The 57,671-nt window shown below is 66.8% G+C and carries 49 protein-coding genes and 2 pseudogenes (1 of these 51 running past the window's edge); 34 read left to right on the top strand and 17 right to left on the bottom strand.

Going from position 1 to position 57,671, the window contains the following annotated elements; genetic code table 11:
- From HGO92_RS18205 to HGO92_RS18190, 4 genes are all read left to right on the top strand, one after another.
- Window positions 1-139, top strand: the final stretch of a protein-coding gene (locus HGO92_RS18205; protein ID WP_346769012.1) for a M14 family zinc carboxypeptidase. Its footprint begins 1,049 nt before the window's first position; the window shows 139 of its 1,188 coding nt (coding positions 1,050-1,188); the start codon falls outside the window, past its left edge; it ends in the stop codon at window positions 137-139.
- Window positions 140-275: 136 nt separating this feature from the next.
- Window positions 276-1,976: a serine hydrolase domain-containing protein gene (locus tag HGO92_RS18200; protein ID WP_169997340.1), complete on the top strand. Its 1,701-nt coding sequence runs from the start codon at window positions 276-278 to the stop codon at window positions 1,974-1,976.
- A gap of 28 nt (window positions 1,977-2,004) precedes the next feature.
- The gene (locus tag HGO92_RS18195; protein ID WP_169997338.1) at window positions 2,005-2,346 is read left to right on the top strand and encodes a metalloregulator ArsR/SmtB family transcription factor; all 342 of its coding nucleotides are present in this window, start codon (window positions 2,005-2,007) and stop codon (window positions 2,344-2,346) included.
- Window positions 2,339-2,791 (top strand): SRPBCC family protein, encoded by a 453-nt coding sequence (locus HGO92_RS18190; protein ID WP_169997336.1) that lies wholly within the window; start codon window positions 2,339-2,341, stop codon window positions 2,789-2,791. Before HGO92_RS18195 ends, HGO92_RS18190 begins: the two co-directional genes overlap by 8 nt.
- 20 nt (window positions 2,792-2,811) lie before the next feature.
- Here HGO92_RS18190 and HGO92_RS18185 read toward each other — a convergent pair whose 3' ends face one another.
- Window positions 2,812-3,759, bottom strand: a complete 948-nt coding sequence (locus HGO92_RS18185; protein ID WP_169997334.1) for an NAD(P)-dependent oxidoreductase — start codon at window positions 3,757-3,759, stop codon at window positions 2,812-2,814.
- 102 nt (window positions 3,760-3,861) lie between these two features.
- Here HGO92_RS18185 and HGO92_RS18180 point away from each other — a divergent pair, with 102 nt between their 5' ends.
- On the top strand, window positions 3,862-4,683 hold the full coding sequence (locus HGO92_RS18180) for an ankyrin repeat domain-containing protein (RefSeq protein WP_169997333.1): 822 nt from the start codon (window positions 3,862-3,864) through the stop codon (window positions 4,681-4,683).
- Window positions 4,684-4,737: 54 nt separating this feature from the next.
- Complete coding sequence (locus HGO92_RS18175; RefSeq protein WP_169997331.1) at window positions 4,738-5,490, top strand: metalloregulator ArsR/SmtB family transcription factor; 753 nt, start codon at window positions 4,738-4,740, stop codon at window positions 5,488-5,490.
- Window positions 5,491-5,533: 43 nt separating this feature from the next.
- On the opposite strand, the gene HGO92_RS18170 is transcribed toward HGO92_RS18175, so the two are convergent.
- Window positions 5,534-6,190 (bottom strand): uracil-DNA glycosylase, encoded by a 657-nt coding sequence (locus tag HGO92_RS18170; RefSeq protein WP_169997329.1) that lies wholly within the window; start codon window positions 6,188-6,190, stop codon window positions 5,534-5,536.
- Between the two features lie 139 nt (window positions 6,191-6,329).
- Here HGO92_RS18170 and HGO92_RS18165 point away from each other — a divergent pair, with 139 nt between their 5' ends.
- From HGO92_RS18165 to HGO92_RS18100, 14 genes are all read left to right on the top strand, one after another.
- Window positions 6,330-6,779 carry an SRPBCC family protein gene (locus HGO92_RS18165; RefSeq protein WP_169997327.1) on the top strand — a complete coding sequence of 150 codons (450 nt, stop codon included), beginning with the start codon at window positions 6,330-6,332 and terminating at the stop codon, window positions 6,777-6,779.
- Window positions 6,780-6,907: 128 nt separating this feature from the next.
- The gene (gene ubiG / locus HGO92_RS18160; RefSeq protein ID WP_169997325.1) at window positions 6,908-7,798 is read left to right on the top strand and encodes a bifunctional 2-polyprenyl-6-hydroxyphenol methylase/3-demethylubiquinol 3-O-methyltransferase UbiG; all 891 of its coding nucleotides are present in this window, start codon (window positions 6,908-6,910) and stop codon (window positions 7,796-7,798) included.
- Window positions 7,795-8,490 (top strand): nucleoside/nucleotide kinase family protein, encoded by a 696-nt coding sequence (locus HGO92_RS18155; protein ID WP_169997323.1) that lies wholly within the window; start codon window positions 7,795-7,797, stop codon window positions 8,488-8,490. Before ubiG ends, HGO92_RS18155 begins: the two co-directional genes overlap by 4 nt.
- A gap of 268 nt (window positions 8,491-8,758) precedes the next feature.
- Window positions 8,759-10,393, top strand: a complete 1,635-nt coding sequence (locus tag HGO92_RS18150; RefSeq protein ID WP_169997321.1) for an ABC transporter substrate-binding protein — start codon at window positions 8,759-8,761, stop codon at window positions 10,391-10,393.
- Complete coding sequence (locus tag HGO92_RS18145) at window positions 10,390-11,397, top strand: ABC transporter permease (RefSeq protein ID WP_240974742.1); 1,008 nt, start codon at window positions 10,390-10,392, stop codon at window positions 11,395-11,397. The genes HGO92_RS18150 and HGO92_RS18145 overlap by 4 nt, the downstream gene beginning before the upstream one ends.
- Window positions 11,394-12,317, top strand: coding sequence for an ABC transporter permease (locus HGO92_RS18140; protein ID WP_169997319.1), 924 nt, complete (start codon window positions 11,394-11,396; stop codon window positions 12,315-12,317). The genes HGO92_RS18145 and HGO92_RS18140 overlap by 4 nt, the downstream gene beginning before the upstream one ends.
- A 2-nt stretch (window positions 12,318-12,319) precedes the next feature.
- On the top strand, window positions 12,320-14,077 hold the full coding sequence (locus tag HGO92_RS18135) for a dipeptide ABC transporter ATP-binding protein (RefSeq protein ID WP_169997317.1): 1,758 nt from the start codon (window positions 12,320-12,322) through the stop codon (window positions 14,075-14,077).
- A complete protein-coding gene (locus HGO92_RS18130; protein WP_169997315.1) occupies window positions 14,074-15,468 on the top strand; it encodes an LLM class flavin-dependent oxidoreductase in 1,395 nt (464 codons plus the stop codon). The genes HGO92_RS18135 and HGO92_RS18130 overlap by 4 nt, the downstream gene beginning before the upstream one ends.
- 42 nt (window positions 15,469-15,510) lie before the next feature.
- The gene (locus tag HGO92_RS18125) at window positions 15,511-15,795 is read left to right on the top strand and encodes an acyl-CoA dehydrogenase family protein (protein WP_169997313.1); all 285 of its coding nucleotides are present in this window, start codon (window positions 15,511-15,513) and stop codon (window positions 15,793-15,795) included.
- Window positions 15,795-16,175, top strand: coding sequence for an acyl-CoA dehydrogenase family protein (locus HGO92_RS18120; RefSeq protein ID WP_169997311.1), 381 nt, complete (start codon window positions 15,795-15,797; stop codon window positions 16,173-16,175). The genes HGO92_RS18125 and HGO92_RS18120 overlap by 1 nt, the downstream gene beginning before the upstream one ends.
- 245 nt (window positions 16,176-16,420) lie before the next feature.
- Window positions 16,421-17,191, top strand: coding sequence for a methyl-accepting chemotaxis protein (locus tag HGO92_RS18115; protein ID WP_169997310.1), 771 nt, complete (start codon window positions 16,421-16,423; stop codon window positions 17,189-17,191).
- Window positions 17,191-17,640, top strand: coding sequence for a phage holin family protein (locus HGO92_RS18110; protein ID WP_169997308.1), 450 nt, complete (start codon window positions 17,191-17,193; stop codon window positions 17,638-17,640). Before HGO92_RS18115 ends, HGO92_RS18110 begins: the two co-directional genes overlap by 1 nt.
- Window positions 17,637-18,293, top strand: a complete 657-nt coding sequence (locus HGO92_RS18105) for a DUF3618 domain-containing protein (RefSeq protein ID WP_169997306.1) — start codon at window positions 17,637-17,639, stop codon at window positions 18,291-18,293. Before HGO92_RS18110 ends, HGO92_RS18105 begins: the two co-directional genes overlap by 4 nt.
- A 74-nt stretch (window positions 18,294-18,367) precedes the next feature.
- On the top strand, window positions 18,368-19,240 hold the full coding sequence (locus HGO92_RS18100) for a DUF2382 domain-containing protein (RefSeq protein ID WP_169997304.1): 873 nt from the start codon (window positions 18,368-18,370) through the stop codon (window positions 19,238-19,240).
- Window positions 19,241-19,317: 77 nt separating this feature from the next.
- Here HGO92_RS18100 and HGO92_RS18095 read toward each other — a convergent pair whose 3' ends face one another.
- Window positions 19,318-20,310: a D-2-hydroxyacid dehydrogenase gene (locus HGO92_RS18095; protein ID WP_346769011.1), complete on the bottom strand. Its 993-nt coding sequence runs from the start codon at window positions 20,308-20,310 to the stop codon at window positions 19,318-19,320.
- A gap of 65 nt (window positions 20,311-20,375) precedes the next feature.
- On the opposite strand from HGO92_RS18095, the gene HGO92_RS18090 reads away from it, so the two are divergent.
- From HGO92_RS18090 to HGO92_RS18060, 7 genes are all read left to right on the top strand, one after another.
- A complete protein-coding gene (locus tag HGO92_RS18090; RefSeq protein WP_169997302.1) occupies window positions 20,376-21,659 on the top strand; it encodes an aspartate aminotransferase family protein in 1,284 nt (427 codons plus the stop codon).
- A gap of 7 nt (window positions 21,660-21,666) precedes the next feature.
- Window positions 21,667-24,768, top strand: coding sequence for an FAD-binding and (Fe-S)-binding domain-containing protein (locus tag HGO92_RS18085; protein WP_169997300.1), 3,102 nt, complete (start codon window positions 21,667-21,669; stop codon window positions 24,766-24,768).
- Entirely contained in the window at window positions 24,765-26,279 is a 1,515-nt protein-coding gene (locus tag HGO92_RS18080; protein WP_169997298.1) for an NAD-dependent succinate-semialdehyde dehydrogenase, read from the top strand. Before HGO92_RS18085 ends, HGO92_RS18080 begins: the two co-directional genes overlap by 4 nt.
- Before the next feature lie 166 nt (window positions 26,280-26,445).
- Entirely contained in the window at window positions 26,446-27,627 is a 1,182-nt protein-coding gene (locus tag HGO92_RS18075) for a M24 family metallopeptidase (protein WP_169997418.1), read from the top strand.
- An 11-nt stretch (window positions 27,628-27,638) separates the two neighbouring features.
- Window positions 27,639-28,883 carry an aminotransferase-like domain-containing protein gene (locus HGO92_RS18070; RefSeq protein WP_169997296.1) on the top strand — a complete coding sequence of 415 codons (1,245 nt, stop codon included), beginning with the start codon at window positions 27,639-27,641 and terminating at the stop codon, window positions 28,881-28,883.
- A complete protein-coding gene (locus tag HGO92_RS18065; RefSeq protein WP_169997294.1) occupies window positions 28,884-30,173 on the top strand; it encodes a M20 family metallopeptidase in 1,290 nt (429 codons plus the stop codon).
- A complete protein-coding gene (locus HGO92_RS18060) occupies window positions 30,170-31,624 on the top strand; it encodes an MFS transporter (protein ID WP_169997292.1) in 1,455 nt (484 codons plus the stop codon). The genes HGO92_RS18065 and HGO92_RS18060 overlap by 4 nt, the downstream gene beginning before the upstream one ends.
- Window positions 31,625-31,728: 104 nt before the next feature.
- Here HGO92_RS18060 and HGO92_RS23875 read toward each other — a convergent pair whose 3' ends face one another.
- The 3 genes from HGO92_RS23875 to ald form a co-directional block, all read right to left on the bottom strand.
- Window positions 31,729-33,399 (bottom strand): HNH endonuclease, encoded by a 1,671-nt coding sequence (locus HGO92_RS23875; protein ID WP_240974740.1) that lies wholly within the window; start codon window positions 33,397-33,399, stop codon window positions 31,729-31,731.
- Window positions 33,400-33,586: 187 nt separating this feature from the next.
- Window positions 33,587-34,318 carry a GntR family transcriptional regulator gene (locus HGO92_RS18050; RefSeq protein ID WP_169997290.1) on the bottom strand — a complete coding sequence of 244 codons (732 nt, stop codon included), beginning with the start codon at window positions 34,316-34,318 and terminating at the stop codon, window positions 33,587-33,589.
- A gap of 228 nt (window positions 34,319-34,546) precedes the next feature.
- Window positions 34,547-35,668 (bottom strand): alanine dehydrogenase, encoded by a 1,122-nt coding sequence (gene ald / locus HGO92_RS18045; RefSeq protein WP_169997289.1) that lies wholly within the window; start codon window positions 35,666-35,668, stop codon window positions 34,547-34,549.
- Window positions 35,669-36,050: 382 nt separating this feature from the next.
- Here ald and HGO92_RS18040 point away from each other — a divergent pair, with 382 nt between their 5' ends.
- The gene (locus tag HGO92_RS18040; RefSeq protein WP_169997287.1) at window positions 36,051-37,274 is read left to right on the top strand and encodes a PucR family transcriptional regulator; all 1,224 of its coding nucleotides are present in this window, start codon (window positions 36,051-36,053) and stop codon (window positions 37,272-37,274) included.
- 144 nt (window positions 37,275-37,418) lie between these two features.
- On the top strand, window positions 37,419-39,620 hold the full coding sequence (malQ, locus tag HGO92_RS18035; protein ID WP_169997285.1) for a 4-alpha-glucanotransferase: 2,202 nt from the start codon (window positions 37,419-37,421) through the stop codon (window positions 39,618-39,620).
- Window positions 39,621-39,635: 15 nt separating this feature from the next.
- Here malQ and HGO92_RS18030 read toward each other — a convergent pair whose 3' ends face one another.
- From HGO92_RS18030 to HGO92_RS18020, 3 genes are read right to left on the bottom strand one after another with little or no spacing between them, the layout of a single operon-like run.
- On the bottom strand, window positions 39,636-41,855 hold the full coding sequence (locus HGO92_RS18030) for a Gfo/Idh/MocA family oxidoreductase (protein WP_169997283.1): 2,220 nt from the start codon (window positions 41,853-41,855) through the stop codon (window positions 39,636-39,638).
- The gene (locus tag HGO92_RS18025) at window positions 41,852-42,979 is read right to left on the bottom strand and encodes a glycosyltransferase (protein ID WP_205834673.1); all 1,128 of its coding nucleotides are present in this window, start codon (window positions 42,977-42,979) and stop codon (window positions 41,852-41,854) included. Before HGO92_RS18025 ends, HGO92_RS18030 begins: the two co-directional genes overlap by 4 nt.
- A gap of 2 nt (window positions 42,980-42,981) precedes the next feature.
- Window positions 42,982-43,953 (bottom strand): glucosyl-3-phosphoglycerate synthase, encoded by a 972-nt coding sequence (locus tag HGO92_RS18020; protein WP_169997281.1) that lies wholly within the window; start codon window positions 43,951-43,953, stop codon window positions 42,982-42,984.
- A 214-nt stretch (window positions 43,954-44,167) separates the two neighbouring features.
- Here HGO92_RS18020 and HGO92_RS18015 point away from each other — a divergent pair, with 214 nt between their 5' ends.
- The 3 genes from HGO92_RS18015 to HGO92_RS18005 all read left to right on the top strand — a co-directional run bounded on the left by HGO92_RS18015 (window position 44,168) and on the right by HGO92_RS18005 (window position 46,504).
- Window positions 44,168-44,851, top strand: a complete 684-nt coding sequence (locus tag HGO92_RS18015) for a histidine phosphatase family protein (protein ID WP_169997279.1) — start codon at window positions 44,168-44,170, stop codon at window positions 44,849-44,851.
- Window positions 44,852-45,088: 237 nt separating this feature from the next.
- Window positions 45,089-45,718, top strand: a complete 630-nt coding sequence (locus tag HGO92_RS18010; protein WP_169997277.1) for a uracil-DNA glycosylase family protein — start codon at window positions 45,089-45,091, stop codon at window positions 45,716-45,718.
- Window positions 45,719-45,865: 147 nt separating this feature from the next.
- Complete coding sequence (locus HGO92_RS18005) at window positions 45,866-46,504, top strand: uracil-DNA glycosylase family protein (RefSeq protein WP_169997275.1); 639 nt, start codon at window positions 45,866-45,868, stop codon at window positions 46,502-46,504.
- A gap of 44 nt (window positions 46,505-46,548) precedes the next feature.
- Here HGO92_RS18005 and HGO92_RS18000 read toward each other — a convergent pair.
- Window positions 46,549-48,239 (bottom strand): annotated as a pseudogene (locus tag HGO92_RS18000) (alpha-amylase family protein).
- An 80-nt stretch (window positions 48,240-48,319) separates the two neighbouring features.
- Complete coding sequence (locus HGO92_RS17995) at window positions 48,320-49,276, bottom strand: TIGR03885 family FMN-dependent LLM class oxidoreductase (protein ID WP_169997273.1); 957 nt, start codon at window positions 49,274-49,276, stop codon at window positions 48,320-48,322.
- A gap of 86 nt (window positions 49,277-49,362) precedes the next feature.
- On the opposite strand from HGO92_RS17995, the gene HGO92_RS17990 reads away from it, so the two are divergent.
- Window positions 49,363-50,310: a hypothetical protein gene (locus HGO92_RS17990; RefSeq protein ID WP_169997271.1), complete on the top strand. Its 948-nt coding sequence runs from the start codon at window positions 49,363-49,365 to the stop codon at window positions 50,308-50,310.
- A 72-nt stretch (window positions 50,311-50,382) separates the two neighbouring features.
- Window positions 50,383-50,982: a hypothetical protein gene (locus HGO92_RS17985; RefSeq protein ID WP_240974739.1), complete on the top strand. Its 600-nt coding sequence runs from the start codon at window positions 50,383-50,385 to the stop codon at window positions 50,980-50,982.
- Window positions 50,983-50,996: 14 nt separating this feature from the next.
- On the opposite strand, the gene HGO92_RS17980 is transcribed toward HGO92_RS17985, so the two are convergent.
- From HGO92_RS17980 to HGO92_RS17955, 6 genes and pseudogenes are all read right to left on the bottom strand, one after another.
- Window positions 50,997-51,212 (bottom strand): YegP family protein, encoded by a 216-nt coding sequence (locus HGO92_RS17980; RefSeq protein WP_205834671.1) that lies wholly within the window; start codon window positions 51,210-51,212, stop codon window positions 50,997-50,999.
- Window positions 51,213-51,365: 153 nt separating this feature from the next.
- Complete coding sequence (locus HGO92_RS17975; protein ID WP_169997267.1) at window positions 51,366-54,191, bottom strand: AAA family ATPase; 2,826 nt, start codon at window positions 54,189-54,191, stop codon at window positions 51,366-51,368.
- Window positions 54,184-55,581 (bottom strand): MFS transporter, encoded by a 1,398-nt coding sequence (locus HGO92_RS17970; protein ID WP_169997265.1) that lies wholly within the window; start codon window positions 55,579-55,581, stop codon window positions 54,184-54,186. Before HGO92_RS17970 ends, HGO92_RS17975 begins: the two co-directional genes overlap by 8 nt.
- A gap of 158 nt (window positions 55,582-55,739) precedes the next feature.
- A complete protein-coding gene (benC, locus tag HGO92_RS17965) occupies window positions 55,740-56,831 on the bottom strand; it encodes a benzoate 1,2-dioxygenase electron transfer component BenC (protein WP_169997263.1) in 1,092 nt (363 codons plus the stop codon).
- An 88-nt stretch (window positions 56,832-56,919) separates the two neighbouring features.
- Window positions 56,920-57,438, bottom strand: a complete 519-nt coding sequence (benB, locus tag HGO92_RS17960) for a benzoate 1,2-dioxygenase small subunit (RefSeq protein WP_169997261.1) — start codon at window positions 57,436-57,438, stop codon at window positions 56,920-56,922.
- Window positions 57,439-57,450: 12 nt separating this feature from the next.
- Window positions 57,451-57,671, bottom strand: a pseudogene (locus HGO92_RS17955) (benzoate 1,2-dioxygenase large subunit); the annotation flags it as partial.

Below are 57,671 nucleotides of genomic sequence, written 5' to 3'. Positions count from 1 at the left end.
GCTGGCGATGAAAGAACTGCTGCTGGGCCTGGCCACCGGCGAAGTGCAGCAGGCCGACGCCGAACGCTGGGAAGACATCCCGCACCAGCCCGTCAACGGCTACCAGACGGACTACGCCGGAGTCATCCCGGTTCGGTAGGTCCGCTCGCATCGCTCCAGACCACTAACAACGACGGCGGACGGCTGGCTTGGGTGCCGGACGTCCGCCGTCCATTGTGCTCTGATGCGCCAGGCTCTACGGTGAATGAACCGCATTCCAAACCGCAGGAGCGGGCATGGGCAACATCCGCGAACGGAGGGGGCGGACGCCATTTCAGTTTCCGGCCGCCTTCACCCTCGCCTGTGCGGCCGTTTGCGTCCTCGCCGTCGGAATCTGCTTCGCGGCCTTCGGAATCTGGCCTGCTGTCACTGCCGCCGGCTCGGCGTCCTTCGGGACCGGGGAACCAACTGATGCCCCGGAGCCTGGCCGCGGTCCGCCCGACCGAGCCTTTGCGGCAGTTGACGCCTATCTGCAGGAACAGATTGACGCCATGGAGATTCCAGCAGTCGCCATCGCCATCATCAAAGACGGCCGGCCAGTACACCAGGCGGCGTTCGGCAGCGCCGATGACTCGGGACGCCCAATGACCGCACAGACGCCGGTGCTGCTGGCGTCGACCAGCAAATCCCTGACCGCCATCGCCGTGATGCAGCAGGTGGAAGCCGGCCGGTTGGAGTTGGACGAGCCTGTGCTGACCTACCTGCCATGGTTCAGCATGCGTGACAGCCGCGCAGCCGCAATCACGGTCCGCCATCTGCTCCACCAGACCAGCGGACTGTCCACGGCAGACGGCTCGGCCTTCGGTGCCTCTGACACTCAGGATCCTGATGCTCTGGAACAAGGCGTGCGGGATCTGGCAGATGCCAGCTTGGTCAGCGATCCCGGAGAGAGGTTCACCTATTCCAATGCCAACTACAACATCCTCGGCCTCCTGGTGCAGACGGTTTCCGGCCAGCCGTTCGGGGACTATATGCAGGATCATGTGTTCGTGCCGCTGGACATGGCCAACAGCCACACCACGCGGGCTGCCGCACGAGCGGACAGCTTGGCCGCGGGGTACTCGCTGTGGTTCGGCGCCTGGTGGCGGCAGACGGACGTGCCGGCAGCAGCAACAGGAATGCCCTCCACCACCATGTACTCCTCGGCTCAGGATCTCGGCCACGAACTGACCGCCTTGCTGGACGGCGGCGTCTACCTGGACCGCCGTATCCTCCGGCCGGAAAGTGTAGAGACGCTGCTGACACCCCGGGTCCGCGTGGACGAGTCCAAAAGGTACGCCATGGCATGGTTTGCCCGCCCCCTGTTGGAATCCACAAGCCCTGACGCACTGCCCCAAGCGGACGGCGATCTGCCGTTACTGCTGGAGCACCAAGGTGAATGGGGCAACACGCACACCTATCAGGCTCTGGTTCCGTCCTCCGGACTGGGCCTGGCCCTGCTGATCAACGGGAACGATACGTCCGCGCCGTCCCGGCTCCAGGCGCTGGACAGCAACGTCCTGCGGATTCTCCACGGGCAACCGCCTCAACCGCTGACCGCGCAGGAGGACTGGCTACAGCAGTACGGTTGGGCCGTCGCCCTGGGCCTGCTGTTTGCCGAAGTGGCGAGCCTTGCGCTGGCGCTCCGCGTCCTGGCACAGAAACGCACCGGTCCTCGCAGCAACGCGGCCCCGCGCCGAGGGATGATTATCCTCTGGACTGTCGCGGCAATGGCCCTCGATGCCTTCCTCATCTGGTTAGCATTCGTTTACGCGCCTGCCCGGTTCGAAACCTATCTTGCCGTCATCATCCACCAGTTTCCCGACGTCGGCGCCACGCTCGTACCGGCGCTGACAGTGGCCATAGTCTGCCCGCTCCCCAGGACCGCTTGGCTGCTCTCCCGGCTGCGCCGCCCCTCCCCGCCTCTTGACCGTACAACCAGCCGGATTTATAGTTAAGGAACTCATTAATTAAGGAGTTGCTTACGTGGCTGCATCGGACGAGCTGAGTGTTGTTTTCGCGGCGCTCGCCGACCCTACGAGGAGGGCCATCCTGTCGCGGCTGCGCCAGGGGCCCACCACTGTAGGTGAGCTCGCCGAGCCTTTCTCGATGAGCCGGCCGGCGATCTCGCAGCACCTGCGCGTCCTGCAGAACGCCGGGCTCATCGAACGCACCACGAGCGCGCAGTGGCGCACCTGCACCCTGCGCACTGAACCCCTCGACGACGTTTCGGCCTGGATCGACCATCACCGTGGTCTCTGGAACGAGCGTTTCGATCTGCTGGACGAGCGGCTCCGCGAACTGAAGGAGAGGTCATCCGATGGTTGACCAGGCCACACAAGAGAAGCAGTTCACCATCACGCGCGTCTTTGACGCGCCCCGCGAGGCTATCTGGCACGCATGGACGGACCCGGACGAAGCCGCACATTGGTGGCACCCGCGCGAGGTCCGGACGCCGCGTGAGTCTGTGCGCGTGGACCTGCGCGTTGGCGGCAGCTACGAGTACATCATGATCGCCCCTGACAACAGCGAGTACCCCACCGCCGGGGAGTATCTGGAGGTCGTCGAACCCGAGCGGCTGGTCTTCACCTGGGGCAGTCCGGGCGACGATCGGGCTGAAGTGCCCGTCATCACCGTCACTCTCACTGAGCTCGACGGCGACCGGACCGAGATGACGTTCCACTTGCGCGGCATCGAAGGCAAGCCGGGCGACGGCTTTGTCTACGATGGCTGGAACGAGGCGTTCGACGGTTTGGTCGAGCACCTCGACTGAACCGGAGCCTGCAGGACATCTCAGTTCAATTGGTTGATGGGCTCGCCCTTGGAGAAGGCGAGGATGTCGTCGAGCATCTGCGTATAGCCGAGCCGGTGGGCGCGCTGGGTCACGAACCCGATGTGCGGACTCAGGATCAGGTTCGGCGCGGACCTGAGCGGGCTGTCCGCCGGCAGCGGTTCCACGTCGAAGACGTCGAGGGCAGACGCCGCAATCCGCCCACCGCTGAGCGCGCGGACCAGCGCCGCCTCGTCCACCAGCGGGCCGCGGGAAGTGTTGACCAGCCTGCCCTCGGGGCCGAGCAGCTCCAGCTCGGCAGCGCCGACAATCCCGCGCACGGCGTCCGAGAGCCGCAAGTGGATGCTGACGATGTCGCCGCGGCGGAACAGCTCCGACTTGGTCACCAGTTCGACGCCGTGTTCGGCCGCGCACTCCTCGGTCAGGTGCGGGCTCCACGCGATGACCTTCATGCCGAAGACCTCGGCGTAGCGGGCCATCAGCGAGCCGAGTTTGCCCAGCCCCAGCAGGCCCAGGGTGGACCCGGCCAGGTCGATCCCGAGTCCGGCCTGCCACTTGCCGTTGCGGATGTCGCAATCGTTCTGCGGAATGTCCCGGGCCACGGCCATGATCAGCGCCCAGGCCAGTTCGGCCGTCGCGTTGGTGGACTGACGGGTGCCGCAGACGGCAATGCCGAGCCGCCTGGCTGCGTCCAGATCGATCGACGCGTTGGCCATGCCCGTGGTGGCGATGAGGCGCAGCCGCGGCAGCCGCTCCAGCAGTTCCGCCGTCATGGGCGTCCGCTCACGCATGACAACAACGACGTCGGCATCGCGCAACCTTTCGGCGAGCGCGTCCTGATTGTCGAGGTGGTCGGTGAACCGCTCGATACTCGCCTCCGGCGGGAGCTGTTCCCACGGGGCGCTGGCCAGAGCCACATCTTGGTAGTCATCCAGAATCACGATCTTCACGCTGCCCAGCGTAGCGCCTGGCTCGCCCCGAGGTGAGGCTGCGCAAATTAGACTGGGCGGATCCGGCATTTCACCGCCTGCCCTGACAGCTGGGAGTCCATCATGCGCACCTTTTATACGACTGCTCCTGCTGCCGCGGCCGTCGCGCTGCTGGGCCTTGCCTTGCTCACCGGTTGCGCCGCCGGAGAGGAAACGGATGGCACGTCCGGCACCCCGCCGTCGTCGTCCGTTGGTTTCAGCAGTCCGGCCCGCGCGTCCGGGGAAGCATCGCCGTCACCCAGCGCGCCCACGACCTCCGCTCCCCCGGCTCCCGAGGGCGAGGAATCGGACCGCCTGAACCGGCAGCTGCAGCAGGCCGCCGCCGACAACGACGCCGGGCAGATTGCCGAACTGCTGGAGCGCGGCGCGGAGCTGGAACACCGCAACGCGGAGGGCCGCACGCCGCTGGTCACCGCCACCAAGGCGAACAACATCGACGCCGCCCGCACGCTCATCGAGGCCGGCGCCGACGTGAACACGAAGGACAACATCGACGACTCTGCCTACCTGTACGCCGGTGCCGAGGGCTTCGACGAGATCCTGCAGCTGACGCTGAAGCATGGCGCGGATCTGTCCAGCACCAACCGCTTCGGCGGAACGGCACTCATCCCGGCCTGCGAGCACGCGCACACGTCGACGGTCCGGATCCTCATTGACGCTGGCGTCGACGTCGACCATGTGAACACTCCTGGTTGGACGTGCCTGCTCGAAGCCGTGGTCTTCGGCACCGGCAGCGAGGCGTACCAGGACACCGTCCGGCAGGTCATCGCCGCCGGAGCCGACCTCAACATTCCCGACGCCAACGGGGTGACGGCACTCCAGCATGCACAGGCCTTGGGCCAGACGGAGGTCGCTGCGCTGCTGCGGGAAGCGGGGGCGCGCTGATTGCACCCTGCGCACCCCTCGACATGTGACCAAATGGTCACCTATTATTAATACGTGGACGCGGTGTTTAAAGCCCTTGCAGATCCAACCCGCAGAGCCCTGTTGGACGAGCTCTTCCGCGAGGACGGGCAGACGCTCAGCGCCCTTGAAGCGCAGTTCGACATCACGCGCTTCGGTGTCATGAAGCACCTGAAACAGCTCGAAGAAGCAGGCCTGGTAGTCACGCGACGCAAAGGCCGCGAAAAGCTCCATTTCCTGAATCCGGTGCCGATCCGGCTCATCCACGACCGGTGGGTGGGCAAGTACGCAGAACCGTGGGCCGCTGGCCTCAGCGAGCTCAAGACACGATTGGAAACTCCGATGGAAAAGATCTTCGAGATCTATATCCGCACCACCCCGGCACGGCTGTGGGAAGCGATCACGGACAGCGAGACCAGAAGCAAGTACATCTTCGGCAACCGGATCGAAACCGACTGGCAGGTTGGTTCGACCTACCGGATGACCAACCCGAAGGCCGACGGACCGCTGAGCGAAGGCGAAATCCTGGAGATCGACCCGCCGCGCCGCCTCGTGCAGAGCATGCGCGCGTTCTGGGGCGAGGACGTCGAAGCCGAAGGGACCTCCCGGATCACTTGGGAAATCGAGCAGGTGGCGGACTCCTGCCGGCTGACCGTCACCCACGACCAGCTGCGAGAGGGCGCCAACGACCAGCTTTACGGCGGCTGGCCTATGATCCTCTCCGGCCTGAAGACCTGGCTGGAAACCGGCGAAGTACTCACCACTCCTGGATCGCTTATGTATACGTGATCCGCGGCAGCTGCTCCTGGTCCTTCGGCTCTGGATCCGCCCGTTAGCCATCCATCCCGGCGGCAAGAAGCTCCTTCAGTCCGTCACGGAACTTGACCTTGCCGCCGTGGGCCGGATGGCGCACTTTGGGAACGGACAGACCGCTGGCGCTGACGCTGCGGAAGCCTACGTTGCCCACCGCGACGACGGACTCCACGGCGAACAGCTGCGCCAGCTCCTGCCAGAACGGGCGTCCCGCCAACGCTTCAGCGGCCGACGGCGTGCGGTTCGACAACGGCCGGTCGGGCTGGTGCGAATGCAGCGGGTAGGCACTCCAGAGCAGCGGCAGGAAGTCCAGGCCGGCGAGCACGTCCCACATCACCGTTGCCGTGGGTTCGGCGGCAACCGAGCCCGCCTCGGCCGGCAGGACGTACCCCCTGTCCGGCCCGAACAGCCCGAAGTAGCCCTCGCGGCTCTGGATGATGTCGCGGTTGGTGAACGGGACTCCGGTCATCCGCATGCCTCGGTAGCCGGGCGCCTCCCCCACCAGCAGGACCTTGGGCCGGCGTTCCAGCATGTCCTGCAGATACAGCTCCAGGTTGCGCCGTCGGACGGCGTTCTCCGGCCTGGAGTGGTCGAAGAAGTTGCAACTGCTCGCCCCGACTGGCAACCGGGCAAGCTTTTCGATGAAGACCTGGATTTCCTCTGCGTCCCTCGCCAAATTCCTCGAGTCCTCCCGCCCGTTGCAACGCAGCCCAGCCGCCCACGCGAGCACGCCGTCGTTAGTTGTTCTGACTCCTCAACCATAGTGTTCGGCGGTCGTCAGTGGCCTGCCCGGCTCCAATATGGGAGCCTGAAGCATGGTCGACGTCACCACCGAAACAGTCATTGCTGCCCCGCGTAAGACGGTTGCCGAATACGCGGCTGACCCGGACAACGCCCCGGAGTGGTACCAGAACATCGCCTCGGCCCGCTGGGAAACGCCCCGTCCGCTCTCGGTGGGATCCCGCATCGCTTTCGACGCCGCTTTCCTCGGCCGCCACCTCTCCTACACCTACGAGATCGTCGAGTTCCGCCCGCTCGAGAAACTGGTGATGCGCACGGCCCAGGGCCCCTTCCCGATGCAGACCACCTACGCCTGGACCGAGGTGGACGGGGGCACCACGCGGATGACACTGCGGAACAACGGCGAACCGGACGGCTTCTCCCGGCTGGCTGCACCCTTCATGGGGATGATGATGAGGAAGGCCAACGGGAAGGATCTGGCCCGGATCAAGTCGATTCTCGAAGCACGTCCCGCATCCGGCTGAGCGCCAGCGGCACAAGCACCACGTCCCGGTAGCCGCCAGTTCCCGTGGCACCATCGCCGCAACGCTGCTGGTCCTCCTTTCTTTCCTTTTGCTGCCTGCCCTTTCCTCGCGGCGGCTATGCTCCTGCTATGACGGGGAGCAGCGGGCCGATCGATAACGACGTCTACAACCGGTTCGGCGGTTCCTGGTGGGATGAAGCCAATCCGCTCAATCTGCTGCACGGCAGCCTCACTTCCGCACGGATGACCTACTTCCGCGAAGTCCTGCAGCGCGAACTTGGCAAGGATGTCGGAAGGGTGGCCAAGACCGGCTCCCTGCCCAACGGGTCTGCCGTTGCCCGTGCGATCGGGGCAGGACTGAAAGCGCTCGATGTGGGCTGCGGTGCCGGCCTGCTGGCCGAGGAATTTGCCCGGCTGGGGTTCGACGTCGTCGGTGTGGATCCGTCCGCCGTCGCGATCGAAGCGGCCAGGGCGCATGCTGAAATGAGCGGGCTTCGGATCCGCTACCAAGTGGGTGCCGGCGAACAGCTGCCGGTGGAGGATGGGACGTTCGACGTCGTTTACTGCTGCGATGTGCTCGAGCACGTCGCCGATCTGCCGCTGGTGCTGGCGGAGACCGCCCGGGTGATGAAACCGGGAGGCCTGTACTTGTTCGACACGATCAACCGGACGGCTACGAGCAAGATCCTGGCCATCAAGCTCATGCAGGAGTGGCCGCTCACCCGGATCATCGACACGGAGCTCCACGTCTGGGAGAAGTTCATCAAGCCAAGCGAACTGGCATCCCTATTAATAGGTAACGGACTGCAGCCGGCCGGCCTGTCCGGTCTGGCCCCGCGCGCGAACCCGCTGGCCATGCTGCATAGTTTCGTCCAGGCCTGGCGGGGCCGCATCTCGTACGGTGAGCTCAGCCGCAGGCTGCATTTCGGGCAGGTGAGGCGAACGTCCCTCTCCTATATGGGGTACGCGGTGAAGCGCCAGGACCGGGAGCCCAAGGTGGAGCCCGAGGCTGCGGAATGAGGTTGCATGAACTGGCCGACCGGATCGAGCGGCTTGCCGCTGCGGCTCCGGCGACCGCTAACACCAGCCATTCGATGATTGCCGAGGCTGCGGCTGCCCCACCCGGGCGGACCATCATCGGCATCGTCGGGGAACCGGGCGCCGGGAAGAGCACCCTCACGGAAAACCTGCTGGACTTGCTGAACGCAGGCACTCCCGATCCCGAGCATCAGCAGTTCGCCCATGTCCCAATGGACGGCTTCCACCTCGCCGACGTCGAATTGGAACGGCTTGGGCTGCTGCACCGCAAGGGCGCGCCGGCAACCTTCGACGTGCATGGCTATGCCGAGCTGCTCCGGCGGCTTCGGCGCGACCGGCAGAACACGGTCTATGCTCCCGGTTTCGAGCGGACCATTGAGCAGCCGCTGGCCGGCATGGTTCCGGTCTTTCCTACGGCTCACACGGTGCTCACCGAAGGTAACTACCTTCTGCTTGATGAACCGGGCTGGCGGCAAGTCCGTAACCAGTGCACGGAGGTCTGGTACGTCGAGCAGGACGACCGGCTGCGCATCCGGCAACTGGTTGAGCGGCACATCGCCTTCGGCAAATCCCCGGCAGCCGCCGAGGCCTGGGTGCGCGAGGTCGACGAGCCGAACGCCGGGCTGATCCGTGCCACCCGCGAGCGGGCAGACTTTGTGGTCACTCTGGCCTGATTCCCCAACCTGTCCGGCTGCCGATTTCCTGCCTGTTCCGTCATGCGAGGTCATGTGAAGTCATGCTCCTGACGCACAAAGTCACTGCGGTTCAGAAATATTTCCTGCCCTCGGACGCGCCGGTAGATTCCTCGGTACGTCCCCAAAGGACGGTAACTGCCACGAGGCGACGCAAGCTTCGTTGAACACTAGCCGGTGAGTGCAGTCCCCGAATGTTCGGGTGCCTCCGGCGAGCCGTTTAACGGGCCGGACGGAAGAACCCGAGAACATGACATTACGCCAAGCCCCCTGGGCACCCACGGCCCTTGCCGCCGTCGTTGTCCTGGCCCTTACCGGTTGCGGCGGCGCCGCGAGCGCCCAGCCCGATGAGGCCGACACCTTTGTTTTCGCCACTGGCAAGGACATCTCTTGCCTGGATCCCCACGTCAACGGCGACATGCCGCAGGCGTCGCTCGCGGCCAACTACCTTGATTCGCTGGTCTCGCAGGACAAGGACGGCAAGATCCATCCGTGGCTCGCCGAGGCCTGGGAAGTCTCCGAGGACGGGCTGACCTATACCTTCACCGTCCGCGACGACGTCTACTTCACCGACGGCACCAAGTTCACGGCGGAGGCGGTCAAGGCGAACCTGGACCACATGGTGGATCCGGACACGCAGTCCGGCACCGCGGGAGGCTATCTCAAGCCCTACGAAAGCACCGAGGTCATCAACGAAACCACGGCCCGGGTCACCCTGAACCGGCCGTACGCGGCCTTCCTGGAAGTGCTGGCCCAGCCGTTCCTCGGCATCGAGTCCCCCACCGCGCTCAAGCGGCCGCAGGCGGAGAACTGCATCTCGCCGGTGGGCACCGGCCCGTACAAGATTGTGGACTACATTCCGCAGTCCAAGGTCTCGCTGGTGCGCAACGAGGACTACAACTCGGCCCCGCCGTTCGCCCAGCATGAGGGCCCGGCGCACATCAAGAACCTGGAATGGCTGATCGTGCCGGAGGATTCCACCCGGTACGGACTGCTGCGCGCAGGCCAGGTGGACGCGCTGGACCTGATGCCTTCGGTGCACTTCGCCGAGGCGGAGGCGGACAAGAAGGTGCAGCTGGTGCTACAGGACCGGCCGGGCAACCCGACCAACCTGATGCTCAACACCACGCGCGCCCCGTTCGACGACATCAAGGTGCGCAAGGCCTTCCTGCACAGTGTGTATGTGGAAGCCGGCATCAACAGTGTCTACTTCGGAACGGTGACCAAGGCCGGCGGACCGCTGGCCAGCACCACCGGCTTCTACTCGCCCGACTTCGAGAACGCGTACCTCCCGGACCCCGCAGAAGCGGACCGGCTGCTGGACGAGGCCGGCTGGACAGGGCGGGACGAGCAGGGTTACCGGACCAAGGATGGCAAGCGGTTGACCGTGGTCCTGCCCTACACCCCGGCGGCCTGGCCCACGGCGCACGCGGCGCTGGTCACGCAGATCCAGGCCAGCGCCAAACAGCGCGGCTTCGACGTGCGGATCGAGAACCAGGACTTCGCGTCGTCGTCGGAAAAGTACAACAACTTCGACTACGACCTGCGTGCCGGCTACTGGAACACCAACACGGCGGACGTGCTGCGGATCGTCTTCTCCACCGAGTACATGAAGTCCGCGGGCTTCGTCCCCAACGGCTCCGGCTTCAGCAATAAGGAGTTCGACCGGATCGTCAACGAGGCCCTGGCCACCGATGATCCGGACATCCGCGCTGGCCTGTACTACCGGGCCCAGCAGATTGTCAGCGAGAACGCCCTCCAGCTTCCGCTCTACAACCAGACCAGCCAGCTGGCCCTGCGCCAGGACCGGTTCGCCAACCTGACGCTGGAACCGAGCCTGTCCCTCCCCTATATCTACGACGTCACGGCGGTGAACGCATCATGAGCACGGCAACGCAAGCCCGCACTTCGCATACGGAAATTCCACGAACGACGGCGACCGCCGGCTCCACGGGGCAGGTGATCCTCAGGCGTGCAGCCGGCAGCCTGTTTGTCCTCTGGGCCGCGGTGACGCTGACGTTCTTCGTCCTGCGGCTGGTTCCCGGCGATCCAGTCACCACCATCCTGGGCGGACACAGCGCCGCCCCGTCCGCCGAAACCGTGGCCGCGGTCGAGGCGCAGTACGGGCTGGACCAGCCGGTCCTCATCCAGTACGTCAACTATCTGGCAGGGCTGGCCACCGGCAACTTCGGCACCTCGTACGTGTTCAAGGTTCCGGTGCTGGACATCCTCGGCCCGCAGATCTTGCCGACGTTCCAGCTGGCCGGCCTGGCGCTGGTCTTCGCCTGGGCCATCGCGCTGGCGTTCACCCTGCTGACCGTGGGACGCGGCCGGGTGCTGGACGGCGTCGGCCGCGGCATCGAGGTTTTCTTCGCCGCGCTGCCGCCGTTCTGGGTGGGCATCATGCTGGCCGTGGTCTTCGCCGTCATCCTGGGCTGGTTCCCGGTGGCCGGCGACGACGGCTTCAAGTCCCTGGTGCTCCCGGCCCTGGCGCTGGGCATTCCGCTGGCCGGCTTCATCGCCCAGGTCACCCGATCTTCATTCGAGGAAGCGCTGGCCCAGCCGTTTGTGCTCTCCGCACGGGCCCGCGGCCTGTCCGATCTGGCCGTCCGCGTGGGCCATGCCCTGCGGCACGCCATCCTGCCGGGGCTGACGCTCTCCGCCTGGGCGGTCGGCTCGCTGGTCAGCTCGGCCGTGGTCGCGGAGATCATCTTCGCCCGCCCGGGCCTGGGCCGCTCCCTGGTGGACGCCATCATCAACCGGGACCTGCCCATCACCCTGGCTGTGGTGTTCATCATCGCCACGGTCTACATCCTCGTGAACCTGGTGGTCGACGTGCTGTACCGCGTGATCGATCCCCGCACCAATGACAAGGGGGCCGGCGCATGAGCGTGGCACTTGAACCCACTACCACCCGGACGCCGCTACCCGGCGGCGACCAGCCCGGCACCCAGCCGGACGGCGGACGCCGCCGGACCCGCATCACCAGCACGCTGCGCGGCCTCCGCGGCACCCCGATCGGCGTGTGGATCGCTGCCGCGGTCCTGGCCTTCCTGGTGCTGGCCGCCGTCGTTCCTTCGCTGTTGACGGTCAAGGATCCCTACATCATCGACCCGGCCGGCGCCTTCACCGCGCCAAATGCAGAGCATCTGTTCGGCACCGACCAGAACGGGCGCGATGTCTTCTCCCGCGTCATCGCCGGCACCGGACAGTCGCTGCTGCTGGGGCTGGCCGCCACCGCCATCGGACTAGTGCTCGGCGGGCTGCTCGGCATCACCGCCGGGGTCTCCGGCAAGTGGCTGGACTCGGCGATCTGCCGCTTCGTGGAGATCCTCTTCGCCTTCCCCGGACTGCTCCTGGCGCTGATTGTCATCGCGGTTTCGGGCACCGGCGTGGTCACCGCCGCGATCGCAGTCGGCGTCGGCACGGCCCCGGGCTACGCCCGTATGCTCCGCACGCAGACGCTGCAGGTCATCGCCGCGCCCTACGTGGAGACCGCGCGCTCGCTCGGCCGCTCCCGCCGGCACATCCTGTGGCACACCATCGTTCCGAACGTGATCCGGCCGCTCTTTGTGCTCGCCACCCTGGGCGTGGGCCAGGCGATCGTCTGGGCTTCCTCGCTGAGCTTCCTCGGCCTGGGCGCGCAGCCGCCGGCGGCCGAGTGGGGCGCGATGCTGGCGGACGGACGCAACTACATCCAGATCGCCTGGTGGATCGCCGCTTTCCCCGGCATCTTCATCACCCTCGCCGCGCTGACCACCACCGTGGTGGGGCGTCACCTGCAGCAGCGGCTCGAAGCAGAGGTATAGACATGACTGATTACCGCCCAAACAACGACGGCGGGGGCTTGGCTTCCGCAGTGCCCGCCGGTTCCGCAGGCGAAGCCAACTCGCTGCTCAATATTGAAGGCCTGAACGTCTCGTTCGCTACGCCGCGGGGCACGGTGGACGTGGTCAAGGACGTCTCGCTGGCGCTGGCACCGGGCAAAGCACTGGCCCTGGTGGGCGAATCCGGCTCCGGCAAGACGGTCACCGCCCGGACGCTGGTGGGCCTGAACGCGGCGAACGCCAAGGTCACCGCGGGACGGCTGGACGTGCTGGGCCGGAACGCGCTGAAACTGTCCGAGCGGCAGTGGCGCGGGCTGCGCGGCAAGGACATCGGCTACGTGCTGCAGGACGCACTGGTCTCGCTCGATCCGCTGCGAACCGTAGGCCAGGAGATCGACGAGGCGCTGCGGGCCCACGGAGTCCGGGGCAAGGCCGCGCGCCTGGAGCGGGTGCACCAGGCGTTGCGCGATGCGGGTATCCCGGATCCGGAAGTTCGCGCCAAGCAGCGATCCGGCGAGCTCTCCGGCGGTCTGCGCCAGCGGGCGCTGATCGCGCAGGCCACCGTGCTGAATCCGCAGCTGGTGATCGCCGACGAGCCGACCACCGCGCTGGATGCCACGGTCCAGGCGCAGATCCTGGAGCTGCTGGCGGGGCTGAAGGAACAGGGCCGCGGGCTGGTTTTCATCTCGCATGACCTGGCCGTGGTCTCGCATCTGGCGGACGAGATCGCGGTGATGCAGGGCGGGCGGATCGTCGAGTCCGGCCGCGCGTCCGAAGTGCTGTCCAACCCACGGCACGAATACACGCAGGCGTTGATCGACGCCATCCCCTCCGGCACGGCCAAGGGCCGCAGGCTCTCCGCCGGCACTCCCGTCTCCGTTGCCTCCCTTTCCGGCGGTCCCGGCCGGACCACGGAGTTCTCCGAAACGGCGCCGGCCATCGTGGCCCGCGACCTGGTCAAGTCCTACCCAGGCCCCGGCGGAACCCGCCGTACCGTCGTGGAGGGGGTGTCCTTCACGCTAGAGCGCGGCAAAACCTTGGGCATCGTGGGAGAATCCGGCTCCGGCAAGTCCACCACCGCGCGCATCGCCCTGGGGTTGACCCAGCCGGACGCCGGCAGCGTGACCCTCGGCGGGTTCGCCTGGTCCGGCACCGGGACGGACCAGGTCTCCGAGGAGCAACGACGCCGGCACCGCCCGGACATCCAGCTGGTGAACCAGGACCCGCTGAGCTCCTTCGACCCCCGCTTCAGCGTCGGCCGGGTCATTACCGACGCGCTGGAGGCCGGCTCCATCGGCACGGCCGGCGACCGCACCGAGCGGGCGGTGACGCTGCTCGACCAGGTGGGGCTGCCGCCGTCGTTATTCAACCGGCGCCCGCTCACGCTGTCCGGCGGGCAGCGCCAGCGCGTGGCCATCGCCCGGGCGCTCGCGCTCCAGCCGCGCGTGCTGCTGCTGGACGAGCCGGTCTCCGCCCTGGACGTTTCCATCCAGGCGCAGGTGCTGGATCTGCTGGCGGACCTGCAGTCACAGCTCGGGCTGAGCTATCTGTTCATCAGCCATGACCTCGGCGTGATCCACCATGTCAGCGACGATGTCCTGGTCATGAAGGACGGCAAAGTAGTCGAAGCCGGCACCGCCGCGGACATTTTCACCAACCCGCAGACCGACTACACCAGGCAGCTGCTGGCCGCCGTGCCGGAACTGCCCGCGCGCAAACTCGCCGTTAAGGAGGCATCATGAGCAAAGAGATCCACTTCAACGGGTTCGAGATGAACACCGTCAGCCATATCAACCACGGGCTGTGGGTGCATCCGGACAACCGCCGGCACGAATACACGGACATCGAGTACTGGACGGAAACCGCGCAGTTGTTGGAACGCGGCCTGTTCGACGCCATCTTCCTGGCCGACGTGGTCGGCACCTATGACGTGTACCGCGGCAGCCGCGGGCCCGCCGTCGAACGCGGTCTGCAGGTGCCCAACAATGATCCGTACCTCCTGGTTCCGGCGATGGCGGCCGTGACCCGGAACCTCGGTTTCGCCGTCACGTTCTCCACCACCTACGAGCCGCCGTTCGGCAACGCGCGGCGGCTGAGCACGCTGGACCACCTGACCAAGGGCAGGGTGGCGTGGAACGTGGTCACCGGCTACCTCCCGGATGCCGCGCGCAACTTCGGCCTGCCCGCGCACATCAAGCACGATGACCGGTACGACATCGCGGAGGAATACCTCGATGTCTCCTACAAGCTGTGGGAGGGTTCGTGGGACGACGGCGCCGTGGTCCGCGACCGGGAGCGGCGGGTTTACACCGAGACGGACGGCGTGCACGAGATCGGCCATGCCGGCCGGTTCTTCACGGTGGACGGGCCGCACCTGTCCGAACCTTCGCTGCAGCGCACGCCGGTGATCTACCAGGCCGGATCCTCCGAGCGCGGCAAGGACTTCGCCGCCCGGCATGCCGAAGCCGTCTTCGTCAGCTCGCGGACCGTGCAGCGCGTGGCCGCGGACGTGCGGGACCTGCGCGAACGGGCCGAGGCCGCCGGACGCGGACGCGACGCGGTCAAGGCGCTGGCCTCGCTGAACATCGTGCTCGGCGAGACCGAGGCCGAGGTGGCGCGCAAGGTCGAAGAGGTGGTGCGGCTGCGCGACGTCGAAGGCCACCTGGTGCACTTCGGCGGCTCCTCCGGGATCGACGTTGCCTCGCTGGAGACGGACGAGTACCTGCAGTACGTGGGCCGCGACCATGCCCAGTCCATGGAAGCCGAGTTCGCCACCGGCGCGGGCCGCAAGCGCGCGCACGAGCTGATCGACACGCTCTCCGACCCACGCAACGACGAGTTCTTCATCGCCGGCACGCCCGAGCAGGTGGCGGACCGGATCGAGGAGATCGTGGACGCCACGGACGTGGACGGCTTCAACATTGTCCAGTTCCTCTCCCCCGGAACGTTCACCGACGTCGTCGAACTCCTGGTCCCCGAACTGCAAAAGCGCGGCCGCTACCGCACCGCGTACTCCGAGTCCGAACGCACGCTGCGCGAACGGCTGTTTCCGGGCAACGGCCCGCTGCTGCCAGCCACCCATCCCGGCGCCGCCTACCGCGGCGCGTTCCGCCGTGAGGAGATCACCGTATGAGCTCCATCCAGACGACCGGCGGCCGGCTTCGGCGCGGTCCGGGTGCCGCATGAGTTTGGCGGCGACGGGGCCACCGCGGTGCAGTTCTTCCGGCTGCTGATCGAGCTGGCCGCCGCGGAATCCAACCTCGCCCAGGCCCTGCGCTCGCACATCGCCTTTGTGGAGGGGCGGCTCTACACGAACGACGCCGAGCGGTTGCGTCGGGTGGGCGAGGGCCAGATCCTGGGCAACGCTTGGACCGAAACCGGCCCTGTGGCGGTGGGCGGCGTGGGCACCACCATCGAGCCGGACGGCGAAAACTTCCGGGTCAACGGCACGAAGTACTAGTGGGCGAGATTTCGGCTCAGGCCTTCGCGGCAGAGGCAGCCACACTGCGGGTGGCCGAACTGCTGCACGATGCCTTCGACCTCCGCCCCGCAGCCCAGGGCGCAGAGAGTCCTTCGTTTGAGGAAGCCGTCCTGCAGGTGGAGTTCGGCTCGTCCCAGGCCCAGATCGTAGTGACCGACCCCGCGCAGCGCGCGTCGTCGTCGTTGTTTGATGCCTTGGGCGCATCCGCCACAAAGTCCGAACTGCAACTGGACCGCCACTGGCGAAACGCGCGGGTCATCTCCTCGCACAACCCCGTGGTCTATAAGTCCCGCGTGGTCGGCGACTGGAAGATCAACGGCACCGTCCCCGAGTTTGTCTGGCGCTCCGGAACCGTCTGACAGCAGGAGAATCACCACAGGTTGGCGGGAGCGCTTGCCGGGTTACCCAACCCGGCAGGCACTCCCGCCGTCGTTGTTTACCGGCCCTTCCGCAAAAAACCTGAGCGCCAATTGCGGGGACGTCATTGCACCCCTTTACTAAGCATGCTTAGCATGAACTTACACCGTAAGCAGGAGGACTGGCACGGCATGAGTCCTCAGCGGGACTGACGGCAACTAGTTCATCAAGCATTGGAGTAACAACTATGACAACGCAGAACTGGCAGGAACCGGCGGCGCCCGGCACGGAGAATCTCACGATTCAGAACAGCCAAACCGCCACTGGCTACACGTCAACCGGCAGCTCATCCACAACGACGGCGGCCAAAGACGAAGCGAAGAACGTCGCCAAAGAGGGGGCCAGCGCCGGTAAACAGGTTGCGGGCACCGCGGTTGAAGAGACCAAGGCCGTGGCCCAGGAGGCCGGCACCCATGCCAAGAACCTGGTCAGCGAACTGGGTTCAAACCTGAAGGACCAGGCCGGCACCCAGCAGCAGAGGGTCGCCGAAGGACTGCGGTCGCTGAGCGAAGAGCTCCGCTCGATGTCGCAGGCATCGGAGAATTCCGGTGCTGCGTCCAATCTGGTTGACCAGGCGGCCCGGAGGACCGGCGACGTGGCGGGCTGGTTCGAAGCGCGCGACCCGGGGTCGCTGCTTCAGGAAGTCACAGGTTTTGCCCGCAAGCGGCCCGGCGCCTTTCTGGCGATTGCCGCTGGGGCAGGCCTGTTGGCAGGCCGGCTGACCCGTGGCATCAGCGGGGCACATCCGGACCCGCAGTCCAGTCCGCAAGCAGGGAACCCCGCAGCGAGCCCAAGGATCACGCCCGCCCCACCGGCGGCCGAGCCCACTGTCGGCACCACCGGCACTTCGTCACAGGTTACGGGAGATCCTTTCAGCGACCCCTGGGCGACGGAGCCCACCCTTCCTCCCGGGACTCCGCCGGTAAGCACCGATCCTGAACGGAGGCGTGCGCTCTAATGACACAACCGAACTCAACTGGCTCCCACGCCTACGAGATTCCACCGACCGAAGCGGAGGTGAGGGCACAGAACTCGTCCTTGGGCGACATCCTGAGCGAAGTCAGCCGCGATGTTTCAACGCTCATGCGCCAGGAAGTCGAGCTGGCCAAAGCCGAACTTAAGGAATCAGGAACCAAGGCAGGCAAGGGCGCAGGCATGCTCGCCGGTGCGGGCGTGGCCGGACACTTTGTCCTGGTCTTCCTCTCCATCGCGTTGATGCTTGCCCTGACCCTCTGGATCGGCATGGCATGGTCGGCCGTGATCGTTGCGGTGATCTGGGCGATTATTGCCGCCGTTCTCGCAGCCAAGGGCAAGAAGGAAATGAAGACCGTCCGCGGCATGCCGCAGACCGCTGAAACCATCAAGGAAATTCCCCCGACGTTGAAACCAGGTGAGGAGACCCCATGAGCCAGTCACCGGAAGAAATCCGCGAAGATATTGAACGGACCCGTGCAGAACTAGGTTCCGACGTCGATGCGCTGGCGGAGAAGGTCACCCCTTCCAGCATCGCGCACCGGCAAGGCCAGAAAGTCCGGGACAAGATGAACCAGGTCAAAACCAGCATCATGGGCGCGGCCGACAACACCACCGGCTCGGCAAAATCCGGGATGCACCAGGCCGGAGAATCTGTTTCCCATACTGCCCAGCATGCCGGCGAAACGGTCCAGAACGCTCCGCATCAGCTCGCCGAAAAGACTCGGGGCAACCCCATGGCAGCCGGGCTCATCGCCTTCGGTGCCGGCATGCTGATCTCCTCCCTGATACCCGCCAGCCAGAAGGAGCAGCAAGCAGCAACTGCCCTGAAGGAAAAGGCGGAACCGTTGAAAACCGAGCTCACCGATGCTGCCAAGCAGGTAGCCCAGGACATGAAAGGCCCGGCCCAGGAAGCCATGGAGTCGGTCAAGAGCTCGGCGCAGGATGCTGCCGGCCGGGTGAAGGAAGAGAGCGCGGGCGCCGCCTCGGATGTTAAGGAGCGTGCCCAGGACGCCAAGTCCAACGTCAAGGACACCCATTCAGGCTCCGCGACCACCGCGGACGCCAGCCGTCCAACCGGGTTCTAAGCAGGCATCTCCCAACAAACCGCCCATAGATCCGGGCTCAGGACAGCTGCGCCCGGCGGAAACAAAGGAATGACATGATCACCAAAGAAAACATTGACCGACTGGCCGGCAACGGATCCAACGTGCTTGATTCCGCGGGGAACAAGATCGGTTCCATCGGGCAGCTGTACCTGGATGACAGGACCGAAGATCCGAGCTGGGCGACTGTGAAAACGGGACTGTTCGGCACATCGGAGTCCTTCGTCCCCCTGGCCGAAGCCACAGTGGACGGCGACGACATCCGTGTCCCATACACCAAGGACCAGGTCAAGGACGCCCCGCGCGTAGATCCGGACGGGCATCTGAGTGAAACGGATGAGGACCGCCTCTTCGAGCACTACGGCCTCGGGGCAAACGGCGCCTACACCGGCACCACCGGCACCGCGGGCGTGGGCACGGGCGTGGGCACCGATAGCCATACCGGCACTACCGGAACCGATGCCGGCACGCGGCCTGTGGGAACAGGAGATTACGACGACGCAGCGGGCTCGCGCGGCGCGGTCGGGCATGACACGTCGGGTCCGACCACCGACGACGCCATGACTCGTTCCGAAGAGCAGCTCCACGTCGGCACCGAAAGCCGTGAGACCGGACGTGCGCGGCTGCGCAAGTACATCGTCACCGAGAACGTGACGCAAACCGTGCCGGTCAGCAGGGAAGAAGTCCGGGTGGAGCGCGAGCCCATCACGGACGCGAACGCCGGCGATGCTCTGGACGGGCCGGACCTCAGCGAAGAAGAGCACGAGGTAGTCCTGCGCGAGGAACGTCCCGTGGTCGAAAAGGAAACCGTGCCCGTGGAGCGGGTCCGCCTCGACAAGGAGACGGTCACGGATCAGGAAACGGTCAGCGAGGAAGTCCGCAAGGAGCAGATCGAGACCGACGGCGATGACAACGGCCGGCTTCGCTGAGGCCTGCAGACAACTCGGTCACGGTAACCGGTGCGGACGGCAGGAACATACCCGCCGTCCGCACCGGCATGCCAATGTCAGTGGCCCGAGCTGACGTAGCCGCGATCCTTGTCCACCAGGTTGGCCAGGGGGTCTCCGGCGGTCCAGCGGGCCAGGTTCTGCAGGAACTGGTCGGCCAGGGCCTCGCGCCAGCCGATCACGTCCCCGCACATGTGCGCCGAGATGTGTACGTTTTCCATCTCCCAGAACGGGTGCTCTGCCGGCAGCGGCTCTTCCTCGAAGACATCCAGCGATGCGGCAGCGATCTGTCCGTGGCGCAACGCCTCGACCAGTGCAGCCTCGTCCACCAGCGCGCCACGGCCGACGTTGACCAGATGCGCGCTGGGCTTCATGGCCGCCAGGACTTCGGCGTTCATCATGTGGCGGGTCTGCTCGGTCAGCGGCGCGATCAGCACCACGTGGTCCGCCCAGCCGACATGCTCGGCCAGGTCCGCGCTGGGCACCACGGTGCCGAAGTCGCCGTCGTTATCCCTTGCGGTCCGGCCGACGCCGCGAACCTCGAGCCCGACGGCGCGCAGCAGCTGGGCGGTGGCGCGACCGATCCCGCCGGTGCCCACTACCAGCGCACACGAACCGCCGGTCGGGGTGAGCTCGCGATGCTGCCAGACGGACTGTTGCTGCAGGCGCTTGCTCAGGTGCAGCTGCTTGTCGTGGGCGAGGATGGAGGCCAGCGCGAACTCGGCAATGGGCCTGTCGAACGTGCCGTGGGCGTTGGTGACCAGCACCTCGGAGGCCCGCAGCTCGTCGAACATCATGGCGTCCACCCCGGCCGCCGCCACGTGCACCCACTTCAGCGCGTCCGCATTCGGCCACGCCTCACCCAGCGCCGAGGAGAAAAAGTCCCAGAGGAACAATACGTCGGCCCCGCGGGCGGCCTCCGCTAGACCGGCGGCATCGGTGATAACGACGTCGGCACGCGCCTTGATCTCGTCGAGATTGTAGGGGCTGGGCTGGCCCTCCGCAGCGAGAATGACAACGCGGGGACGGGAGCTGGAATCACGATTAGTCACGCCTCCACGCTACGCGATAAGAGGATTGTTGACAATAAACAGGTGTGACCTGCACCATAGGTGGCATGACCTCTCTTAGCCCCGCGCTCAAGCAAGCAACGCCCATCGTCGTCGACCACGCCCTCGGTTCGTGGATCCATGCCACCGACGGCAAGGACTATCTGGATTTCACTACCGGCATCGGCGTGACCAGCACAGGCCACTGCCACCCGAAGGTTGTGGAAGCCGCGCGTGAACAGGTGGGCAAGATCATCCACGCCCAGTACACCACCGTGATGCACAAGCCGCTGCTGGCGCTGACCGAGAAGCTCGGGGAAGTCCTCCCCGCGGGGCTGGACTCTGTGTTCTACGCCAACTCCGGCTCCGAGGCGGTCGAGGCCGCCATCCGGCTGGCCCGCATGGCCACCGGCCGGCCCAACATCGTGGTCTTCCAGGGCGGCTTCCACGGCCGCACCGTTGCCGCCGCCTCGCTGACCACGGCCGGCACCAAGTTCTCCGCCGGCTTCGCGCCGCTGATGGCCGGCGTCCACATGTCCGCCTTCCCCTATGCCTACCGCTACGGCTGGGACGAAGCCACCGCCGTCGCCTTCGCACTGCAGGAACTGGACTACCTGCTGCAGACCCGCACCGCTCCCAATGACACGGCCGCGTTCCTGATCGAACCGGCACTGGGCGACGGCGGCTACCTGCCCACTCCCCCGGCCTTCATGGAGGGCCTGCGCGAGCGCGCCGACCGGCACGGCATCCAGCTGATCTTCGACGAGGTGCAGGCCGGAGTGGGCCGGATGGGCAAGTTCTGGGGCCACCAGTACTCCACCGCCACCCCGGACATCCTCATCACCGCCAAGGGCATCGCCTCGGGCTTCCCGATCTCCGCCATCGCCGCGTCCACCGAGACCATGTCCAAGGCGTGGCCCGGCTCGCAGGGCGGCACTTACGGCGGCAATGCCGTTTCCGCCGCGGCCGGCGTGGCAACGCTTGAAGTGGTCGAAGAAGAGGGCCTGGTGGAGAACTCCCGCATCCGCGGCGAGCAGCTGCAGACCGGCCTGAAGGAGATCCAGAACCGCTTCCCGGTGATCGGCAACGTCCGCGGCCTGGGCCTGATGCAGGGCATCGAGTTCACCGCCGAAGACGGCAACCCGGACGCCAAGACTGCCGCCGCGGTCCAGCAGGCCACCACCGCGCAGGGCCTGCTGTCCCTGACCTGCGGCCCAGCCGGCAACGTGGTCCGGCTGATTCCCGCCCTGGTGGTCACCGCCGACGAAATCAGCACCGGCCTGGAGCGTTTCGAGGCCGCCGTCGGCGCCGTCGTCGGTGTCGTTCCCGCCGGAGCAGGAACCGGAGCCTGATCCCCCGATGACCGAAGCAGTTCTTCCCGCAACCGGGCAGTCGGACGCGCGCCTGCCCGGCAACCCGGCGCTGAACCGGCAGCCGGCGGTGCTGGCGCGCCTCGCTGCAGCCGGCGTGGCCGCGGACAGCTCGCCGCGCCGGCTGGCCGAGTACTCCTACGACGCCTCCAACTACCGGGTGCCGCCGCTGGCCGTGGTGTTCCCGCGCACCGCGGACGACGTGGCCGCCGTGGTGGGCGCGTGCCGCGAAACCGGTACGCCGCTGATCGGGCGCGGCGGGGGAACCTCGATGGCTGGCAACGCCATCGGGCCCGGTGTGGTGCTGGATTTCTCCCGCCATATGACCCGGATCCACACCATCGACGAGGCCGCGGGCACAGTCGCCGTCGATCCAGGCGTGGTGCTCGCCGTCCTCTCCCGCGAGGTGGAGAAGGCCACGGGCGGCAAATTCACGTTTGCCCCGGACCCGTCGTCGAAAACCCGCGCCACCGTGGGCGGGGCGCTGGGCAACGATGCCTGCGGAAACCATTCCGTACGCTACGGGCGGACCTCCGACCACGTGGTGGAGCTCGACGTCGTTACTTCCGACGGCGCCCGGCTCACCGCCACTGCCACCGGGCTGCGCGCCACGGATCCGGCGAACAAGGCCTCCGCCGCGCGCGCGGCCGCAATCACCGGGTCACTGCAGGAGCTCACGCACACCCATCTGGCCGACTTCCGCACGGAACTGGGCCGGATCCAGCGTCAGGTCTCCGGCTACCATCTGGCCAACCTGCTGCCCGAAAATGGCTTCAGCGTCGCCCGCGCGCTGGTCGGTTCCGAGGGCACCTGTGCGATCGTGACCGGGGCGCGGATGAAGCTTGTGCCCAAGCCGGCCAGTGCGCTGCTGGTCTGCCTCGGTTATGCCGACGTGGTCGAGGCGGCCCGCGACCTGGAGACCATCCTTGAATTTTCCCCCGCGGCGGTGGAGGGCATTGACGAGGCCATCGTCGACACCATGCGCTTCCGCCGCGGCGAGGACGCCGTCCTCGGACTGCCCGATGGCAAAGCCTGGCTGTATGTGGACCTGGACGGCGAGGATCCGGACGAGGTCGCCGCGGAGGCGGACCGGCTGCTGGCCCGGTTGAAAGAGAACGGCCGCCTGGTTGACGGCCGCGCGGTGCCCGACACCACGGCCCGCGCTTCGCTCTGGCGTGTCCGCGAGGACGGCGCGGGGCTCTCCTCGCGGCTCTCAACCGGCGGCGAGTCCTGGCCCGGCTGGGAAGATTCCGCCGTCGCACCCTTGAAGCTGGCCGACTACCTGGCGGACTTCCGCGAACTGCTGGCCGAGTTCGGCCTGCAGGGCGTGATGTATGGGCACTTCGGCGCCGGCTGCATGCACATCCGCATCACCTACGACCTGCGTACCGAGGAAGGCCGGGAGGTGTTCCGCCGCTTCTCGCGCAGGGCTGCCGAACTGGTGGTCCTGCACGGCGGCTCGCTCTCCGGCGAGCACGGCGACGGCCGCGCCCGTTCGCAGCTGCTCCCGGTGATGTACTCGCCGCGGATGCTCGACGCGTTCAGCGCGTACCGCCGGATCTGGGACCCGGCCGGCATTCTCAACCCGGGATCGCTGACCGACCCGGATCCGATCGATGAGCACCTCGCACTCGAGGGCGTGCCGCAGCGGCAGTGGCGTACCACTTTCGATCTGCGCCCGATCGGCAGCGGCGGCGGCTCCACGGCGGAAACCGACAGTCCCTCCGACGCCGGCGGCAGCGGCACGGATCCGTGGGTCCACGCGGTCCAGGGCTGCATCGGCGTGGGCAAGTGCCGCACGGATTCCGGCGGCGTCATGTGCCCGAGCTACCGCGCCACCCGGGACGAGAAGGACTCCACCCGCGGCCGCGCCCGCGTGCTGCAGGACATGGTCCGCGGCGCCCGCACCGTCGAGGAAGGCTGGAAGTCCAAGGAGGTCCGCGAGGTGCTGGACCTGTGTCTGTCCTGCAAGGCCTGCTCCAGCGACTGCCCGGTCGGTGTGGACATGGCCACCTACAAGTCCGAGTTTTTCGACCACTACTACAAGGGGCGGCTGCGCCCGCTCTCGCACTTCTCGCTCGGCTGGCTGCCGCGCTGGCTCAAAATCACCGGCCGCATCGCCCCGCTGGTCAACGCAGTGCTGGCCACGCCGCTGGGCAAACTGGCCGCCGCCCTGGGCGGGCTCACCACCCGCCGAGCCCTGCCGAAGTTCGCCGGCGGGTTGGACTGGCAGCGTGAAGTCGCCGCCGCCGGCGTCCTTCCCCCGTGGAATTACGACGGCGGGGCGCGGCACAGCACCGACCCGGATTCCGGCGTCGTGCTCTTCGTGGATACCTTCACCCGCGGCTTCCGCCCCGAAGTTGCGGGCGCAGCGGCCCGGGTGCTGACCGGCACCGGGGAACGCACCGAGTGCTCGGCGGACGCCTGCTGCGGGCTGACCTGGATTTCCACCGGCCAACTGGACACCGCCAAGAAGCTGCTGGGCAAGGCCGCCGAAGCGCTCGACGACGGCACGGACCGCCCGATCGTCGTCGTCGAACCCAGCTGTGCCGCGGCCCTGCACAAGGACCTGCCCGAACTGGTACACACCGAGCAAGCCCGCCGGGTGGCGTCCCGGGTGCGCAGTTTCGCCGCGCACGTCAATGAGCTGGCCGAAGCCGGTTCGCTGCCGGAACCGGCTCGTGACCTGCCGGCGGAAGTGGTGCTGCAGACGCACTGCCACGAATACTCCGTTTTCGGCGCCGGCACCCAGCGCCAGGCGTTGGCCGCCGTCGGCATTACCGGGGTGACCGATGCCTCCGGCTGCTGCGGCGTGGCCGGCAACTTCGGCTTCGAGAAGGAGCACTACGACGTGAGCATGCAGGTCGCCGAGCACTCGCTGGCCCCGGCCCTGCGCGGCAGCGGAGCCGAGACCGTGGTCCTCACGGACGGCTTCTCCTGCGCCATGCAGGTCAACCAGCTCGACAAGTCCAGACCCGGGCGCCACCTGGCGCAACTCCTGGACCCCGGCGCACCGTCAGCCACCGGCCCCAAGACCGATCCCACTACTGACCTCGACTCCGAACCAATCAACAAAAAGGACCTCCCATGACCACTGACATCACCCAGTCCCGCGGCAGCACCGCAGGCAACGCGCGCACCTCCCAGCAGGCGCTCGACGCCATCTCCCGCGTCAGCACGGGCGTGTTTATCGACGGCGAATGGACCGAGTCCGCCTCCGGCGCCCGCTTCAACGTGGTCAATCCCGCCACCGAAGAGGTCATCGCAACCGTCGCCGACGGCGGCCCGGAAGACGCCCAGCGGGCCATCGAGACCGCCGGCCGCCTACAGAAGCAGTGGGCGAAGACCGCGCCCCGCGAGCGCAGCGAGATCCTGCGCCGCGCCTACGACCTGATCATGGCCCGGCAGGACGAACTGGCCCTGATCATGACCACCGAAATGGGCAAGCCCCTCGCCGAGGCCAAGGGCGAAGTAGCCTACGCTGCGGAGTTCTTCCGCTGGTTCTCCGAGGAGGCCGTGCGGATCGGCGGGGATGTCACCACTACCGGCGACGGCAAGAACCGCATCCTGGTCTCCAAGGAACCGGTGGGCCCCTGTGTGCTGGTCACGCCGTGGAACTTCCCGCTGGCCATGGGTACCCGCAAGATCGGTCCCGCCATTGCCGCCGGCTGCACCATGGTGTTCAAGCCCGCCAATCTGACCCCGCTGTCATCGCTGGCTCTGGTGGACATCCTGGTCGAGGCCGGGCTGCCCAAGGGCGTGGTCAACGTTGTCTGCACCACCAAGGCCTCCTCGGTGGTCACTCCCTGGATGGCCAGCGGCATCGCACGCAAGGTCTCCTTCACCGGTTCGACCGAAGTGGGCGTGAAGCTGCTGCAGCAGGCCTCCGAGCACGTCATGCGTTCTTCCATGGAGCTCGGCGGCAACGCACCGTTCATCGTCTTCGAAGACGCGGACCTGGACCGGGCGGTCGAGGGCGCCGTCGCGGCGAAGATGCGCAACATGGGCGAGGCCTGCACCGCGGCCAACCGGATGTTCGTCCAGCGTTCCGTCGCCGCCGAGTTCGCGCGGCGCCTCGCCGCACGTCTTGGCGCACTCGAGGTGGGTGACGGCGCAGAGCCGGGCACCGACGTCGGGCCCTTGGTGGAAGAGAAAGCTCTGGTTAAGGTCCAGGAACTGGTGGACGACGCGGTGTCCAAGGGCGCCACGGTGGTCTGCGGCGGCTCCCGGCCCGAGCGCCCCGGCTACTTCTACACACCCACCGTGCTCTCCGACGTCAGCCCGGCGTCGGACCTGATGAGCCAGGAGATTTTCGGTCCGGTGGCGCCCGTGGTCCCCTTCGACACCGAAGAGGAGGTCACGCAGATGGCCAACGACACCCCCTGGGGCCTGGTGGGCTACGTCTTCACGCAGGACGTGGACCGCGGCTTCCGGATGGGCGATGCGCTGGAGGTCGGTATGGTCGGGCTGAACACCGGCATTGTCTCCAATCCGGCGGCTCCGTTCGGCGGCGTGAAAGCCTCCGGGCTGGGGCGCGAGGGCGGCCGCGTGGGCATCGAGGAGTTCCTCGAATACAAGTACATGGCAGTACCGAAGAGCTGATTTTCCCGCAGCTCCGCTTCGGGGAGTAGTCGGCCGGGGCCAATGGGCCCAAACCCCTTGTACCCGGCCGCAACTCCTTGTATATTGTTGACAATCTACTAATTACTGTGACGTGGGCCACCCGCGCTTGCAAGGAGCTTCAGTGAACGTAAACGGCACGGCCCGCATGCTCTTCACCGCCGAAGAGTACGCGGCACGCCTCGCAGCGGTCCGGCTGCGCATGGCTGAGCAGGGCCTGAGCGCCCTGCTTGTGACTGACCCGGCGAACATCTACTACCTGACCGGCTATAACGCCTGGTCGTTCTACACCCCGCAGCTGGTCTTCGTGCCCGCCGAGGGGGACATGATCCTGTTCAGCCGGCAGATGGACGCCAGCGGAGCCTTCCGCACCTCGTGGCTGCCGCCGGAGAGCATCGTCGGCTACCCGGAGAGCTACGTGCACCGCCCGCACATCCACCCCTTCGACTGGGTGGCCTTCGCCCTGCGCGAGCGCCACCTGATTGCCCCGGCGGCCAAGGGCTGCGTGGGGCTCGAAATGGACTCGCACTTCTTCGCGCCGAAAGCCTACCGCGCGCTGGTCAACGCCATTCCCGAGTGGACGCTGGTGGACTCCTTTGAACTGGTCAACTGGGTGCGGTCTATCAAATCCCCCGCGGAAATCCAACTGATGCACAAGGCCGCCGTGATCACCAACAGTGCCATGGCCGCCGCCGAAGAGGCCATCAGGCCCGGTGCCCGCAAGTGCGATATCGCCGCGGCCATCACCGAGGCGCAGATCCGCGGCACCGAGGAATTCGGCGGCGACTACACGGCGATCGTGCCGCTGCTGCCCACCGGCGAGTCGGCCGACACCCCGCACCTGACCTGGAGCGAGGACCGGCTGGAGGAGGGCGAGCCGGTCGTCGTCGAACTCGCCGGAGCCTACCAGCGCTACCACGTGCCGCTGAACCGCACCTTCTCGCTGGGCGAGCCCTCCGCCGCACTTAGCCGGCTCGCCGAGGCCACCGGCGAGGGCCTGAACGCCATGCTCGACGTCATCCGCGCCGGCGTTCCCGTGCGCGAGGTCGCTGCCGTCTGGAACCGCACCATCTTCGAGTACGGCTACGAGAAGGACTCGCGGCTGGGCTACTCGATCGGCGTCGGTTTCCCGCCGGACTGGGGAGAGCGGACCATCAGCATCCGCAGCGAAGAAGAATCCATCCTCGCCGAAAACATGACCTTCCACCTGATCTGCGGCATGTGGATGGACAACTACGGCTACGGCCTCTCCGAATCCATCCGCGTGACCGCTACCGGGGTGGAGACGTTCACCACTTACAAGCGCGGACTCCTCCCCATCAACAGCTAGGAAACACCCTTATGTCAATCCGAGACCTCCCCCTCGCCGAACGGGCCGACCACCTCGTGGGTTCGGTCATCGACTCCAGCACCTCGCTGCTGGCCAAGCAGACGCACGACATCGTACGGTTCGCCATGGGCGCACCCGCGGAAGAAGCCGTACCGGTGGAGCTGTTCAACAATGTTCCGGCAGCCGTCTACGATGCGTCCTCCTACACCTACGGCGCAACCGAGGGTGAACCGCACCTGCTTGACACGCTCACCGATTATCTAGCAACGACGGCGGACCCCACCGCGCGCGAACGCATCACCATTACCTCGGGCGGGATGCAGGGCCTGGACCTGGCCTGCAAGATCTTCGTGGACCCGGGCGACCTGGTGGTGGTGGAAAGCCCCACCTACACCAACGGTTCGGCCACCGCCATGAGCTACGGTGCCGACCTGCTGGAAGTACCGGTCGACGACGACGGCATGATCGTCGATGAGCTGGAATCCCTGGTGGCTGCCTCGGGACGCACCCCGAAGGCCATCTACACCATTCCGAACTTCCAGAACCCCTCCGGCACCACGCTCTCACTGCCCCGCCGAAAGCGGTTGCTGGAACTGGCCCACCGCTGGAACGCGGTCATCATCGACGACGACCCTTACGGGCTCCTGCGGTTCGAGGGCGAAGACCTGCCCACGTTCAACCAGCTCAGCCCGAACGACCCGCTGATCTTCTCGGTCCGGACCTTCTCCAAGATCCTGGCTCCCGGCCTGCGCGTGGGCTGGGTGGAAACGGACCCCGAACTCCAGCGCCTGGTTATCAACGCCAAGCAGGCGATGGACACGTGCACCAATGTTCCGGCCCAGCATCTGGTTGCCGAATTCATCCTGCGCGGCGGACTCGACGACCACCTGAACTGGCTGCGCACGGAGTACCAGAGCCGCCGCGATGCGATGCTCGCCAGCATCGAACGCCACCTGGGCGACCGGGTCCGCACCACCAATCCCGACGGCGGCTTTTTCCTCTGGGTCACGCTTCAGGGCGAGGACGCGAAGATCAATACACAACGGCTGTTCGACATCGCGCTGGCGGAAGGCGTGGCCTTCATCCCGGGCCCGGCCCTGTCCCCCACCGGGCGGTTCACGGACGCCTTCAGAGTCTGCTTCGCCTCCTGCTCGCCGGAGCGGATCGAGGTTGGCGTCGAACGCCTCACCAACGCTCTGGACAAGGCGAGGGCCGAGCTGTCCTTCGGTACGGCTGCATCCTCCGGGGCGCGGTAGATGGCGGCCACCCTCGGCGTCAACGCGTTCGCCCAGGCGCCCACTCGGGACGAACAGGAAGTCCTCGACCATATCCGGCTGGATGAGATCATCGCCCTGGCGAAAAATCTCGTGAACGCGGGCGGCGAGAACCCCGGCGGCACCGAACACGCTACTGTGGCCGTGCTCGAAGCCGAAGCCACGTGCCTTGGCTTCGACGTGGACATCCAGCCCGCGGCTCCGGACCGTCCGAACATTCTCGTGACGCTGCTCCCGCCGGACAGGAAATCCGCGCTCGGGCCAGGCCTGATGTTCCTGGGCCACTCGGACGTCGTCCCGGCCGGGCCGGGCTGGTCCCGGCCGCCTTTCGAAGCCGTAGTCGAAAACGGCCGGTTGTACGGCCGCGGCTCCACGGATATGAAGGGCGGACTGGCAGCCGTTGTCGGTGCAATGGCCGCATTGAAGCGCTCCGGCGTCGTACTTTCGGGCCCTGTCACCTTGGTCTGCACGGTGGACGAAGAGGATCTCGGCCTGGGCATCCGTGCCCTGACGGCGCGCGGGCTGCCGCACAGCTACCTCGGCTGCGTGGTGGCCGAACCTACCGACATGGAAACGGTCATAGCCTGCCGCGGCGACAGCTACATTGAACTGGAGATCACCGGTAAGCCGGCGCATTCGGGCCGTCCCGCGGATGGTCGCAACGCCATCAGCGCCGCCGCCCGGATCTGCGAACTGATCCGGGCTGACCACGACGCGCTCCAGCAGGACCAAGACCCGCTGCTGGGCAGTGGCACCTGGAATGTCGGGCGCATCGACGGCGGCGAAGGCACCTCGATGGTGGCGCCGTCCTGCCATATTTCCGTGGACCGCAGGCTCATGCCCGACGACGATCCCGAGGACATCCTGGCCCGCTTGCTGCACCGTATTCGTGAAGCAGGCGTCGACACGGACGGCATCAGCGTCGACGCCGAACTCACCATGCAGATGCCCGGTTTCCGGACCCCGCAGGACCATCCGCTGGTCTCCGCCGCGGTGAACAGCGTACTGGCCGCTGGCGGAGAAACGCGCATCAGCGGCTGGACTGCGGCCTGCGATGGCGGCTTCATCGTCAGGGACTACGGCATCCCGGCAATCGTGCTGGGGCCGGGCGGTCTCAACGACCAGGCGCACCAGATTGATGAGTCCGTAGGGCTGGCGGAACTTACCACAGCCGCACGTACTTTCGCATTATTGTGCCTACGCTCCCTGAGGCATACGGTCGACGACATGCCGGATTCGAACAATTCGCTCCTAGAAGGAGAACGCCCGTGACCCGTTCCGAGCCAATACGAAATGATTATCCGGAGCAGCAGCTCGCGCCAGGATCCGAGCCTACGACGCCGGAAGACAAGAAAACGCTCCATCGTGCCATCCTCGGTTCTGCCCTCGGTAATGCCGTGGAATGGTTCGACTACGGCGTCTACGGCTACCTCACCATCTACATGGCCGTTAACTTCTTCGGTTCCGAAGCGGGCGACGGCGGCCTGGGCGTCACGCTGACGCTGGCCACCTTGGCGCTGTCCTTCCTCGTCCGGCCGCTCGGCGGCATCATCCTTGGCCCGCTGGGCGACAAGGTGGGCCGGCAGAAGGTCATGGTCCTGACGGTACTGATGATGACACTGGCCACCGGCGCCATCGGTCTGCTGCCCACCTTGAGCACGGTGGGCGTCCTCGCCCCGATCCTGCTGCTCGTCTGCCGCCTGGTGCAGGGCTTCTCCGCGGGTGGCGAGTACGGCGGCGCTGCCGTCTACATGGCCGAGTCTGCGCCCGACCGCCGCCGCGGGTTCCTGGGCTCCTTCCTGGAGTTCGGCACCACTGTGGGCTTCATGCTCGCCGCCGTTGTCTGCACCACCTTGATCACACTGGTCGGCGACCAAGGTATGGAGGACGGCTGGTGGCGCCTGCCGTTCCTGCTCACCATTCCGCTCGGCCTGACTGCACTGTGGATTCGGACGCGGCTGGGTGAGGCCCCTGTCTTCACCGAGGCATCCGAGCACGCCGAAACCACCCGCTCACCGCTTCGGCACGTGCTGGTCAACAACTGGCGCCAGATCCTGGTTCTGGCCGGTTTCGTTGTCCTGCTGAACGTGGCGTTCTACCTGATCCTCGGCTACATGCCCACGTATCTCAGTGGCCAGCTTGGACACAGCACGGCGCAAGGCAACTGGATGCTCGTGGCGATCATGGCGCTGATGCTCGTGGCCATCCCGCCCATGGGAGCGCTGTCCGACCGCATTGGCCGAAAGCCGCTGCTGCTCGTGGCCGCAGTGGGCTATATGCTGCTGTCCGTCCCGTCGATCATGCTGCTGGGCACGCCCAGCCTGCTCCTGCAGTTCCTCGGCCTGGCGGTGCTTGGCATCCTGTTGGTGATTCTGGTTTCGTCCGTCTCCTCGACGCTGCCGGCGCTGTTTCCGACCTATGTGCGGTACAGCGGTTTCGCCATCGGCTACAACTTCTCCACCGCGTTCTTCGCAGGGCCGTCGCAGACCGTGGCCAACCAGTTGATCGAGACCACCGGCAATCAGCTGGTCCCGGGCTGGTACATGGCGATCGCGGGACTCATCGGCTTCATTAGCATCCTGTGCATGCGCGAGACTTCGCAGGCTACTTTGCGTGGCGAGGAACTGCCTGGCGTTCCGGAGTCCTTGGGCGCCCCGAAGCCTATTTATGTTGAGCAGAACCGTGAGGATGCCGAGGCCCGCCGGGCGAGCTACCAAGCCTAGGCAGGTACTGTTCCGGCACCATCTCAAAGCGGGGCTCCGGGTTTTGCCCGGAGTCCCGCTTGTCGGTTACCGGCTCTGACCCGGGAAACCTGAACGGAACTGGCTCAGGCTGCGCGCCGGTAGATGAAGTCGATGCGGCCCAGCGCCTGCTCGAAGACTGAGAACGGCTCCACTGTCTCGTCCGGTTGTTCCGCCGCCGGTGGCGTGCCAGGCAGGGCTGGTGCGGTTGACACGTAGGTGTGTCCGGTCGGCGTGGTCGTTTCGACGGTGTGCCGCGGTCCGGGGATCCTTTGGGCGTGCCAGCCTTCAGATTCCTTCGCCAGGTTACACGCTTCACATAGCCCTTGCCCGTTGAGCTCGCTGGTCGCCCCGGCGTCGCGCCAGGGCACGACGTGGTCGTGGTGGCGGATCGGCGCATCACACCACGGAGTGCGGCAAAGCTGGTCCCGCGCCTGGATCATGCGCTGCATCCCGGCCGGCATCAACCTTGCCCGCGAATCCATGCCGAGCAGCTGTCCGGTGCCCGGCGCGGTGTAGAGCCGGCGTACCCAGACTTCCACATCTTCTTTATCGCCGGAGGCTCTTCGCTCCGAGTTTGGCGGCCCGGTCGCCGTACCGGTGGTTCCACCTGTGTCTGGCGGGCCGGAACCGGCAGCGCCGTCCCCGTTGCCGGCATCCGCTGCGCGGGTGACGATCTTGCCTTCGTCGGCGCCCTTTACCGGATTGCCGACCGCTGGATGATCTATGCTGCCGTTCCCGGCGTCGATGTTGTCCGTGCCGACACTGTCACTGTCGGTCTCGGTCTCGGTCTCGGTCTCGATGCCGTTCGCGTTGTCGTGGTCGGTGTTGTCGGTGCGGAGCAGGTCGCGGGCCCATTGGGCGGGGACGATGCCGTACCCGGCCAGGTGCGCCGGTTCGGAGTCGCCCTGGAACAGGGTGCGGTCGGTCATGACCAACTGCACTTCAATTTTTGCCGGGTTCTCCACCGGCTGGCCGGTGACGCGTTCGACGAGGATGTCGGCCATGAGCTGGCCCCGGCCACGTTCATCACCCTGCGCCTTCAACCTGTCGGCCTCCTTCACCAGGGCCGCGAGGACGGCCACGCCCTGCACCACCGGCAGCAGGCAGCTCACCTGGGCCATCGTGTCCGGCGCGGGACGGCAGGAGACATGCCGTTCCGTTTCGGCTTTCGCAGCCCGGCGGACCACCGACAGTGGGTCCAGCCGCAGTGCGGCCTGCTTCGCCATGGCCCCGATCTGCTTGTCCCCGCAGCCGCGCAGCGTCTTCGGTTCAGCACACAATTCCTGATCGACGCGGCGGCGGTCTTCCACGCTCAGGCACGCGGTTTCGCGGACCAAGATGGTCGCCCGCCACTCGTTCAGCCGGCCCTCCGCCAACGCCGTATACGTGTGCGGCATTTCCCTGATCAACGTGGTCGCCATGCCCAGGTGCTTACCGCCCCGGTTCGGGGAGTCCTTGCGTGCCAGGCCGATCTCCTTCGCCAGGCCCCGGCCCCGCTTCTCCGCCGCGACCCCGGCCGCAGCCCGGGTCTGGCGGCGGGAGGCAACAAACGCCTCCGTCTCGCGCGCCTGCGCGGCAGCCGCCGCGGCTTTAAGTTCCTCCAGTGCGGTGATCCGGTCAATCCGCACCCCCTCGGAGACGTCCTGGTCCATGTTCGCCAGTTCCAGGATCGCGGCGCGGATCAGTCCAGCACCAGGATCACCGGGGACCGGCTTAACCGGATCCATCTCTGCTGGAACGATTGACTCGAACATACTTTCGATTCTATCGAGGAGCACTTCGAGGCACAACGGAGGAAGCCCGCCTGTTGATATCCCTCAGCAGCAGAAGCCCGAGCGCTCAACGTTGAAGGGATGGGACCCTAACGCTGAAGGGACGGGACCTTCAACACTGGAGGGCAGGCTCTTAACGTTCAGAGTCAAATAATTGCAACGACGCCAGTTAGCCCGCTGCCACGGCAGCCGCGGAGGCCCCTTCATTGGAAGCCGCTTCTTCGGCGAGCACCATGCTGCGTGAGATTTTCTCCACGGCGTCATCCATGTGCTCTGCCAAAAGCTTGTGGAAAAGCGGCACATTTGCAGCACCAATAGCGTCCGCAATCGCAACGTGCTCCGCCAGCCGGGCCTCAGGGGTGTAGCCGGTGTCTTCGAGCGCCGCCATGCACATCCGCGTCTCGGTGATGAGGGTATTGTGCATCCGCGACAGTCTGATGCTGTGCGCCATCGCCACCAGCAGTTCATGGAACTCGATGTCGAGATCGCTCAGGACCGCACCCCGCTCCCCCGCCGCAACCGCCTTGGCCATCCGGTCAGTCACTTCATGCAGCGCCGCAGCGACCTCTTCGTGCCGGCCCTCCAGTTCGATGATTTTCAGTCCGGCCGCGCGCTCGACGGCGGTGCGTGCCAAATACATATCGACAATATCCGAGGGGCCCAGTTCGGTGACGAAAATACCGCGGTTGCGGATGCTGACCAGCAGGCCTTCCTGCGTGAGCCGTTGCATGGCTTCACGAAGGGGCCCACGGCTGACCCCAAGGTCGCGCGCAAGCTCAGCTTCTCCCAACTGCTGGCCCGGCTCGAGCTCTCCGTGGCCGATGGCATACCTAAGCTTCCGGGCGATGATCGCCGGCGTCGACTCCTGGACCAGGGGCTCGATAAATCTGCTCTTTGCCATGGCTTCCTTGCTTTCGGCAGTGGATCCTTGGCAGGCGGCGCGCGAACCGCCGCCTGTCTCATTGCAGACAATCTTACAACTCAGCGGCAGAAGCGACTACAGTCTGGTGACCATCACTTTAACAGGCGGCAAAGACGCCTTAAACCCAGCCGGGGCGGCGGTAGAGTACCGCCGCCCCTGCAAGGCGATTGGGACAGTCTTTGCTGGCGCGCCAGCGCAAATAACCTGTTAGACGCCCGCGAACTCCCGATTACCGGAAGCGAGCTCCAGCCCGTGGGCCTCGGAAACGGAGCGGTGAGTGACCTGCCCCGCCGCGACGTTCAGGCCCGCGGCGAGGGCCGGGTCCTTGGCCAGCGCAGCCTCCACACCCAGATCAGCCAGCGCGACGGCGTAGCGGAGCGTGACGTTGGTGAGCGCGTAGGTGGAGGTGTTCGGAACGGCGCCAGGCATATTCGCGACGCAGTAGAACAGCGAGTTGTGGACGCGGAAGGTCGGCTCCGCATGGGTGGTGGGGTGGCTGTCTGCGAAGCAGCCGCCCTGGTCGACGGCGATGTCGACGAGAACGCTGCCGGGCTTCATCTTGGCGACGAGCTCGTTGCTGACAAGCTTCGGTGCCTTGGCGCCTGGAATGAGCACGGAACCGATCACCAGGTCCGACTCAACCACAGCGCGCTCGATCTCCAGGCTGTTGGAGGCGAGGGTCTTGAGCCTGCCCGCGTACTGGGCGTCGAGCTCGCGCAGGCGGTTGATGTTGATGTCGAGAATCGTCACGTCGGCGCCCATGCCCACGGCCATCGCCGCAGCATTGGTGCCCGAGACACCCGCACCGAGCACGGTGACCTTTGCCGGACGGACACCGGGGACGCCGCCAAGCAGGATGCCCGGGCCGCCGGCCGGAACGGCCAGGGACTGCGCGCCGACCTGCACGGAGAGGCGTCCCGCCACTTCGCTCATCGGGGCCAGCAGCGGCAGGGCGCCGTTGGACGTCTGGACGGTCTCGTAAGCGATGGCCGTGACGCCGGAATCCAGCAGAGCGCGGGTCAGTTCCGGCTCGGCGGCCAGGTGCAGGTAGGTGAAGAGCACCAGGCCCTCGCGGAAGTGGCGGTATTCGGAGGCGATGGGCTCCTTGACCTTCATGACCATGTCCGCACGGGACCAGACCTCGTCAGCGGTCGCGACCAGCTCAGCGCCGGCGGCAGCGTATTCGGCGTCGTCAATCCGCGAGCCGGCACCGGCGCCGGCTTCGATCAGCACGACGTGTCCGCGGCTGCGCAGTTCGTGGACGCCGGAAGCCGTGATGGCCACGCGGAATTCGTTGTTCTTGATTTCCTTGGGAACGCCGATGATCATCGGGAGCCTCCGTATCTAGGTGTGCGAAATAGCCAGGTGCGCTATCGAACGGGTTGAAACTGCGCCGGAACCGGCGATGAGTTAACTGTAGGACCCGATTTTCGACGTCGTTCCTTGCCTTCCGCAGGGACCTCGCCGCACGCTTCGCCAACCTCGGAGGACCAGGCGGACGCAGTCAACCACTCCGCCTGCCCGGATCCGCGCCATTACGGGGAACAAGAGAGCATGCAGAGGGGCCGGCACCCGCCAGGCGGTGTGATCGCTACCACAGTCTTGGCGCTGGCGGCAATCGACAAATGTCGCGTCGGCGCGCGCCAAATGTCGCCTCGTGTCTGTCCGGCCTCCCTAGACTAGGAGCAGGCGAACCACACAAGGAGGCCCGATGCAGAGTCCCGATGCCGAACGGGCGGTGGAGGAGATTGCGCAGGCGCTGGGCCACGGGGTTTCCGTTGAGGATCTCGACGGCGACCTGATCGCCTACAGCAGCCATCAGGCCTCGGCGGACCAGGTGCGGGTGAACTTCCTGCTGAGCAAGAAAGTGCCCGCGGATGTCAGTGCCTGGCAGCTCAGCCATGGGATTGCGACGGCGGTGCGGCCGGTGGTGGTTCCGGCCAACGCGTCGCTGGGCATGCATGGCCGGGTCTGCGTTCCGCTGTTGGTGCGCGGCTTCCGTGTGGGCTACCTGTGGGTGCTGCACGAGCAGGACGAGGAGGCGCCGGATGCGATTCTCGCCGCGCTGCCCGGGGTCCGCCCGCTGCTGGACAGGCTGGCGGAGCAACTGCTGGATACCAATACGCCGGAATCGGATGCCCGGCGGCGGCGCGAAGCCGAGTTCCTCGCCGCCTGCGAAGGTGACGCTGCCGCCGTCGAAAGCGTGGCGGGCTGGCCTGAGGTCCAGGGCCGTTCGCCGTGGACGGTGGGCAGCATGATGGAGCGGATCGAGGATCCGGACACAGCCCTGGCGGAGCAGGCCCATCCGGAGGCCGCGGTGCTGCTGCAGCGGATTTCGGCGCTGCAGGCCACGGTTGGCATCAGGCCGGCGCTGTTCAGCGCGGGGTCGCAGCAGCATGCCGTCATCCTGTTCCGCGATCTGCCGGGCCGGGCCGAGCACGCCGAGGTGCTCAAGCGCTATGGGGCGGAGATTTCGCTGCGCGGCGGGCACCCGGAACGGCCGGACATGCTCGGCCTGAGCGAGTCGTTCACCGACCTGCGCCGGCTGCCCGAAGCCTACGAACAGTCGAAGACCGCCGTGCAGGCCGCCGCCGTGGACCCGCGGATCGGCCCGCTGGTGGACTACCGGGATACCGGCGTGTACCAGTTCCTCGCCACCGGCAAGGGCTCGCTGCCCGGGCGCTCCGTGCACTTCGCCGACCTGCAGGAGCAGGACCGCAACGCCGAACTGCTGCCGGTGCTGGAGCTGCTCTACGACACGGACGGCTCGGTGGCGGACGTGGCCGCCCAGCTGCACCTGCACCGCAGCAGCGTCTACAACCGGCTGGCCCGCGTGCGCTCCATCATCGGTGCGGACCCGCTCAAGGGCAGAGTGCGGCTTGAGCTCCACCTGGCGATGAAGGCGGCGCGCTGGGCCGGCAGGCCGCGGCTGTAAGGCATGGATGTAAGCCCGGCGGTAACACGCAGCGCAAGGCCGCGCGCCCCCTGCAATAAAACAGCTCCACTGCAATAATCAAACCAGGCTGCCCCGTGGCAGCGCACCTGAACCTGACGTAGCCGGGCGAACGAGGCGGACTAGATGACAGTGACCCAGAAGACGGCAGACCCGACGATCAACGAGGCGAGGCTACACCAGCTCGCCCAGGCCCACGGCGTGGGCACGAAGTTCACCGGTTGGGACGGGCTCCCCTATGACGTGGACCCGGAAACTCTGGTCAAGGTGCTGGCCGCGCTCGGCGTTCCGGCCGGGACCGGCGAGCAGGTGGAGGCCTCCCTGACGGACGCGGAGCTGGGGCCGTGGCGGCGGATGCTGCCACCCGCCGTCGTGGTAAAGGACGGAAGCACAAACAACGACGGCGGGGCCGGCGACAGCGGGGAGACGCTGGTTCCGGTCCATGTGCCGCACGGTACCGGGGTGCGGGTGCGGATCGTCACCGAGGACGGGCTTGTGCTGCTGCCCGAACAGCGGACCATTCCAACGGAACCGCGGATGGTGGACGGTACGCTGACCGACCGCATCACGTTCGCCGTTCCGTCCGGGCTGCCGCTGGGCTGGCACACGCTGATCGCAGAGACCGGCGGCGGGACGGACGGCGTCCGTGCGGATGCCTCGCTGGTGGTGACGCCCGCGCGGATGACTACCGCGGACCCGCTGGAGCAGCGTCCCGGCTGGGGCCTGGCCACGCAGCTGTACTCAGCGAGGTCCACGCTGTCCTGGGGCATCGGCGACTTTGAGGATCTGGCGGATCTGGCCGCGATCAGCGGTGCCCGCGGCGCGGACTACGTCTTGGTAAACCCGCTGCACGCCGCCGAACCCGCGCCGCCGGTCCAGCCGTCCCCGTACTCCCCGTCCACCCGCCGGTTCTTCAACCCGCTGTACCTGCGGATCGAAGCCGTGCCGGAGCTGGCCTACCTGGCCGCGGACCAGCGCGCTCGGATTGACGCCTTGGCGGCGGAGTCCCGCCGGCTGAACGAGCAAGCGGACCGGCTGGACCGGGACACCGTCTACGCGGCGAAGCTGGAGGCGCTCACGCTGCTGTATCAGGCGAAGCGGTCGCCGGCTCGGCAGCGTGCCTTCGAGAACTTCTGCGCCGAGGCCGGCCAGGGGCTGGAGGACTTCGCCCTCTGGTGCGCACTGCGTGAGGAGCTGCCCGCGGACCACCCGCTGTGGCATGACCCCGCGGCGGCCCCGGGCACCGCGGCGATGGACGGCAAGCGGCGCGAGCTCGCCGCCCGGATCGACTTCCACCGCTGGTTGCAGTGGCTCTGCGACGAGCAGCTCGAATCCGCGCAGCGCGCGGCGAAACTGGCCGGCATGCGTTTGGGCGTGGTGCATGATCTGGCCGTCGGGGCGGACCTGTCCAGCGCGGACGCGTGGATGTTGCGGGACGCGTTGGCGCCGGGCGTCAGCGTCGGCGCGCCACCGGACATGTACAACCAGCTGGGCCAGGACTGGTCGCAGCCGCCGTGGCACCCGCGCCGGCTGGCCGAGGCCGGCTACGCGCCGTTCCGGGACATGCTGCGCACCGTGCTCCGGCATGCCGGTGGCGTCCGGGTGGACCACATCCTGGGCCTCTTCCGGCTCTGGTGGGTGCCGGTCGGCAACGGTCCGGCGCGCGGCGCGTACGTGCAGTATGACCACGAGGCGCTGATCGGGATCCTGGCGCTCGAGGCCCAGCGTGCCGGCGCCGTCGTTATCGGCGAGGATCTGGGCACTTTCGAGCCGTGGGTGCGGGACTATCTGGCGGAACGGGGCATTCTCGGCACCTCCATTCTTTGGTTTGAGAACGACGGCGATGCTCCCCTGCCGCCGGAAAAGTACCGGGTGCAGTGCCTGGCAAGCGTCAACACCCACGACCTGCCGCCGACTGCGGGCTTCCTCGCCGGGGACCACGTGCTGCTGCGCGAATCGCTCGGGCTGCTGGAGCGGCCGGTCGCCGAGGAGCGGGCCGAGCACGACGCCTCGCTGGCGTCCTTCCTCGAGTTGGCGCGCAGCCGCGGGCTGCTGCCGGCGGACGGACAGGCCGGCGAAGAGGAACAGATCGAGGCGCTGCACCGGCTGCTGACGCAGTCGCCGTCGGCGTTGATCGGTGTGGCGCTGGTGGACGCCGTCGGCGAGCGCCGGGTGCAGAACCAGCCCGGCACCACGGCGGAGGTCTACCCCAACTGGCAGGTGCCGCTGGCGGATTCCGCCGGCAAGGCGGTGCTGCTGGACGAGCTGGAAGGCAACGCTAGATTCAACCGCCTGCTGGCCGCAGTGGAAGAGTCGATGGCCAAGTAGCGGCGCCAGACAGCGTCAGAGCAGCAGCGGCGACACGGCGAAGACCGCGGTGATCACGTGCCGTTCGCGCCGCGCCACCTGGTGCATGAGGCCGGGGCCGTCCTCGAACGGCACCACATCCGTCACGAAGTGCTTGCGGATCAGGTCCCCGTGCGAGCGCAACAGCTTGATCGTCTCGGCCGACAGCCGGCCGCGGTCCCACTGCGTGGACAGCCCGCGGGGCGTCCGTCCGATCTGGGCGCAGCGCAGGCTCAGCCCGTTGTGGTGGAACTCCTCGCCCAGGCGCACCGCGTCCGCACCCTGCGTGTAGAAGGCCAGATCGATCACCGTGCCCTGCGGGCGGACCGCGCGCAGGGCGGCGTGGAGGGCTTCGGCGCGGCCGCGGCATTGGAAGACGACGTCGGCGCCGCGGTCTCCGGGGCCGTGCCGCCAGCGGGTCTTGAGCAGCTTACCCGGGTCGTCGTCGAGGTTCACCGCGAGGAAGCCCAGCTCCTCGGCCAGCTGCCGGCGGCGGGGATCGGAGTCCGCCACCGCCACTTCGCGCGCGCCCAGGAACGAGGCGAACAGCGCGGTCATCAGGCCGATCGGACCGGCTCCGGTCACCAGGACGAGCCGGCCTTCGACGCCGTCCTGCAGCCCGCGGACCATGCCGCCGGTGGCATCCGCGGCCGCGTGCAGGAGCCCGTTGGCGCAGATCGGCCCGAAGTGCGCGACGAAAACACCCAGCAGCGGATCCAGCTGCGCGGGCAGCGGCACCAGATGCTCGGTCAGCGGGTCGGCCACATGAGCGGTGGCGTGCCCGTAGGCCGAGGCCAGCACATCCCCCTCGGCGAACGCCGCGGTGCGGGACTGCACCACTTTCGCCACTTCCATATACCCGAGCCGGCGCACCGGGTAGCCCGTGCCGGGCGATCCGGTCAGGAAGAGGCTGAGCTCGGGATCCAGCCGGGAGCTCAGCCCGGGGTGGTTGCCCTTGACGAAGGCCAGTTCGGTGCCGGCCGAAAGCCCGGTGGCCAGGGTCTCCAGCAGGACGCCGCCGTCGGGCACCTCGGGAAGCTCCTCGTCGACAATCTCTACGTTTCCAGCGGCGGCCACAATCAAATTACGACGCCGGTTCATCGCTGTCAGGGAACGTGGATCCGTTGCTGGGCTGGCGGCAGGCATGCCGGTCAGCAGTATTGCGGAAGGCCGGACCGGTTTCGGCTCCGCTCTCAGGTCCGCCGCCAGCTGCCCCAGCGGCTCTGGCTGGAGCTTCACCGGTCGCCCGGTCCGCGCCGATTCGGCGATGGCGCAGCCCAGCCGATGACTGCGGAGGGCTTCCGCGTAAGGCACGCGGGTGGATTCGCGTTCGCCGCGCACCGCTTCGATGAATTCCCGGTCGACGGCGATCCGCGGGTCTTCACCGCACTTCATGTTTGTCCGGGCCGAGCCGTCGAAACTGCTGAGGCCTTCTTCCGACAGCTCCAGGTACAACCCGCGGCTGACCGTGTGCAGGGCAGCCCGGTGTTTGGCGGCCAGCACGGAGGTGGCCGCCAGCGTTGCCACGGTCCCGGAGGCAAACCGCACGGTCGCCGCGGTGGCGTCGTCGACCTCTTCGTAGTCCTCCGGCGTTGGCACTCGATCGGTGGAGTCTGGGTCTTCCAGCGCTCGGCGGAGCCCGGCGGCATAGACCTCCACGGCCTCGCCGAGCAGGAAGCGTGCGGTGTCCAGCACGTGGGTGAGCTGTTCGACCACCTGTCCGCCGGAGCGGTCCATCCGGCCCCACCACGGCACGGGCGGACGCTTGTCCAGCCAGTAGCCGTTGGCCAACAGCGGCGGGGCGTCCGCCAGCAGCTGCCGGGCGTGCTCAACGGAGTCCATGCAGCGCCAGTGGTAGCCGGTTCCGGTGACTACCCCGCTCTCTTCCACCAGGGCACCGATCTCCTCGGCGACGTCCCGGCCGAGTCCCACGGGCTTTTCCACAAACAGCGGCAGGCCTCTGGACAGTGCCGCCCGTTCCCCGGGACCATGGGCAAAAGGAGGTACACAGACGTACACGGCGTCCACTTCGACGGCGTCGAGCGCTTCTTCGGGGTCCGTGAAGGCCGGCAGATCGAGTTCGCCTGCCATTGCCTGGGCCGCGGGCTCGTAGGCATCGGTGATGCTGGCGAGCCTGACGCCGGGCAGCGAGTTCAGGACCCCGGCGTGGCGGCGGCCCACCGATCCTGCTCCGATCAGGGCGATGCTGATGGTCATGCGGCCTCCCGGATGAGCTTTCCGTACAATTCGAGATAGTGAGCGGCCATGGCCTGCGGGGTCCAGTCCGCGGCGGCCGCCCGGCAGTCCTGCGGATCAATACCGTCCAGCTTCTGCAGGTACTGCGCCAGGTCCGGCTCGCTGGCGGCCAGGTAGCCGGTCCGGCCGTGGTCCACCAGCGAGGGCAGCACGCCCAGCGGCGTTCCGACCACCGGTATCCCGCGGGAGAGCGCCTCAACCACGCCCGTTGCCCCGGGTTCGGCCCAGCGGTTCGGTGCCAGCAGCACCCGGGCCGAGCGCAGCACCCGTTCCTTCGCCTCGCCGGCCACGCCGCCGATCCAGCGGGCGCGGCGCCCGTCCAGCAGCGGACGTACCTCGGTCAGGAAGTACTTCACGTCGGGGTGGGCGGCAAGGGCGTTGTCCCCCTCGGCCAGCCGGCGGTCCAGTTCCTGCGGATCGTTGATCCCGGCCACCGGGCCGGCCAGGACCAGCGGGATGTTGGCCGCCGCGCAGATCCGCACCGCGGTGTCCTGACCCTTGTCCCGGGTGATCCGCGCGAGCAGCAGCGCGTGGTCGCCCGGTTCCACCTGCACCTCAAGTGCCGGGGCCGGGGCGAGCGGGACCACACCGATCGCTTGGCGCTGCAGCTGCTCCGGAGCGCGCTCCAGCTGGGACTGCGAGACGGCCGCGAACCGCACGCGGCCCCGGCCGTTGAACGTCGAATAGAACGCCGCATGTTTCGCCAGATCCCAGTGCAGGGTCTGCAGGACCGGCGGTGCAGAGGCGCCCATCGCGGCGAAAACGGCCGGCCCCACCACCTCAAGGTGATCGTGCACGAGATCCCAGCTGCCGCCGTCGTACATTGCATTCACCAACGCGTGCATGTGCGCGTGCGCGATGCCGGAAACCTGGTTGTAGGGCAGGGCGATGGAGCGGAACTGCGGCTCGTCCAGCGGCCGCAGGTAGGCATCCGCCTCGATGGAACTCGGCCCCACCGTGGCCAAGGTGACGTGCACGCCCGTGCGGCGCAGTTCCGGGATGAGCGTGGCCAGGACGGTTTCGATCCCGCCGTAGCCCTCCGGCGGAACCGGGAGCCAGGGGCCGGCATTGACCAGGATCCGCATGCCTAACTGGCCTTGCTCGCGGTCAACCGGTAGTCGGGAATCTCGATCATGGGCGGACGTTCGGAAATTTCGACCTCGCAGGTTTCCTCAATGAACCGTTCGCCGTCGCGCAGGAACTGGGTCAGCGGCGCAGAGGCAGGCGCATTCGCTACGAGCCCGCTGCGGAACAGCCGTGACTGGACGGTCAGCTGCACCTGCATCGCCATCTTGGACAGGTCGGCATCCGTGGCGTTGCGGTGGCAGCGCACGCCCAGGTCCACCTGCGCCATGCCTTCCAGCCCGACGGCTTCGAGCACGTCGATCAGCATGCCGATCTCCACGCCGTAGCCGGAAACGAATGGGATGCGCTCGAGCAGGGAGCGGCGGGCCGCGTATTCACCGGCCAGCGGCTGCACTATCCCAGCGAGCTCGGGCCAGAAGAGGTTGAGCAGCGGCCGGGCCACGAGCTCGGTCACGCGGCCGCCGCCGGCGGGCATCACCGTGACCCCGTTGTTGAGCGGCCGGTCGTAGCAACTCTTGACGAAGTGGACGCGCGGTTCGGTCAGCAACGGCCCCAGCATTCCGACGGCGAACTGCGGATCGAACTCATGCAGGTCCGCGTCGATGAACACCACGATGTCCCCGGTAGCCACCGTGAGGGATTTCCACAACGCCTCGCCCTTGCCCGGGACATTGCCGAGCTCGGGCAGGATGTGCTCCTGGCGGGCGACTTTCGCGCCGGCGGCAGCTGCGACGGCGGACGTGGCATCCGTGGAGTTGGAGTCGATGACAATGATTTCATCCAGCAGCGGCACGGCTTCAACCAGCCGGGACCGCAGCGCCGAAACGATCTGCCCCACCGTGGCCGCTTCGTTCTTGGCAGGAAGGACAACGCTCACTTTTTGGCCGTCTTTTTGTGCTGCCAGTTCCTCCGGCGCATACCGGGAGCCGTGGTAGCTTCCGGTGGCAAACCACCGCCGCAGATCTTCGCGCATGCCGGTCTCTTTTCGTGCCGTTGCCGGTTCGCCCTCGTACCGGCGGTCGATAGGATCTAGACGAAGCCTACGTTTGTGTCCTGCCGGTGTGAATACCCCGAAACAGGTGCAGGTGCAACACGGGAGCGTCCCGGCCGGCGCCACGAACGGCGTTTCCACAGGTCAGGGCGATGCAGGGCTCAGAGCTTCAGAACGGTTCCAGAACGGAGAATTCATGCAGAACGGCCATCCGTCTCCGCGGCAGCAGAGGCCCCGGCTGGTGCTGTGGCGCCATGGCCAGACCGAGTGGAATGTGTTGGAGAAGGCCCAGGGACAAGCCGATGTCCCCCTGGACGACACCGGCCGCACCCAGGCGAAACAGGCCGCGGCCATGCTGGCCACCTTCGACCCGGCCTTCATCTGGTCCAGCGATCTGCAGCGTGCCCGCGACACCGCGCAGGAACTGGCCGCGCTGACCGGCCGGGACCTGGTGCTGGACGCCCGGCTCCGCGAGTACCACGTGGGCATCCGGCAGGGAACAACCTTCGCCGAGTTCCAGGCGGAACACCCGGACATCTACGCAAAGTTCTTTTCCGAAGAGAACTACCGGGTCCCCGGCGCCGAGCTGCCCTCGGAAGTCAACGCGCGGATGAAGGCTGTCATCGATGAAGCTGCCGCCGCAGTGAACGACGGCGAGACCGGCGTTCTCGTGGGACACGGCGCTGCCCTGCGCAGCGGCCTGCTGGCGTTCTTCGAGGCACCGTCCCACCTGCGCGAAATGTTCGCGGGCATGGCCAACTGTGCCTGGACCGTGCTGGAAAAGCATACCGAGCGCGGCTGGCAGATCATCGACTACAACGCGCAGACCCTGCCGGATGCGTCTTCGGTGCTGGCCGATGAAATGCCGGTGGAGCACTGACCGGCCGATGCCCGCCATTACAGCGTGAACACCGACAGGACCGGGACGCGGGCAGGAGGCTTTGGTCACACCCTGCCCCTGTCTGCCCCGGGATTGGTGACAGCTAGAAAAATGCCGGATGAACACTTGGTACGCTGGATGTAGCCAGCCGGGCTCTCCGGCGAGGTATCCCAGCCACCCGACGAGGCCCCGTCGTCGTTATCTTCCGTTCGCATCCCGTAGGAGACACCGCACTCAATGCAAAGTCTGGCAGTAGAAACTCAGCAGGAACAGCTCTGGAACCGTCGCTACGATGAGAACGTCTCCGACGTCAACCAGCTGTGCGACGCACTGAAGGAACTCAAGCCGGGCAGTGAAGTCCCCTACATCGATCCGATGCACGACACGGACCAGTGCCGGATCATCAGCTTGTTCTCCAGCCCTGCCCCCGACTCGGGCGCCTTCATTTCTGCAGGCGACCATGACTCGGTGACACGGCTTCTTGGCGTCCACTGGCAGGTCGGCCTGCGCCCCGAGTACGTCATGCCCTGGAACGCCTACCCGTGGCTGGTTCCCGGCGCCGAAGGCAAGCTCACTCCGGCCCAGATCGCCGAGGGCGTCAAGCCGCTGCTGCGTTTCCTGGCGCTCGTGCCCCGGGCGTCCGCGCTGGTGGCCCACGGCACCGAAGCGCAGAAGCTGGCCAATCTGTTCCTCAAGACGGAAAACCGGATGATCTACCGCCGCGGCTTCAAAACCTACAAGGTCCGCGCCCTCAGCGGCCGCCCGTTTGCCGGCTCCCCCGAGAAGCAGCAGCAGTGGCTGGACGACATGCAGGCTGCCTACGGCGACGCCATGGCGCGCACCGGACTGCCCCGCCGCGGTCAGTAATCTCAGCCGCTCCGCAGAGGGGCGCTGACCGGGCCCGCCGGACGGTAGTAGGCTGAGAGGCAGGAGATGGACGGTCGTCCCCTGCTGGTCGGCCGCCCGTCGAAGAGCAACAGCTGCTCATCGTAGATCCGGCACAAAGGAATTCTGATGCGACGCATGGCAGACCCGGCATACCGTGAACAACAATGGAGCAGGCGGTTCGACCCGAACATCGCCGAAGTCAACCAACTGTGCGAATCCCTTGTGGAGCGCAAGCCCGGCAGCGAGGTACCCTTCGTCGATCCGGTGCACGATGTGGACGAGTGCCGGATCGTGAGCCTGTTCGCCAGTCCCGGCCCCGGCGCGGGTTCCCGCTTCATCTCCACGGAGAACGACGACGAAACAGCCGCCCGGACGCTGGAAGTCTACGAGTCCGTAGGCCTACGCCCCGAGCACGTCATGCCGTGGAACGCGTATCCCTGGTACGTCTTCGACGAGCAGGACGGCAAGCTCACCGCCGCGCAGATTTCCGAAGGACTCAAGCCGCTGCTGAAGTTCCTGCGGCTGGTCCCGCGGGCGTCGGCACTGGTGGCGCATGGCGGCGAGGCCCAGAAGCTGGCGGACCTGCTGCTGAAATCGAAGATTCCGGACATTCAAAAGCGCGGCTTCAAGACCTACAAGGTCCGTGCGCTCGGCGGCAGGGCCTTTGCGGGCAAACCCGCCGACCAGCAAAAGTGGCTCGATGAGGCCCATGCCGCCTACACGGACGCCATGGCCAGGGCTGGGCTGCTGCAAGCCAACCGGTAGGCCCGTGCCCTCGGGCAGGCGGGGACCTCAGGCAGCCCGAGGGCTTAGGGCAACCGGCGGTCCTCGGCGTGCAGCACCCGCAGCCAGCGGTAGCCGTAACCGCCAAGGGGCAGTTCGCACCTGCCGCCGTCGGTCAGTTGCACGTCGTCGTCGCCGAGCAGATCCAGCAGCACCGAACCCACAAATTTGTCCGCAGGTTCATTCTCCGTGGCTAGATCAATGGTCACGGTGGCCGGTTCCGGGCTCAGGTTGTGGACCAGCACCAGGCTTGCCGTTTCCCACGTACAGCGATGGGCCAGCACCGACGTGGCGGGTTGCTGCAGCAGTTCAAACCGACCCCACCCGAGTTCCGGACATTCGCGGTAGCGCCGGATCAGCGTTGCCATGAAGTTCCAGAGCGAGTCCGGGGCACGTTTGGCCTGGGCGGCGTTGACGAACTGCGGGCCGCAACCGCCGTCAACCAGGGGCGACACGAGTTTTCCGGACGGCGCGGTGGAGAAGCCGGCATTCGTTCCGTCCGTCCACTGCATCGGCGTCCGGACTGCCAGCCGGCCCTCGGCCTCCAGATCCTCGCCCATCCCGATCTCCTCGCCGTAGTAGAGCACCGGCGTGCCGGGCAGCGAGAACAACAGCGAGTACACCATCTTGATGTGGCGCGGGTCCCCGCCCAGCATCGGCGGCAGCCGGCGTTTGAGCCCCCGCCCGTAAAGCTGCATCCGCTCTTCCGGCCCGAACGCCGCGAAGACCTCCTGGCGCTCCTCTTCGGAAAGAGTTTATCCAGCGTCAGCTCATCGTGGTTCCGGACAAAAGTGGCCCACTGGTTGTCCGGGTTGATGGCCGGGCGTTTGGCCAGCGTCTCTGCCAGCGGCCGCGCATCCTGCCGCGCCAGCGCGAGGTACATCTTCTGCATGGCCATGAAGTCGAACATGACATTGAGCTCGTCGCCCTCGCTGCCGCCGAAGAACGCCGTTTGTTCCTTGTAGGGCAGATTGACTTCGCCGAGCAGGATTCCCTCGCCGGAGCGCCGGTTCAGGAAGCGGCGCAGGTCCCGCAGGAATTCGTGCGGATCCGGCAGTTCCTCCGGCTCCTCGCCCATGGTCTCAAGGAAGAACGGCACGGCGTCCACCCGGAAGCCGTTGATCCCGAGCTCCAGCCAGAACCCCATGGCCTTGGCGATCTGGTCCCGGACCGCGGGATTGGTGACGTTCAGGTCCGGCTGGTGCTTGTAGAAGCGGTGCAGGTACCACTCCCCCGTGGTTTCCTCCTTGGTCCAGATGGAGTCCTCCTGGTCCGGAAACACCACCTGCTTCGACGTGGGCGGCGGCGGATCCGAACGCCACACGTAGTAGTCCCGATACGGGCTGTCCTTGGACTGCTTGGCGGACTGGAACCACGGATGCTGGTCCGACGTGTGGTTCACTATCAGGTCGGCGATGACCCGCATCCCCCGGTCCCTAGCGGTGCGCAGGAACTCCACCAGGTCCCCGTGGTCGCCCAGCCGCCGGTCCACGCCATAGAAATCCGTGACGTCGTACCCATCGTCGCGGTCCGGTGTTGGATAGAACGGCATCAGCCAGATACAGGTGACGCCGAGGTCCACGAGGTAGTCCACGCGCTGGGCGAGTCCGGTGAAGTCGCCGATGCCGTCGCCGTCGCTGTCAAAATACGTTTCAATATCCAGGCAATAGACGACGGCGGTCTTCCACCACAGGTCCGATGTGTCCGTGATCCTCACGCGAACTTCCTCTCTTCGTCCTGCGGACGCGGCCCGCTGGCCCGGCCGCCTCATTGCAGATCAGGCCAGCACAATCCAGGTCAGCGCAGCTGCGGGAGCACTTTTTCCGCGAAAGCGTTGATGAACGGCTCCTGCTCCTGGCCGACGAAGTGCAGGTACAACTCGTCGAACCCCAGGTCCAGGTATTCCTGCAGCCACTCAACGTGCCGGCCGGTGTCGGCCGAAACGTTGACCGACTGCCGCAGCTGGTCTTCGCCGACGTGCTCGCTGACGGCGTCGAAATGTTTGGCCGTCGGAAGATCTGCGGACACGTGCGGCGGGAAGACGTTGGTCCGCCACTGGTCCAGGCCTATTTCGACGGCCGCCTCCTCCGAGGGCGCCCAGGACAGGTGCACCTGCAGCGCCGCCTTGCCGTGCCCGCCGTTGTTCCGGTAGGCCTCCAGGACCTTCTTCAGCTGGGCCGGCGGCTGGTTGACCGTGATCAAGCCGTCCGCCCAGGCAGCCGCGCGGCGGGCAGTGTCAATACTGATCGCCGGGGCGATCAGCTCGGGCTTGGGCTCGGGCACCTCCCAGATCCGGGCGTGCTCAACGGTGACCAGACCCCGGTGGGTTACTTCCTCGCCACGGTGCAGCCGGCGGATCACCTCTACCGACTCCTCAAGCCGCTGCTGGCGCACATCCTTGGACGGCCAGGCGTCGCCGGTGATGTGCTCGTTGCTGTTCTCGCCGCTGCCCGGCGCCAGCCAGAACCGCCCGGGAAACATGACCGCCAGGGTGGCGGAGGCGTGCGCGATGATCGCGGGATGGTAGCGCTGCCCGGGCGCAGTGACCACGCCGAAGCGCAGCCCGGTGGACGCGAGCGCCGCGCCGAGCCAGGACCAGGCGAAACCGGAGTGCCCCTGCCGCACCGACCACGGTTCAATGTGGTCCGAGCACATGGCCGCGTCAAAACCCGCAGCCTCGGCGAGCTGGACATCGGTCAACAGCCGCGCCGGACTGACCTGTTCATGGGATGCATGGAATCCGATCACAGCCACCCTCCATGCTTACCCGGCGGTATCGCCCTTGTCGAGGGCTACAGTGGCACTGTGGAGGACAACACTGGCAGCGGACGTCCCGGCCCATGAGCCAGGAAACCGGGGACACGGATCTGGCGGGCATCGCCGTCGAACTTTATGCCCTTCTACCCAAGGACTTCACTGCCGCCCGCAACGAGCGGGCCAAGGAGCTGGGCAAGACCGACAAGGACGTGTCCAAGCGGGTCCGCGGCCTGCCGAAGCCGTCCACCGCGGCGTGGCTGATCAACATGCTGGCCGCCCACCGGCGCGAAGAGATCGACGGCGTTATCGAGCTCGGAGCGGCCATGCGCGATGCGCAGGACAAGCTGGACCCGCAGCAACTGCGCGAGCTGAGCGACCAGCGGCACCGGCTGCTGGCGGCGATCGCGAAACAGGGCCGGAAGCTGGCGAAAGAGCTCGGGCATCCGGTCAGCGAAACCATCGCCGCGGATGTGGAGCAGACCCTGCGCGCGGCCATGGCTGATCCGGCTGCGGCGGCCGCGGTGGCCAGCGGCCTGCTGACCGATTCGCTGTCCTCGAACGGACTGGATCCGGTGGAACTGGACGGCAAGGTGGCCGTCCCGGAGGCTATCGGCGAGGTAGCTCCGACGGCGCCGAAGCCCCGGCAGAAACCGGTGGATGAGCTGGCCAAGCGCCGCACCGAACGTGCCGCCCGGACGGACCGGGAGAAACAGCGCCGGGCCGAAGAAGCCGAACGGCGCCGCCAAAAAGCCCAGGCTGATGTGGACAAGGCTGCGCGCCGCCTGGCCGAGACGGAAGCCGGCGAGCAGGTGGCCGAAGCCGAGGTGGAGCACATTACCGCCAAACGGGAGAGCCTCGCGGCGGAACTGGCGGAGCTGAAAAGCCGGATCCGCACCTTGGAGCGCAGCATCACGGCCGTGGACACGGAAGCCTCGGCTGCCGAAGACCGTCTGGAAGAAGCCGCGCGCTCCGCGGCGGAGGCGCGGCGCGGACTGCAACGCGCCCGGAAAGCGTTGGAGGATCAGGACTAAGGGCTCGACCGGAACGCAGACAGTAAGTATGCTTATAACCTTCCCTGCAAGCTGTCTTTCCAGGAGTTCACAATGTCAGGAAATCTCATTGCCCGGTCCGTCCACGATCTGACTGCAGGCGCCTGGTTCGGCGGCTCCCTCATGGGTGCCATCGGGCTCAATGGCGCAGCCGCGCAGGCCAAGGACCCCAGAGAGCGCGCCCGCCTGTCCAGCCTGGGCTGGAAGAAATGGGCTCCCGTCCAGGCAGGAGCCTTCGGCGCCCATCTGCTCTCCGGCATTCCGCTCGTGCTGAAGAACGCGGACCGGCTGGGCAGCCAGCACGGCGTGGCCCGGCTTTCCGTCTACAAGGCCATTGTGACGCTAACCGGCGCCGGCGTGACCGCGTACGCGGGGTTGCTGGGCCGGAAGGTCGAAAAGCTCTCGCAGGAAGGTGCCGACGGAGCCACCGAGCCGAGCCCGACGGCGTCGGAAGAACTGGCACAGGCACAGCGGCAGCTGAAGATCTTGCAGTGGACCGTTCCGGTTTTCGCCGGCTGGGTCATGGTGCTGGGCGCCAAGGAAGGCGAGATGCAGCGGCCGCAAAACGTGGCGATGGGCCTGCGGAAGAACCTTTCCCGCCCCGAACTGGCCCGGTTGCTGCAGGAATGGAAGGAGCGCTCCCGGCTCATGTAGCCCGAGGCACGGCTTCAGCTTGCCGCGGCGGCCTGCGCCAGCTCGGGCACCTCGGCCAGGACGGACCGGTCCTTGATCCGCGAGGTAGCGGCGTACTCGCGCGTCGCGTTGATCGCGGCCACCACGGCAGACTTCTCTGCGTACGCCTCCGAGACCGCTATGACCTTGTTCTTGGCGCCGAGCAGCCGGAAACGGTACTGCTTGTTGCGGTCCTTGAAAATCTCGAACATGCATTCTCCCAAAGATCGTGGGGTGCCTTGCTCTCCGTCGAGCGGTCGAAGCTGTTCCCCAATCCAGAAGCATAGGCGCCGAAATCCGTACTGCCGAGTAGGAAAGTAGCCTACGTCACAGATAATCAGGAAATCCCAAGAACGACGTCGGCGCTAACCTTCCTCGGTTTCGGCCCGATAGCGGGCGGCCAGTTCACTACGGGAGCTGATGCCCAGCTTCGAATAGATACGCGTCAGGTGGTACTGGACCGTCTTGGCCGCGATAAACAGCTCCAGACCGGTCTCTTTATTGGTCCGACCCTCCGCCACCAGCCGGGCCACGGCAATTTCCTGCGCGGTCAGGACGGAGAAATCCAACGCGCCCCGGCGGCCCGTGCTCTGCAGTCCGCTGGCCTGGATCTCCCGGTCGCACCGCTCTACATAGACGCTGGCGCCGAGGGCCAGATAAAGGTCCCGGGCGCGGGCCAGGACGTCGGCAGCCTCCCGGCGCTGGCCGGCCCGGCGGAGCATCTGCCCATAGGCGAAGTTTCCGCGCGCCCTGACGTACGGCGCCGGCAGATCCTTGATGCCGGCGAGGCTCGTTTCGAATACCTCGCGGGCTTCATTCAGCCTGCCCTCGGCGCCGAGGATCCGGCCCCGTGGCACCGCCAGCCGGGCCATCACGGTACGGTGGCCGCGCTTGGCCGCCAGCTCTTCATGCGGCACAAGGAAACCGGCCGCTTCCACCATCCGATCGGTCATCACCAAGGCGTTGGCGTAGACATCGTGCCACGGCCAGAACCCCGGCTCGTCCATCCCGTGGGTTCTGTCCAACTGCAGCAGCGGCCCCAGGGCGCGCAGCACGCCGTCGTAATCCGCAGCGGCTTCGGCCACGAAGGCGGCGGCCATGGCGGCGGGCAGCTGCATAATCGCGTAACTGTCCGCCGGCGCCCGGGCAGCGTCCCGGTGGAGTGCGCTTTTGGCCGTATCGCCCCGCAAGGCATGGATCTGGGCGGCGGTCAGATGGAGCAGCGGGCGGGCAAGCTGGATCTGCAGGCGTTCCTGCTGGAGCAGCCCCCGCTCCACCGTGCGCAGCGCTTCGTCCCAGTCCCCCAGCTCGAACTCCGCCCGAGCCAGCCAGCCTTGGGCCCATTGCGCGATCCGGCCTGAACCCAGATGGTACTCGGTGGGGACGGCGGCGGCGAGCTGGTCGCGGGCAAGATAATGCTCGTCCTGGGCCAGGAGCAGCCAGCCGCGGCCCAGCTGTACCCTCTGGCGCTGGGCTCCGAGGGCCTTCAGCGATGGAAACTTCCCGTACTGGGCGTGCGCTTCCTCGATGCGGCCGAGCCCTGCCAAGCCCAGACCCATGATGGAGCGCGATTCGATAAAGGCGGGCGAATCCTCCGGCGCCAGTTCGATGGCGCGCTGGGCCCAGAGCATCAGGTCTGCTCCGTTCTGCGCGGCCAAGGCATGCAGAACGCGCCGCTGGCAGATCATTGCCGCGATGTCCGGCGACGATGCCGGATTGCACTGCTGCCAGGCCTTGTCCAGCTGCATGTCCGCCTCGGTTTCCCTGCCGCGGAGGACGGCCAGGTAGCCCAGTACGGCTTCCTTCAACGGGCCGGGCCGGAAACCTGCGACCTGCCGCGCGTAGGCGCTGGCCCGGGGCAGGTCGCCGGCGGCGACGAGGGCGTCAAGTGCCTGGAGCAAACGCTGCTGCCGGCCGGTGGCATCGGGCCAGACATAGCTGGCGCGCAGCAGGGCAGCGGCTGCGGACAGCCACGCCCCGCGCTCTGCCTGGTGCGCGGCGTACGCATCGAGTTGCTTGGCCAGACCGATGTCAGGCAGCGCCGCGGCGGCAGCCAGGTGGAACAACTGCTCGCCTTCATCGTCCCCCATGGACGAAGCGGAGCCGTGCAGTGCCGCGCGCTGGGTGGCGGTCAGGGAGGCGTAGACGGCAGCCCGGACCAAGGGATAGGGGAAGCTCAGCACCTGCAGATCAGCGCCGATCTTCAACAGTCCCAGCGCACGGGCCTCGTCCAGGGCGGACAGTGGATCCTCCATGCTGTCCGTTCCGGCGGCGTTGGCAAGGGCGACGGCGTCGGCGAGCAGACAACCGGATTCCAAAACCGCAGCGGCCTGCACCAAAGCACGGGTCGCGGCCCGGGCACCGGACAGCGCGGTTTCGATCTCGTCCGTCAGGCGGAGCGGGGCCGGCAGGTGCTCGTGCCACTCGTTCCAGTAGTCGTCCGGCTGCTCCTGCAACAACTGGTGGACGTAGCCCGGATTGCCGCCGGTATGGGTACAGAGCCGCAGTGCCATGGGCGCGGGAAGTTCCAAGGCACGCACCGACCAGGCGAGCGACACGACGTGCTCGGGGACCAAAGGCCGCAGCCGGAGCTTTTGGACGGCAGCCGAACCGGCGAATTCGCGGAAACCGGCCGGGAGCTGCCACCACTGGTCATCGCGCACTGCCAGCAGGACCAGCACGCGTTCGGCATCCAGTCGCCGCAGGGCGAAGACCAGCGCGCGCAAGGAGAATTCATCGGCCCACTGCACATCGTCGACCCAGACCACGAGCGGCGGGCAGCCGGCGCCGTCAGCGGCACCATGGGCGCAGGCAGCGAGGCCGCCAGCATTGTTCGTGCAGGCATCGTTAACGCAGGCAGAGCGGAGCCGCGCCAGCAGCAACTGCCCGGCCTCTGCGGGATCGGCGGGAACAGAGCCGGGTGCTGTTGTGCCGTCGTCGTAACCTCGCAGCAGCTGGGCCAGGACGCTTCCGTCCAGAGTTGTTTCCCAGCGGGTGCCTGCTGCCCGCAGCACTGTGCCGGAATCCAGCCGGGACAGAAAAAGCTCCACCAGGCTGGATTTCCCCATGCCCGCAGCGCCGTGGACGATGGCTACCTGTGGGTCGGCCAAACCAGCGGCGCCGGCCATTGCTGCCAGCGCCGCCAGTTCCGCGGATCGCCCCGCCAGGGGCTCGGTTTTGGTCTCAGTCATTCCCGACAATGCTAGCTGCCCCGGCCATCGCTGGCGCTTGGCGCTCCTCGGCCAGGCCCGAGTTCTCCTCGGTGACCGGACGCTTGGGCAGGAACAGAGTCACCAGTGCTCCGGCCAAGGCAACGGCGGCAAAGACGTAGAACGCCGTCGCGGTCTGTACCCCGGCTGCGATAAGGAAACCGCCGAGCAACGGGCCGAAGATACCGCCGAGGCGGCCGAAGCCAGCGCACCAGGCCACGCCTGCGGCGCGCACCGAGGTGGCGTAGTAGTTCGAGACCAGGCCGTAGATCAGCACCTGGGTGCCCAGCGTACCGACGCCGGCGATGGCGATCGCGGTCAGCAGCACCGGCAGCGGGAAGCCGAAGGTCAGCAGGACCAGGGACACCGCGGCCAGCGCGAAGGTTGTCGATACAATCCGCTTGGCGCCGAACTTATCCGCCGACCGGGATGCAATCAGGCCGCCGACCACGGCGCCGGCATTGAGCGTCACGAGGAACATCAGCGAGTAGTTCTTGTCGTACCCGTACTGGCTCATGATTTCCGGCAGCCAGGTGTTCAGCCCGTAGGTCAGCAGCAGTCCGGAGAAGCTCATGATGCCCAGGAAGGCGGTGGGGACTGCGTAGCGCCGGCTGGCGAGACCGGCGAAACCGGCCTTCTGCTGCACGGCCGATGTTGCCGACGCCGTGGCCGCCGTCGAGGCGGGAGCTGCCAGCAGCGGAATGCCGGTCTTCGCCGACAGTAGTTCCGCTTCGCGCTGGCGGCCGCGGGCCTGCAGCCAGCGGGGCGACTCGGGCAGCTTGAACAGGGCCACCGGGAGCAGGAACACGATGGGCAAGGCGCCGATCATGAACAATCCGCGCCAGTCGAGGATGCCGTTGAAAACGATGGCAAGCACCGAGGCCAGCGTGGCACCGGCCGGGACGCCCGAGTAGACGATGGCGTTGTAGAAGTTCTTCTTGCCGGCCGGGGCGAACTCGGCCACGACAGCTCCCGCCGTCGCGACCAGCGCGCCGACGCCGATACCGGTCAGGAAGCGCAGGATGCCGAAGGCGAAGACGCTGGTGGCCATGGAGGTCAGCGCCATCCCGATGGAGAACCAGGCGATGTTGATCAGCATGACTTTGCGACGGCCGAGGAAGTCGCCGACGGCTCCGACCACGAGGGCACCGACCATGACGCCGACCAGGGCATAACTGCCCAACGCACCGGCTTGGGCCGCATCGAGCGGGCCGAGCTGGCTGGGATCGTCCAGCAGGCTGGACACCACGGTGCCGTACACCACCAGGTCGTAGCCGTCGAAGACCAGTGCGAGGGCGGCGATCAGCACCACCCAGCGGACTGTTTTGCGGCCGCGCGCTGCGGTCGCGGCGGATTCGGTCAGAACACTCATGTACAGACTCCTTTGTCCGGCGCCTGTTTGGAGACAGGACGCGATAGGGATTCGTGTCGGGAGGGGACTGCGCGGCCGTCTATGGCCGGCAGGATCCGGCCGCGGGATGCGGCCGGCAGGAAACTAGCTCTCGAAGCCGCCGGGGGAAATCATGGCGCTCACCGGTTGTCACCGGATACTTCGGTGTGGCCGGGCTGGCCTTCGTGTTCCTCCCCCGTCTCCTTGACGGAGCTGGTGGAGCCGACGGCGAAACGCTCGTAGTAGAAGTTCTCCGGCACCATGCCCTGCCCGTCCCAGTACTTGCGTACGGCGTCGACCATGGCCGGCGGTCCACAGAGATAAACGTCCACGTCGCCGCCGTTGAGCTGCTCCTCGGCGATGTGCTGGGTGACGTAGCCCTTCTTCTCCGCGTTGCTGTCCGGATCGGCCACACAGTAGTCGAAGGTGAACTCCTTGATCCGTTCCGCGTAGTACTCCAGCTTGTCCAGCTCCACCAGGTCCTTGTCGAAGGTCACGCCGTAGACCAGGTGGATCGGGTGCAGCGGATGGCCCAGTTCGGTGGTGTCGAGCTTTTCCAGCATGGCGAGCAGCGGCGCGATCCCCGTGCCGCCGGCCAGCATCAGGGTGGGACGTTTGATGTCGCGCAGGAAGAAGCTGCCCATCGGTCCGGTCAGCTCGAGAACGTCGCCGGTCTGCGCGCGGTCCTTCAGGTAGCCGGTCATGGCACCGTCAGGGGCGGTGCGGACCAGGAACTTCAGCTGTTCGGAGCCGGGCCCGCTGCTGAAGGAATAGGAGCGGATGGCGTCCGTCCCCGGGACGGCCACGTTCATGTACTGGCCCGGCAGGAAGGACAGCTCCTCGCGGTTTTCGATGTCCAGCGTGAAGCCGGCGGTGTTGTCCGCGAACCAGTGCAGGTCCGCGATCCTCGCCTTGAAGGTCTGGGCCCCGGTTTTCGCCATTTCGGCCGTGCCGGAAATCTGCAGGACCAGGTCCGACTCCGGGACCATCTGGCACGGCAGGCAGAAGCCCTTGTCCGCTTCGTCCTCGGTGAGCGCTTCGTCGATGTACTCGCCGGCGTCGTAATTCCCCGACTCGCAGAAAGCCTTGCACGTACCGCACGCGCCGTCGCGGCAGTCGAAGGGGATGTTGATGCGGGCCTTGTAGGCGGCGTCGGCCACCGTTTCATAGGTATTGCACTTAATGAACCGGGTCAGACCGTCTTCGAAAGTGAGGGCAACTTGATAGGACATGGGGAACTCGTTTCCATCGGGACCGGGGCTGTCTGGGGAGGCGATGCCTTCGGCTGCCGGACGGTTATCAGGTCCGGCAGCCGCTCGATCAGATGTGGTAAACGTCCACGACGTGGTGAATGTAGTCGTTCTTCAGGACAACCTTCTTCTTCATGATGACCGGCTGGGCATCGGAGAAATCGAGCGTGTAGAAGGACGTGCCGAAGTAGGTGTCTACGTTGTTGTAGCGGTAGTACAGCGTGAACCAGTTGAAGCGCACGTCCACTGTGTCACCGCGCTGCTCGATGACTTCGACGTTGGTGATGTTGTGGCCGGTGCGCGGTTCGGGCAGGCTGGTGGCGCTGGAGCGGTCGGTGCGGATCCGGAAGACCCGGTCTTCGATGCCGCCGCGGTTGGAGTAGTAGATCAGCGAGATCTCGCGCTGCGGGTCCCCGGTGAGCTCGCCATTGTCGTCCCAGGCCGGCATCCAGAACTCGGCCGAGGGGTGGTAGCAGTCGATCCACTTCTCGAATTCGCGGTCGTCCAGGAACCGTGCCTCGCGGTAGAGGAACTGCTGGATGTCCTCCAGTGCGACGGCGGTGGCGGGCTGTTCAGCGGTTGCAGTCATCGTCGATGCTCCTTAGGCGTTGTTCTTCTCGGCGGCTTCGGCTTCGACAGCTGCCTTCATGCTTTGCAGCCAGTAACCGTGCTGGACGGGGTAGAGGCCTTCGTCTTCGGTCTTGGCGCCGCTGGAGAGCGGGTTCAGGCCGATCTTCTTCGCCTGCTCGTCCGGCCCGTTGAGCTGGTGGGTCACGCCGCGGCTCATATCGTTCCAAGGAGCGGTTTCGGCGAGGTAGGTCT

Source organism: Crystallibacter degradans (assembly GCF_012952295.1).
Classification (GTDB): Bacteria; Actinomycetota; Actinomycetes; order Actinomycetales; family Micrococcaceae; genus Crystallibacter; species Crystallibacter degradans.
This window is presented reverse-complemented; position numbering and strand designations above follow the sequence as displayed.

Coding starts and splice junctions, on each gene's coding strand:
- benB (WP_169997261.1), bottom strand. CDS start 57,438: ATGACTGCAACCGCTGAACAGCCCGCCACCGCCGTCGCACTGGAGGAC.
- HGO92_RS18090 (WP_169997302.1), top strand. CDS start 20,376: ATGACCTCTCTTAGCCCCGCGCTCAAGCAAGCAACGCCCATCGTCGTC.
- HGO92_RS18070 (WP_169997296.1), top strand. CDS start 27,639: ATGTCAATCCGAGACCTCCCCCTCGCCGAACGGGCCGACCACCTCGTG.
- HGO92_RS17985 (WP_240974739.1), top strand. CDS start 50,383: ATGTCAGGAAATCTCATTGCCCGGTCCGTCCACGATCTGACTGCAGGC.
- HGO92_RS18150 (WP_169997321.1), top strand. CDS start 8,759: ATGACATTACGCCAAGCCCCCTGGGCACCCACGGCCCTTGCCGCCGTC.
- HGO92_RS18005 (WP_169997275.1), top strand. CDS start 45,866: ATGCGACGCATGGCAGACCCGGCATACCGTGAACAACAATGGAGCAGG.
- HGO92_RS17970 (WP_169997265.1), bottom strand. CDS start 55,581: ATGAGTGTTCTGACCGAATCCGCCGCGACCGCAGCGCGCGGCCGCAAA.
- HGO92_RS18200 (WP_169997340.1), top strand. CDS start 276: ATGGGCAACATCCGCGAACGGAGGGGGCGGACGCCATTTCAGTTTCCG.
- HGO92_RS18180 (WP_169997333.1), top strand. CDS start 3,862: ATGCGCACCTTTTATACGACTGCTCCTGCTGCCGCGGCCGTCGCGCTG.
- HGO92_RS18025 (WP_205834673.1), bottom strand. CDS start 42,979: ATGCGGATCCTGGTCAATGCCGGCCCCTGGCTCCCGGTTCCGCCGGAG.
- HGO92_RS18165 (WP_169997327.1), top strand. CDS start 6,330: ATGGTCGACGTCACCACCGAAACAGTCATTGCTGCCCCGCGTAAGACG.
- HGO92_RS18020 (WP_169997281.1), bottom strand. CDS start 43,953: ATGCGCGAAGATCTGCGGCGGTGGTTTGCCACCGGAAGCTACCACGGC.
- HGO92_RS23875 (WP_240974740.1), bottom strand. CDS start 33,399: ATGTTCGAGTCAATCGTTCCAGCAGAGATGGATCCGGTTAAGCCGGTC.
- malQ (WP_169997285.1), top strand. CDS start 37,419: ATGACAGTGACCCAGAAGACGGCAGACCCGACGATCAACGAGGCGAGG.
- HGO92_RS18080 (WP_169997298.1), top strand. CDS start 24,765: ATGACCACTGACATCACCCAGTCCCGCGGCAGCACCGCAGGCAACGCG.
- HGO92_RS18140 (WP_169997319.1), top strand. CDS start 11,394: ATGAGCGTGGCACTTGAACCCACTACCACCCGGACGCCGCTACCCGGC.
- HGO92_RS18050 (WP_169997290.1), bottom strand. CDS start 34,318: ATGGCAAAGAGCAGATTTATCGAGCCCCTGGTCCAGGAGTCGACGCCG.
- HGO92_RS18145 (WP_240974742.1), top strand. CDS start 10,390: ATGAGCACGGCAACGCAAGCCCGCACTTCGCATACGGAAATTCCACGA.
- HGO92_RS18105 (WP_169997306.1), top strand. CDS start 17,637: ATGAGCCAGTCACCGGAAGAAATCCGCGAAGATATTGAACGGACCCGT.
- HGO92_RS18155 (WP_169997323.1), top strand. CDS start 7,795: ATGAGGTTGCATGAACTGGCCGACCGGATCGAGCGGCTTGCCGCTGCG.
- HGO92_RS18015 (WP_169997279.1), top strand. CDS start 44,168: ATGCAGAACGGCCATCCGTCTCCGCGGCAGCAGAGGCCCCGGCTGGTG.
- HGO92_RS18030 (WP_169997283.1), bottom strand. CDS start 41,855: ATGACCATCAGCATCGCCCTGATCGGAGCAGGATCGGTGGGCCGCCGC.
- HGO92_RS18075 (WP_169997418.1), top strand. CDS start 26,446: ATGCTCTTCACCGCCGAAGAGTACGCGGCACGCCTCGCAGCGGTCCGG.
- benC (WP_169997263.1), bottom strand. CDS start 56,831: ATGTCCTATCAAGTTGCCCTCACTTTCGAAGACGGTCTGACCCGGTTC.
- HGO92_RS18110 (WP_169997308.1), top strand. CDS start 17,191: ATGACACAACCGAACTCAACTGGCTCCCACGCCTACGAGATTCCACCG.
- HGO92_RS18135 (WP_169997317.1), top strand. CDS start 12,320: ATGACTGATTACCGCCCAAACAACGACGGCGGGGGCTTGGCTTCCGCA.
- HGO92_RS18190 (WP_169997336.1), top strand. CDS start 2,339: ATGGTTGACCAGGCCACACAAGAGAAGCAGTTCACCATCACGCGCGTC.
- HGO92_RS17980 (WP_205834671.1), bottom strand. CDS start 51,212: ATGTTCGAGATTTTCAAGGACCGCAACAAGCAGTACCGTTTCCGGCTG.
- ald (WP_169997289.1), bottom strand. CDS start 35,668: ATGATCATCGGCGTTCCCAAGGAAATCAAGAACAACGAATTCCGCGTG.
- HGO92_RS17990 (WP_169997271.1), top strand. CDS start 49,363: ATGAGCCAGGAAACCGGGGACACGGATCTGGCGGGCATCGCCGTCGAA.
- ubiG (WP_169997325.1), top strand. CDS start 6,908: ATGACGGGGAGCAGCGGGCCGATCGATAACGACGTCTACAACCGGTTC.
- HGO92_RS18100 (WP_169997304.1), top strand. CDS start 18,368: ATGATCACCAAAGAAAACATTGACCGACTGGCCGGCAACGGATCCAAC.
- HGO92_RS18130 (WP_169997315.1), top strand. CDS start 14,074: ATGAGCAAAGAGATCCACTTCAACGGGTTCGAGATGAACACCGTCAGC.
- HGO92_RS18040 (WP_169997287.1), top strand. CDS start 36,051: ATGCAGAGTCCCGATGCCGAACGGGCGGTGGAGGAGATTGCGCAGGCG.
- HGO92_RS18065 (WP_169997294.1), top strand. CDS start 28,884: ATGGCGGCCACCCTCGGCGTCAACGCGTTCGCCCAGGCGCCCACTCGG.
- HGO92_RS18085 (WP_169997300.1), top strand. CDS start 21,667: ATGACCGAAGCAGTTCTTCCCGCAACCGGGCAGTCGGACGCGCGCCTG.
- HGO92_RS18010 (WP_169997277.1), top strand. CDS start 45,089: ATGCAAAGTCTGGCAGTAGAAACTCAGCAGGAACAGCTCTGGAACCGT.
- HGO92_RS17975 (WP_169997267.1), bottom strand. CDS start 54,191: ATGACTGAGACCAAAACCGAGCCCCTGGCGGGGCGATCCGCGGAACTG.
- HGO92_RS18115 (WP_169997310.1), top strand. CDS start 16,421: ATGACAACGCAGAACTGGCAGGAACCGGCGGCGCCCGGCACGGAGAAT.